This window comes from Mesorhizobium sp. M0771 (assembly GCF_040320155.1).
Lineage (GTDB): Bacteria > Pseudomonadota > Alphaproteobacteria > Rhizobiales > Rhizobiaceae > Mesorhizobium.
Window position 1 is genome coordinate 223,758 of record NZ_JAMYPC010000007.1, and the last position, 55,656, is coordinate 279,413.

Sequence of the window (55,656 nt, forward strand, 5' to 3'; positions counted from 1 at the left end):
TCGCCGACGGAGACCGTCTGCGAAAAGCCGAATATGCCGGCAAAGGAGATGTTGACATAGGCCAGGATGCGCACCTTCGAGCGCTCGATGACATGGCGGCGAAAGCCCAGAATATTGCCGGCGCCGGCGCTGCCGGCGTCGATGAAGGTGGTGGTGCCGCTCTTGGCCGCCAGCCGGTCGGCATCGACGCCAAGCGAGGTGCCGCCCCAATAGACATGGCTATGCAAATCGATGAGGCCGGGCGTGACGATGCAATCACGAGCGTCGACTATCTTGGTGGCGTGCTCGGCATCGATCGCCGCCTCGATGGCCACGATGCGTCCGCCCGCAACGGCGACATCGCGCGGCGCGTCCAGGCCCGAGGCCGGATCGATCAGGCGGCCGCCCTTGATCAGGAGATCGAACTGCATCGGCGCCTGCCTCTCTTTGTTTCGGGGCATGATCTTTGGACAAAACGGTTTCCGTTTGTCCGAGAAAACCGGTTTCCACTTTTCGGGATCATGCCCCGACTGGTCAAACCGGCCGGTAAGCGACGGCTTCGACCTCGATCTTGATGTCGATCATCAGCCGCGATTCGACCGTGGTGCGGGCCGGCGGATTTTTCGGGAAGTGCTTGGCGTAGACGGCATTGAAGGCGCCGAAGTCGCGCGCGTCCTCGAGCCAGACCGTGGTCTTGACGACATCGTCCATGGTGCAGCCGGCCAGCGCGAGTGCTGCCTTCACATTCTGCAGCACCTGCTCGGTCTGCTCGGTAATGCCGCCCTTGACCACGATGCGGTCGCCGTCGACCGGCACCTGACCTGAGATGTAGACGAAATCCCCGGCGCGCACGGCCGGCGACAGCGGCACGTGGGATGTTCCAAAACACTCTTTAGGCAAGGGAAACTCCTGTTCAGAATGGCGGGCCGCGTCCCGTTTTCGCCGACCGCTCTACGCCTGTCCCGGTGATCCTCATAGGGGGCTTTTTGGAAAGCAGCATTTTTCCAAACGCATGTTGCTTTATCAGCGGACCGCCAGCATCTTGCGCGGCGCATTTTCCCGACAGGAGATTTCAATGACCTTCGACAAGAACCCGTTTCCAGAGGGCGATGCCGATCGTCACGCGCTCTGGGAAATGCTGGTGCGGCGCGACATCGACGCCTTTATCGGTCAGGACTGGTCGATGGTCGAGGATGATTTCCTCGCCGACAGCTTCTTCGGCATGCATGCGCATTTCCTCAGCGATGCCGACGCCTGGCGTCTGCAATTCCCGAGCCTTGCCGTCTATCGCGACGAATGGCTGCGCCAGGCCAAGGAGACGGCGGCGGCCAGATTCGCCGAGCCGCTGCGCGAGGCGCTGTTTCGCGTCACCAACATGCGCGACATCGACGTCGATGGCGACCGCGCCGTGCTGCACAAGAAGTTCAACGGCTCGGTGGCCAAGGCCGATGGCAGCGTCGACAAGCTGAAATGGCAGACGCTGTATTTCTGCAGGAAGGTGGCGGGCCACTGGAAGATCGGCGGCTTCGTCGGCTACATGCCACATCCCTTGGGGATCTGAGTCTTGCCCGCTTATGCTATTGCCGGCCTTCGCGCACGAAGACGTGCGCCTCCCGGGCTGCAGTTGTAAAAGCTCGCCAACCGAATCCACTCGAGCTCAAGCGAGTTGAACGGCACAGGTTCGTCCCACAGGGCTAGCGGGAGCGGTGGTCGAACACGACCGCCATGGTCTTACCAATTGCCGCCATGACGACGAGTTCGACGAGATCGTCGTCGCTGTCGACACAGGTTGGATCCATGCGGCGGATAGCGTCGAGCGCCGCCCTGGTCGAGACGGTATCGCCGGCGCGGAATCTGGAAAGCGCAGAGGAAACAAGGTTCTGGGTTGTCACGTCGATGACAGGTACGCTCTGCACTACGTTCATGGCTTCCTCCTGCCAAGAACCCTCTCCCGAAGGAAATAATACGCCGAACGGCGTCGTGCGCCAGCGGAATCGTGGTCCGACCAGATTGCCTGGAGGGCACGTTTGCGTGTTTGATAGGATCGAGCCCACAGCATCCAGGACCGGACATGAAACTGTACTTCAGCCGCAATCCCAATCCGCGCCTCACGGTTGCAGCGGCACGTCATCTGCAGGCCAAGGTCGAGTTTGAGTTTGCGGCACCCATGGCGCCCGGGCAGGCTGAGCGGTTTCGTCAGCTCAATCCCAATCTTACCCTGCCGATATTGGCATGGCCGGGCGGCAGCCTGTGGGAAGCCGACGCCATAGCCTGCCTTCTGTCGCGCGAAGCGGGTTCGGATTTCTGGCGCGGCGGCGGCGACCAACCCGACATGATCCGCTGGCTGAGCTGGGGCAAGGAAAATTTCGTCCGGGCCTGCGACATCGTGCATTTCGAGCGCGGAACCAAGCAGCGCTACGGGATTGGGCCCGTCGACCAGGGCAAGGTCGAGGAGGGGCTGGCGGAGTTCCGCATCGCGGCAGCGATTCTCGAGGCGGAGCTCGCCAAGCGGCCATGGCTTGTGGGCAAGTCGCTCTCCTATGCCGATTTCCGCATGGCGACGTTTTTGCCGTTCAACGATGCAGCCGGCCTGCCGCTGGCGGACTATCCCTCTGTTCTGGGTTGGTATCGCCGGCTCGAAGCCATCGATGCCTGGCGCGATCCCTTCGACGGGCTGGACGCGCCGCTTCTGCCGCCGGTCAACTCCGCTTGATGTGCTTCCCTTTGGGCAGATGGGCTGATGTGTGGCGCTTTGGCAGCATAGGTGTGGAACAGCGGGCGAGTTGCCATGGCGCGCTCGACGGCTCGCGGCCGGGTTGATAAGCCCTGTCCGCAAGGAGAGTCGTGACATGACCGTAGCCATCGAGATGGGACAGACGACGGCGGGTGCGCCGGCGGCGCTCGACCTTGAGGAGCTGCTGGCGACCCGGCTTCTGGTGCAAGGCAATTCCGGCTCCGGCAAATCGCACCTTTTGCGCCGGCTCCTGGAGCAGAGCGCGCCCTGGGTGCAGCAGACCATCATCGACCCGGAAGGCGATTTCGTCTCGCTGGGCGACCATTACGGCCATCTGGTCATCGATGCCGAGGAGCATACGGAGCGTGGCCTGCAAGCAGCCGGCGAGCGGGCGCGCATCCACCGCGTCTCCACGGTGCTCAATCTCGAAGGGCTCGATGCCGAGAACCAGATGCGGCGCGCCGCTGCCTTTCTCGGCGGGTTGTTCGAGGTTGCCCGCGAGCATTGGTATCCGATGCTGGTGGTGGTCGACGAAGCGCAGCTGTTCGCGCCCGCCGTGGCCGGCGAAGTGTCCGACGAGGCGCGAAAGCTCTCGCTCGGCGCCATGACCAATTTGATGTGCCGCGGCCGCAAGCGCGGCCTTGCCGGCATCATCGCCACGCAGCGGCTGGCAAAGCTCGCCAAGAATGTCGCGGCGGAGGCGTCCAATTTCCTCATGGGCCGTACCTTCCTCGATATCGACATGGCGCGCGCCGCCGACCTTCTGGGCATGGAACGGCGTCAGGCCGAGGCGTTTCGAGACCTGGAGCGCGGGCAGTTCATGGCGTTGGGCCCAGCGCTGTCGCGCCGTCCGCTGGGCGTGCGCATCGGCCAGACCGAGACCAGCCCGCGCAACGGTACGCCGCGGCTGATGGCAATGCCGGAAACAGCGCTTGAAGACGCGCGCGCCATCATCCTGGCGGCGCCGCCGCCCGAGACGATGCGCGCGCCGCGCCGGATGGCGTCGCCGGAGCTGCTCGACCAGCTGATGGCGGCCAAATCGGCGGCGATGGAGATCCGCCCGGAACCTGCGGAACCGGCGGTAAGCGCCGAGGATATGGCCGAGCGGCGAGAGCGGGTGGACCGTGTCCTGCGCGCCATCCTGGCGCAGCCCGATGCGGGTTTCCGCGTCATCGGCGTGCTTTATCAGGAGTTCGTCGTCCGCTGCCGCATCGAAGGCCTCGCTTCGGTGGTGCCGGACCTCTCAGAATTCCGTCGCATGCTGACGCGTGCCCGCGCCGGGCTCGGCGCAGACTTGGCAGGCGATGACGCCTGGCAGGACGTTTCCGTGCGCGCCTCGCTGCTGCCCGAGGACATGCAGGGCGTGTTCATGATGATCGCCCGCGCCGCCAAGGAGGGCTGGCCGTGCCCGAGCGACGCGGCGATCGCGCGCGCCTACGGCTCGCATTCGCTGCGGCGCGCCCGGCGGCTGCTCACCTATATCGAGGAGCAGGGCCTCATCGTCTGCCAGCTCGACGGCACCGGCCGCCGCACGGTGACGCTGGTCGAGCTCGCCTGGGCGACGGCGCCGGGCGACCCCAATGCCGCGGAGGCGGAACAGGGCAGCCTGGCGCTCTGAAAGGCGAACAGGCAGCTACCTGACTTGCTTGCGCGGTTCTGAACAAGATGTGTTTCGCCGATCGGCGCGCGACGATTTATGATGGGTTCCGAGAATCGCAGAACGGTTCGGGCGGGAGGGTTGTCCGGTGCGGTTGAAATCTCTGGCTGTCTTTGTCTTTGGCCTCCTCGCCATCGCCGGCATCGCCTTGACGGTGTCTGCCCGGTCTTTTGCCGCGTCCTCCGATATACCGGCCTGGCTGCAGGCCCATGTCGGCAATGACGACGGCGAGATTTCGCAAGTGGTGCTGGAGCGGGCGCGCGCGCTTTACCTGAAAAAGGTCGCGCAAGGCGCGGTCCACAATGGGTGCTATTTCGCCATGGATGCAACGCGCCCCGGCGATCTCGGCAATGGCGTGCTAGGGCGGCGCTACTACGTCATTTGCGAGGCCAAGCAGTCGTTCAGGGCGATCTCGTCGGGCCATGGCGGCGGCCGCAATTTGAAAGGCGTGGTCGATTTCTCCAACGGCAAACGCTGCGCGAAAAACTTCGGCAATGCCCTGGACTCGTCCTTGACGACCGGTGGCGCCTATATGACCGGCGAGGCAAAGACCTCATTCAAGGGTTTTTACCGCATCGGCGCAAAAAAGGACCAGGCGCTGCTGCGCACCTTCATCCAGTTCGACGGTGAGGGGGAGACGGCGAATGCCAGGCAGCGGGTGATCGGTGGCCACGCGGCGCGGCTGTTGCGCGGCATGTGCCTGCGCAAGAACCCGAACAGCTCCTATGCCGACCATGACGGCTTCGTGCCATACGGCAAGCTGGTGGATTATGCCGGCGGCCGCAGCAATGGCTGCACCAGCTGGTCGCCGTCCGACGCCGACCAGATCATTTCGATGGTGAAGGGCAATCCGACGACGCTCTATATCTACCCGGAATCGCGCGACATCACCGCCGTTGGTAAATCGGGCGCCTATTGGAATGCGTCCTGCCTGAAGGAGATCGGCAAGCCGAAATTCTGGCCGCGAAAGAGCCTTGAGCCGATCATCGCGCAATACGCCAAGGACAACCCGCCACTGCCGCCACAACCGTTGCCGATCTGCACCGGGCCGTGAGGGATGAGTCCTCGGCTCGGCATTGTCGGCGGCGCGGACTGGCTGGGCGGCGCCGCCGATCCGAGGGGCTCTACTGATTGATCTCGGGTTCGACGAGCTTTGCCAGATTGCGCAGCGACTCCTGCCAGCCGAGATAGCAGGCTTCGGCCGGAATAACGTCCGGAATGCCGGCCTGCGTGATGTCGAGTTCCGTGCCAACCGACACTTTCTTCAGGAGCACGGTCACTTCGATCTGGCCGGGCAAATTGGGGTCGTCGAACCTGTCGGTGTAGCGCAGGCGCTCGCCGGGAACGAGTTCGAGATATTCGCCGCCGAAGGAATGGCTGCCGCCCGTCGTGAAGTTTCGGAACGACATCTTGAAGGCGCCACCGACTTTCGCGTCGAAGCTGTGTACCGTGCAAGTGAAGCCGTTCGGCGGAAGCCATTTCGCCAGCGCGTCGGCTTCTGTGAATGCGCGGTAGACCTTCTCCGGGCTGTTCGTCAGAACGCGGTGCAAACGTACGGTGCTTGGCATCTCTTCGGTATCCTTTGTGGTTTCGTTGTTCGATGCCCCAAGGACGGGTGAACCTCACCCGGTCCGACATAGCCTGTCAAATTTTCTTGAGCCCTTTGCCCGCGGCCATTCGCCCGCGACTTCGACCGCCGCCTCAGGCAGGCGGTCGTGTCGCGTCAAATTTGCATGCATCATTGACAGGTTGCGTAACTTTTCGGCGCGGATCTCACAATTTATTAAAATTGTAAGTCTCTCCTACAAAGTTGTATTAGGATCAGCTTAACGCCTTCGGCATTATCTATTAAATGATGGGCGACGATCTCCTTGGTGTACTATAGAATGATTTCCTGGAACGACGCATCAATTTAAGAGTTGATCCGAAATGGTCGCTCGAAGGTTGTCGAACGACCAAGGCAGCACGCACAAGGAGTGTCGGAATGACCACAGTCCTCAACGCCAAAGGCATTCCACTTCCCTACACCGGCGCTTCCACCCACTGGTTCTCGGCGACTGGAGGCGCGCCTTACCGCTACGGCACCTCGGGCAACGATTCCTTCTGGGGCGACACCAACGTCAAGGTCACCATGTATGGCGGCGCGGGCGACGACTATTACCATCTCTATTCGACGATCAACAAAGCGGTCGAGAACTACGGCGCGGGCGTCGACACGATCGATACCTGGATGAGCTACAAGCTGCCCGCGAATTTCGAGAACCTCGTCGTCACCGGCGACGGCCACTATGCCTTCGGCAATGGTCAGGACAACATCATAACGGGCGGCGCTGGCAGCCAGACGCTGGAAGGCGGCAAGGGCAATGACGTGCTGATCGGCGGCGCCGGCGCCGACACCTTCATCATCACCAAGGGCAATGGCAGCGACCTGATCTCCGATTTCGGCGCGACCGACACGGTGCGCCTCAACGGCTATGCCTTCACCTCGTTCGAGGCCGTCCACGCCAATATGGTCCAGGTGGGATCGAACGTGCAGCTGAACCTCGGCTCGAGCGAGGTGCTGGTGTTCCACAACACCACGATCGACAAGTTTCAGCCCGGCCAGTTCGAGCTGCCGATCGACAAGACCGGCATGACGCTGTCTTTCAACGACGATTTCAACACGCTGAGCCTGTGGAACGGCCAGAGCGGCATCTGGGATTCCAATTTCTGGTGGGGGGCGCAGAACGGCAGCTCGCAGCCCCAGAACGGCGAGCTGCAATGGTATATCGACGCCAATTATGCGCCGACCAGCTCGGTCCATCCGTTCAGCGTCGCAAGCGGCGTGCTCACCATAACCGCGGCGCATGCGCCCGACGACATCAAGCCGCTGATCAACAATTACGAATACACTTCCGGCATACTGACGACGCACGACACCTTCTCGCAGACCTATGGCTATTTCGAAATGCGGGCCGATCTCCCGGAAAATGCCGGCGCGTGGCCGGCCTTCTGGCTTCTGCCCGAAGACGGTTCATGGCCCCCGGAACTCGACGTGATCGAAATGTATGGGCAGAACCCGAATGCGCTTCTCATGACCGCGCACACAAATGAGACGGGAACCCACACCACGGTCGGGTCGACGGTGAATGTCTCCAACACCGACGGCTATCACACCTATGGCCTGTTGTGGACGCCGGACAAGCTGGTCTGGACCTATGATGGCGTCCAGGTCGCGGAAGCGGCGACGCCGTCCGATATGAACAAGCCCATGTATATGCTGGTCGACCTTGCGGTCGGCGGTCAAGCCGGCGCGCCGCCCGACCATCTGGCGACGCCCGCGCAAATGAAGATCGACTATATCCACGCCTATACGCTGAACGATTTGCAGCAGAGCCATCTGAGCACGACAGCCGAGCACGCGGTCTAGATGTCACGGGACCGCGCGCCACTCAGGGATGCGGCCATCGGCCTGCGCCCGGTTTTCCTGCGCGGCATCGCCGATATCGGCATCTTTTCGTTGCTGATCAACATCCTGCTCCTGGTGATCCCGCTCTATCTGCTGCAGGTCTATGACCGGGTGTTGCCGTCCTCCAGCGTCGAGACGCTGCTTTATCTCTCGGCCATGGCGGTCCTCGCGCTCGCCTTCCTCGGCCTGCTGGACGCGGTCCGCGCCATCTACGCGCAACGTGTTGCGGCCACCGTCGACCTGAAACTGGGCGCGCGGACATTCGCCGCCTCGCTTGGCGCCAGACATGCCGGCAGCGGGCTGTCGCCGCTGAACGACCTTGCCACGACTTGCGCCTTCATCAGGTCGCGCGGCGTGGCGGTGTTGTTCGACCTGCCGTTTGCGCCCGTCTTCCTGGCCTTGCTCTATTTCATCCATCCCGTCCTGTTCTGGCTGACGCTCGCCGGCGCCGTGCTGCTGTTTCTCTTGGTCGTGGCCAACCAGCTTGCCATCGGCAGGAACGATGCCATGTCGGCGGAACGCTCGGCGGTGGCCAGCCAGGCGGAACAGGCCTTCGCCCGCAACACCGACACGCTGCGCGCCATGGGCATGGTGCAAAATGCCGCCGCGGTCTGGGGACAACACGTTGCTGAGGCGCTGACCCTGCATGACCGTTCCGGAAGCGCCAATGCGATCTTCAGCGCGACGTCGCGGGCGCTGCGCATGATGCTGCAACTGGCGATCCTCGGCGCCGGCGCGTGGCTGGTGCTACAAGGGCAGATGACCGCCGGCATGATCTTCGCTTCGTCGCTGGTGTCGTCGCGCGCGCTGCAGCCGCTCGACCAGCTGATCGGATCCTGGCGGCAGATCGTCGACGCCAAGCGATGCTGGAAGCGGCTGGACACCGCCCTTGCGGCGCAACCAGCGCAGGGGCGCAAGCTCGCACTGCCCGATCCATTGGGCGCGATTTCGGTGCAGGATCTGTTCTTCATCGCGCCGACTGCGGCTTTCGGCACGGAGCCCATCCTCAAGCGGTTGAATTTTGCCATCGGCGCCGGCGAAGCGGTGGCGATCGTCGGCCCGAGCGGGGCCGGCAAATCGACGCTGGCGAAATTGCTTGTGGGCGCGCTGCAGCCGACCGGCGGCGCGGTCAGGGTCGACGGCGCCGACCTGAGGAGCTGGGACGAAACCCAGCTTGGCAGGCATATCGGCTATCTCGCGCAGGAGGTGGAGCTTTTCCCGGGATCGATCGCGCAAAATGTCGCCCGCTTCGAACCCGACGCCGATGACGCCGCGATCGTCGAAGCGGCCAGGCGCGCCGAGGCGCATGAGCTGATTCTCACGCTGCGCGACGGCTATCAGACCATGATAGGCCCGTCGCATACCGTGCTGTCGGGCGGCGAGCGCCAGCGGATAGGGCTGGCGCGCGCCTTCTACGGCAAGCCACGCATGCTGGTGCTGGACGAGCCCAACGCCCATCTCGACGGCAGTGGGGAGGCGGCGCTCGAAGGGATGCTTTCGGCCGCGCGAAGTGTAAGCGTCACGACAGTCGTCATCACGCATCGCCCTTCGATCGCCGCGGCCTGCGACCGCGTCATGGTCCTGCGCAACGGCATGGTCGAAGCTTTCGGCCCGGCGAGCGAGGTGCTGAGGCAACCGGCGGCCGGCAAGGCCGGGAGCGCGGTGGTGACAGGCTCGTTCGTGCCGACCGTGCGCCCGCACAGCGTCCGCTTCGGGTCATAGACGATGATGCAGCAGAGCCTCGCCTTCGAAGGTCGACCGCGCACCGACTTCCGCCGCATGGCCGTCGTCGGCTACGTGGCCATAGCGCTCTTCGTCGGCTGCTTCGGCTATTGGGCGGCGAACGCGCCGCTCTCCGGCGCGGTGATCACCTCCGGCACGATCTCGGCGACGGGCGGCAACATCCTCATCCAGCACCCCGAGGGCGGCATCATCGAGCAGTTGCTGGTGCATGAAGGCGACCGCGTGCAACAAGGCGAACCGCTGGTCCTGCTCGACCGCAGGGCGGCCGAGACCGACCTCAACCGGCTGACCAGACAGACGATCGCGCTCAGGGCAAGTGCCGCGCGACTTGAGGCCGAGCGCGACGGATCGGACAGGCTGGCGCCGATCGCCGAAGCAGCACCCGCGCCGTTCCAGCGCGATTTCGACAATCTGGTGCACGAACAGCAGAAGGAGTTCGAGGCCAGGCTCGCCCGGTTCCGCTCCGAGCAGTCGATCCTGGCGCAGCGCGTCGCCATGCATCGTGAGTCGGCGCTGGGACTGGAGGCGCAGAAACTCGCCATCCAGCAACAGGCCGAGATCGTGAAGAAGGAACTCGGCATCAAGACCGGCCTGCTCGACAAGGGTCTCACCAACCGCAGCGAATATTCGCAGCTTCTGCGCAGCGAGGCCGATCTGGTCGGCCAGGCCGGCGCGCTGGAGGCGGATATCGCAGCGACCAAGACGCAGATCGTCGAAGCCCAGGCGCAGGTCGAGCGCGCGACCACGCAGCGCGTCGAGGACGCGCTGACCAAGCTCGACGAGGTTCGCACCAGCCTGGCCGACATCGGCGAACAGATCACCGCAGCCGAGGCGGTGCTGGGGCGCACGACGATCAAGGCGCCGGCAGCCGGCATCGTGGTATCCTCGATCTACAACTCCAAAGGCAGCGTGATTGCGCCGGGGCAGAAGATTATGGAGATCCTGCCGACCGCGTCGGGCCTCATCGTCGACGCGAAGCTGCGACCGAAAGACGTGGACCTGGTTCGCGTCGGCCAGCCGGCGAAGCTCAGGCTGTCCGCCCTGAACGCGCGCCTCACCCCTGAGGTCCCGGCTACGGTGACGCAAATTTCCGCCGACCGGCTGATCGATGAAACCACGCATGAGGCGTATTTCCGCGCCAGGCTGAAGATCACCGACACGCTGCCGCAGGGCGTGAAAGCCGAGCAGCTTTACCCGGGAACGCCGGTCGAGGCGTTTATCAGCACCGGCGACCGAACCTTCCTCGAATATCTGGCGCGGCCGATTCTGGACTCGTTCGCGCGGGCGTTCACGGAGCGATAGGCGCCAACTCGTCCTCCCAGTTGACGCCGCCGTAGAACACCCTGAGAATCACCACCTGGTTGCCTTCTACGGTGAAGGCCACAGTCAGGCGGCGCTCGAAGCCATCGATGCGAAGCCCCGGCCGCACATCATCCCTTAGGGTTCCGCGTTCCGAGGCATAGTCGAGACCCAGGCAAAATCGCTCGATCCGCTCGATGTATCGAAGGGCGGTGAGGTTGCCGGATGCGTGAGCGACCGTATCGTATATCCATAACAGGTCCGTCTGGGCTTCCGGCAAAAGGACAACATGCCGGCGCTTCACACGTTCCCCTTGAGGCGAGCTGCGTGATGTGCGCGGATGCTGTCAAAAGACTTGTCGGCCGGGATGGCCTGGGAGGGGTCTGCCTTCCACCTATCATAGGTCGGCGCGACCTCCTCACGCAGCCAGCGCTCCACGGCGGCGTCGCGTTCCTGCAATGCGCGAAGACCGGCGCGGATCACTTCACTGCTGGTCGCGTATGTGCCGGACCGAACGAGCTGGTCGATGAAAGCAGCCTGCTCGGCCGGCAGGCTGAAGGTGCGTTTTTCGGTGGCGGACATCGATCCCTCCTATCAGGTTGGTATGATATTATCATACCAACGGCGAGATCGCACGCCCCAATATAGGCTTAGGGACCGCTCCCCTTGCCGTCGGCAAAGACACCGGACATTCGGTTCGGATGCCTGAGATGGGTCGGCGTGATACCGGTCTGATGGCGGAAGACACGGCTGAAATGGCCGGCATTGGGAAAACCGCAGCGGTAGGCGATGTCGCCGATTGCCAAGTCGCTCCCCTCCAGCAGCGACTTGGCCTGATGTACGCGCAGCGCAAGATAGGCGGCCATCGGGCCGATGCCGAGCTCGGCGCAGAACAGCCGCTCAAGCTGGCGCCGGGATAAATGCAACCGGCCCGCGATCTCGGCGACCGACAGCGTCTCCTGGAGATTGCTTTCCATCAGAAGCAGCGCCCGTTTCACCGCTCGGCTCGACGCGGCCGGAAAGAGATCGCCGACGGGCTGCACATCCAGGCTCGAGCGGATGCGGTCGAGCACGAGGATCTTGGCGGCTTTTTCCGCAGCCTTGCGGCCGATGAACTGCGACACGAAATGGCCGGCAAGGTCGGCCGCACCCGTGCCTCCGGCGCAGGTCGAGCGGCCCCTATCGACGGAAAACAGGCTGTCGGCATGGGCGTTCACATCAGGGAATTGGCTGCGGAAATCCTTGATGTGAAACCAGCTGACGGCAGCACTGTAGCCATCGAGCAGACCGTAGCGCGCGAGCACGAAGCTGCCGGTGCAGAGTGCCGTCAGCGGCACGCCCTTTTCGGCCGCCCGCAACAGGAAGACCTCCTTTTCGGAGCTGAGGCTGCGGTTGGTGTCGAGCAGGCCACCGACCACGACGACATTGTCGAACTCCTGCGGATTGCCGATCGCCTTGGTCGGCAGCAACTCGACACCGCAACTCGCCCGGATCGGCAGGCCACGCTCGCCGACGATCTCCCAGTCGAACTCGATCCGGCGGCTGCGGTCGCCTTCATCGCCGGCCAGCCGCAGCGTGTCGATGAACAGCGACAGCGGCGACAGCGTGAAGTCGCGAACCAAGAGAAACGCAAACCGCCTGGCCATTGTTGCTCCGAAACCGTTCCTTCGGGTGGATGGAGCCTAGTTGCTGAAGATTGGCACGGACTCGAGCACCATGCCCCTCAGGATTGGCCGCCAGATGTCGGAGATGAGATTGACGACCTTAGTGTGCAACCGGTCGGCCATCTCTTCTCCAATGTTTCGAGAATAGGTCCAAAAGAGCTTTGACCGATTGTTGGAGCCGAATGTAAGGATGATCTTCGGTTAGGCGGGAGGGAGCATGGGTCTCGACTTGGCGGTTTTTAAAAGCGTTTCGACCATGGAGCGGGAATTCCCCGGCTATCGCTTTCAGCGGGATCCGGAAAACGGCGAATGCGAGGTGATCCATCCCGAAGACGTGACTCTCACCTGGGACGATGTCACAACGCGTGACTGGCGTGTCGGAAACATAGCCCACATTGCGGCGCTCGGGGAGCTGATTGCCGGTCTTCTCGGCGAAGGGTCAGCGCTGGAACGGATGGTCCTCCTTTCAGCCAGCGGTGTTGGAGACGTCATCGAGGAGCCGAGCTTCGGCGAGCTTGAGCGCGAATTGCGACTGATCGAATCCAGCACCGACCCATGGGTTCGGGAATTTGCCGATGGACTAGTGGAATTGATCAGTATGGCACGGCGTGAGAAAAACCCTATCGTGTTTGTGTAACCTGCAGCACCAAAGCGGAGCCCAAGCCATGACCCTGACCAATCGCGATATCATCGAGCTGACGGCATGGCGCCGCAAGCTGCACCAGCGGCCTGAAATCTCCAACGAGGAAGAACAGACCGCCAAGGAAGTCGTCAGCTTCCTCGCCGATACAGGGCCGGACAAGGTGCTGACCGGCCTCGGCGGTCATGGCGTGGCGGCGGTCTATGACAGCGGCCAGGCGGGGCCGACGGTGCTGTTCCGCTCGGAGATCGATGCGCTGCCGATCGAGGAGCTTTCGGGCGTCGAGCATGCCTCGCAGGTGCCGGGAAAATCGCATATGTGCGGCCATGACGGCCACACCGCGATCCTGGCCGCACTCGGCCGCCAGCTCGGACGAGAACGGCCGGCGCGCGGCCGCGTCGTCTTGATGTTCCAGCCGGCGGAAGAGACCGGCAATGGCGCGGCCGGCGTCGTCGCCGATGCGCGCTTTGACGAGATCGCGCCGGATTTTGCTTTCTCCCTGCACAATCTGCCGGGCGTGCCGTTCGGCGAGGTTCGCCTCAAGCCCGGCGTGGTCAACTGCGCCTCGCGCGGCATACGCATCGTGCTGGACGGCAAAACCGCGCATTCGTCCATGCCCGAAACCGGCGTGTCGCCGATGCTGGCGGTGAGCGAGCTCATGCCGCTGCTGCCGGCGCTCGGCCGCGGCACCTTTGCCGACGATGATTTCAGCATGGTCACCGTCACCCATGCGACGATGGGCGAGGCCGTGTTCGGCATCGCGCCTGCTCACGCCGAGGTGTGGGCGACGCTGCGTACAAGGCGCGACGAGCGCATGGCGGAACTGGTCGCGGCGGCGGAAGCGTTGGCCACCAGGATAGCGGCCGAGCACCGCCTGTCCGTGCGCTGCGACTATCACGAAATCTTCGTCGCCAGCGTCAATGCGCCGGACGCGGTGGAACATCTCAACCGCGCGCTGGACGAAGAGGGCGTCGCGCGCAGCGAGGAAGCCCTGCCGATGCGCGCTTCGGAAGATTTTGGCATCTTCGGCCACAAGGCGAAGTCGGCGATGTTCTTCCTCGGCGCGGGCGAGCGCACCCCGTCATTGCACAATCCCGATTATGATTTTCCCGACGATCTGATCCCGATCGGTTCGAAGATCTTCATGCGCACGGCGCGCAACCTGCTGGGGTGAGCGGCCCTGCAAAATCCGCATCCTGAAGCTGCCTTTTTCCCGCTGGAATCGTCTTGTAGTCGCCTCCTACATTAGGAGGGGCTTGCGGATGAGAATTGCAATGGTCGTCGCGTTGACTGCGACAATGGCAGGGTGCGTATCGTCTCCGGTCCAGTATGGAGCCTCGCTCTCGACCCAAGACCCGAAATGGGCGACGCCGGAATGCCAGCAGGCCCGCACCGATGCCATGAATTACGAAGCGCGCGAGAGGGAGCATCCGGGATGGGCCGCCGGCGTCGTGCTGGGGCCCTACAGCATGGGCCTCGTGGCGGCCATCAAGGAGAACGAGCAGAAGCGGCGAAGGCTGCTCGCACGCGAGGTGCATTTGCAGTGCTCAAGCCTGCCCTTGCCGAGGGATCTGGACTTCGATCCAAAGATCTACGCGCCAAAGCCGACGCATTACCCCTGAGGGTGGCTTGCCGGCGGCGATCATGATGCGCCCTTGGCGTCAGAGGCCAGTCGACCGGCCCGCGCAGCTCGGGTAACAATGACCGTCTTTGGCGAAAGGGGTCCAATGCGGCAAGTGCCCATCGTGATGCAGCCGTTTGGCGGCATGGCGAACAAGATGTTCCAGTACATGTTTTGCCATGTGCTGGCGAAGCGTATCCCCGGTGGCTATGTCTGCGACGCCGACCTGCCGGAATGGTCCATTGCCAGGGTGCGGCCGCCTTTGTTGTGGAAATACCGGCTGCTTCGGGTCGACGGCTATCACCGCTACGACCTCGACGGGATCATAGCCGCGTTCCGCGACAGGCGGGCGCGGAGCATCCGCTTCAAGGGCTTCGCGCAGCGGCTGGGTTATTATGACCGGGACGAGGTCTCCGGGCTGTTCGACGGGCGTGCCGTCGCAGCGCCGACCCATGGCGACGATTTTCTCGTCATCCATGTGCGGGCCGGCGACATCCTCGACGGCTTCCACCGCAACTATTGCCCGATGCCATTCGGCTTCTTCGAGACGCTCATCAAGGATAGCGGCCGCAAGCCGGTCTTCGTCGGCCAGACCCATGACGACAACGATTATTGCCGGCGCCTGCGTCAGCGTTTTCCCGATGCTGTCTTCGCGCCGAAGGCGTCGCCATTGACCGATTTCGAGACGCTGCGCCGGGCGAGCCATCTCGTCACGGGGGTGAGCAGCTTCTCCTGGCTGGCCGGTTGGTTGTCTTCGGCGCGGACGATCCATCTGCCGGTGGCCGGCATATTCGACCGGTGCATCAGGCCGGATATCGACCTGCTGCCCCTTGACGACCCACGCTATCGGTTCCACCAGTTCGACATGGGCGACTGGACGGGCTCTTCGGAGCAGCTTGCGGCATTTTATGGCGATGCGATCCCGTTCCGGCAGGTCGAGCCTCAAGCAGCAGCGGGTGGCGCGGGGAAAGCGTTGCGATGAGAATTCCGTTTTCCGTCAACAGGCCGGTGATCTGCGCGATCATGAAGCTGGAGCAGCCCTATGTGATCGAGTGGGTCGCCTGGCACAAGCTGCATGGCTTCGACCTGATGATCGCCGACAACTGCAGCGCCGGACCGCAGACGGCGGTGCTCCAGGCGTTGCGCGATGCCGGCTGGATTCGGCTGGTCGACTGGCGACACGACACGGTGCTGCCGCAGCGGCGGGCCTATTCCTATCTTTACTGGCAGGCATTGCTCCACGGCTATCGCTATCTGGGCTTCATGGACGCCGACGAGTTCCTCGAGCCGCTCGACGCGCCGCCCTGGAGCGGAGCCGAACTGGTCCGCTCGCTTTTTAGCCGCCCGGGCGTGCGCAGCGTCGCCTTTCGCTGGGTGAATTTCGGCAGCGACGGCAAAGAGGCCTATGACGACGAACTGGTGACGGTGCGGTTTCAAAGGCGCGGCACGCATGACGCCCCGACCGCGCGCTGGAAGAAGTCGTTTGCCCGCGTGTCCTCGGTGCTGCGCAAGGCGCTGCGGGATCCCGGGCAGTTCATGCCGCACCCGCACGGTTTCCGCATCTCGCTGCGCAGGACGCTGGTCGACGGCATGACGCTCGACAAGCACCCGGCGGCCATGCCGATGGAATGGAAGATCGGCTGGATCCGCCACTATGCCGTGAAATCGAGGCAGGAACTGGCCGACAAGCATGCCCGCGGCGGCGGCTTCACGCCGTCGAGCGAGGCGCCGTCGCTGGACGAGTACCGGGTATCGAGAGATCAGAACGATATTCTCGATCCGCTCGACGATGCGACGGTGGGCGCCTTGCGGGCAAAGGTTTCGGAAATCGTCAGGTCGCTCGACCCGGCGGTCATCCCCCAGACGCGGCCGCTTTTCACGCAGCGGGGTTGAGGATCAGCGGCGCGGTAGCCATGCCGTGAAACGACATCGAGGCGCGGCGCTCGGCATTTGCGGCATCGAGCCGCCATCCGGGCGCACGGGTGAACAGGGCTTCTATCATCGCCGCGATCTCGATACGGGCGACATGCTGCCCGAGGCAGACATGCAGGCCGGTGCCGAAGGTCATCGACATGGTTGGCGGGCGCGTGAGGTCCAGCCGGTCGCCATCGGCGAAGACGGCATCGTCGCGATTGCCGCTGCCGAGCACCGGCACGACCGCTTCGCCAGCCGCAATCCTGACGTCGCCGAGGTCGATGTCCTGCGCCGCGATGCGGGCGACGGCGTATTGCACCGAGGCGCCATGGCGCAGCAGTTCGGCCGCCGCGCTGCTCCAGTCGACAGCGCCGCGCTTGAGCAGCGCGCGCTGTTCGGGAAAGCGATCCAGCGCAACAATTGCGTTGCCGAGAGCGTCGACGACAGTCTCCTGTCCGGCAAACAGCATGAAGACGATGTTGGCCACCATGTCCTCGCGCGACCAGCGGCCTTGCGCAACCTCCCGCACCATGCCGGCAACCATTCCGTCCGGCCGGTAGGCCTGTCGAGCCAGCCGCTCCTCGACAAAAGCCTGGCATTCGCGATAGGCCTCGGCGCTTGCTGCCGGCGGCTGCGCTCTTCGCAGGTCGAATGCGCTGGCCATGCGGCGGGTCACCGATTTCAACGCCCAAGGGTCCTCGATCTCGATGCCGAGGATTTCCTGCAGCAGCCAGAAGGACACCGGCACGGCGAGCCCGGCGACGGCGTCGACGCGGCCATCCGCCAGCGCACGCTCGACCAGCTCGTGGCTCAGCGCGCGAAGACCTTGCGTCAGCGCTTCGATGGCCGGCCGTGAGAAAAAGCCAGCGACCGGCCGGCGCAAGGCGCCATGCTGAGGCGGATCGGCGAGCAGCACCGAGCGGCTGAGCAGAGCCATGGGCGCATGGTCGACGAGCTTGCGGCGGACCTCTTCATATGTACCCGGCGGCGCCTGAAGAAGAGCGGGATGCTTCAGCGCGCCCGACACCAGCTCATGGCTGAACACATAATGCGCGTCGGCCAGCTCGGGATAGGGCGCGACGCCGCGCGCAATGCCGCCGGCGGCGCGCATGCGGGCGAAATGCGGAAACGGGTCGTCGCCGAGCGCGAACGGATCGAAATGCGGAGCTGTCATGACGGCTCGAATCTCATGCCTTGAGATTCTTGGCTGAAATGACCCTGAAGCCGCCTGACGTGGCGTCCTGCGGGAAGAAGTCCGGCATGACGTAGAGGAACTCGCATCCGTAGACGCGGTAGTGCATGCGCAGCAGCGGATCGCGGATGATCTCTTCCAGCGGCGGTCTTGTGCCGGTCTGGTTCCAGCGGTCGATGGTGGCGCGGAACCGCGCATCGGCCTTGACATGATCATACTCTTCGCCCGAGGAGCCGGCATAGGACGAGCAGCGGCCATCGCCGATCAGCCAGCTGGCGCCCAGGCGGCGGCCGTGGCTCTCCATCTCCTTCAAGAGCCGCACCGCCGTGTTGGAGCCGCGATGGCTCGGCCGGACGCAGAGATTGTAGGCGTAAAGTGCGTAAACCGGCTCGCTGCGCGGCAGCGATGCATAGGCATCGAAATTCCTGGGGAAATCGGCGCGCACCAGCGGATCCTGGCTGGTCTCGGTAAAGCAGATGGTGCCAGCAAGCAGATCGCCATCGATCGCGCCGAACATGGTGTGTCCGAGTGCCAGCCGGTGGCGGATGGTCGTTTCGCTCGCCTGCAGCGGTGCGGCCCAGGCGGCAGCCTCAAGCTCCATCAGCAAAGGGATGTCTTCCAGGTCTAACCGGCGGATGGGTATCGCAACATCGTCTAAATTCATGTGTCGGCTGCCTCGACTTCTAACGCGTTGATGGCGCATGGCAGTTTCTTGCCAATGCGGTTTGCAGCTTCACGGAAACGTCAACCTGTTCTATCTCCTGTTTGACGCATGCCGGATCGAGAACCATTTCACGGCTTTCACAAGCCTGTCTAGTTATCATGGTTCCCCTTTGCAATTACATACGGACAACGGAAACGCATGATATTTTACGTCGCGCACCGGGAGCACGCCTACACGCAGGCGGTGGTGCTTCTGTATCACCGGACTGACCTGGAGGCGTGGTTCCGGCTGGTGCGCTACGAGGATGCCGGGCTGCTGCGCGGCGTTCGCGCCGGGGTGGTCATCTGGTCCGACATGGACCGGCTGACATCGGACGAATTGAGCCGCGCGGCCGGCATCAGCGCCGAACTGGCTGACAACACCGGCCTGACGCAGCTCAATCACCCGACCGCCAGCCTGCAGCGCTTCGACCTGCTGCGCCTGCTTCATGCCGACGGCAGCAACGCTTTTCGTGTGTTCAGGCCGGACGAGCTGGAAGAGGCGATACGCTATCCCGTTTTCATCCGCGACGAGACGGGCGCACTCTACAGGGAGCCGCCGCTGCTGCACAACCGGCCGGCGCTGGACGCCGCGATCGTCCGGCTGGACGGTAGCGATCTGGTGCGGCCGATGGTGGTGGAGATGATCGGCACCCCCGGAATGGACGGTTATTTCAGGAAGTACGCGGCGTTTCGGGTCGGCGATACGGTCTACGGCCAGCATTGCGCCATGTCGAAATCGTGGTTCGTCAAGAATTCGCCCGAGCAATTGCTGCCGGCGCATATCGAAGAAATCAGGACCTATATCGATACGAATCCTGACGCCAATGCGGTCATGCAGGTCTTCGAAAAAGCCCGCATGCAGTATGGCCGCATCGACTACACTTTCGTGGACGGCAGGCTTGTAGTGTTCGAGATCAACAGCAACCCCACCGTGCTCAGCGACCCGCCGACGCCGTTCGCCATCTATGACCCCAAGCCCTTTGCCGATCTTCAGGCCGACGCGCTGCTCGCGCTGCCGCAGGCTACCGAGGCGGACTCGCTGGCTGCAATCGACACCGCCCACCAGTCGGCGCTGGCCAAGTTGCGGCGCCATTACCAGATGAGGCGGTTGAAGTTAACGCTGCGAAAAGTGCTCAGGAAGAGGAAATAGCCGCCGCCTCCTCCGCAACCCGAAAGTACACCACGTCACGTTTCGTCGGATCTTGTCACAGCCTGCCTGGAACCAAATCACGGGCTAGATTGTTCAAGTTGGTTACGACGCCGACGAGCCCTGCCGGTTGGGTGAGCGGCGCACTTGAGGAGCTCCCACCATGACCATCTCGTCCAGCTTTCGTTCGCTCGCGGTTGCGGCCATCACAACTGTGTCCGTCAGCGCTGCCAGCGCCGCGCATGCCGATAGCGGCACGATCCGCTTTGCCGTCTACAAGGCGGCCTTCTTCGTCGGCGGTTCCGGCGGCGAGGGGACGCTGACCTTCCACGGCCGCTCCTATCCCATCACGATCGGCGGCGTTTCGGGCGGCTTCGCCTTCGGGGTTTCCAAGACCTATTTCCGGGGCACCGTGCGGCATATCAGAAGGGTTCGCGATGCGACCGGGGTTTACGGCGCGGCGGGTGGTGGCGGCGCGCTCGGCACGGGCGCGCAGGTGATCGTCATGACCAACGACAAGGGCGCCCAGCTCGAGCTTACCGGCCGGCAGGTGGGCCTGCAGGTGAATGCGGATCTGAGCGGGATGGCGATTTCGTTGAAGTAGGGGGCGCTCCCTCGCGTTCTCGGTGGGGTAAGCTCGTCTGGGGCGATGATAATCGCCTATGGCTGCGCCAGCCCCCTCATCCGGCCGCTTCGCGGCCACCTTCTCCCCGCTGGGGAGAAGAGGCTGGCGTTGACGCTGGCGCCGACCTCTCCCCTCGGGGAGAGGTCGGATTGCCCCGAATTGCCCTTCGCAATTCGGTTGGCAATCCGGGTGAGGGGGAACTTGCTCCCGTGCGCTTGGCCTGAACCTTGGATGGGGAAGCTTCGCCCAATGCAGCGTCGGGCGCCAGCCCCTACCGCTCCTCCACAATCCGCAAATACGCCGCCGTCACGAACAGCACGATCAGCCCGAACAAGATCCGCCGTGCCCCCTCCGGCATCTGCAGGATGGTCAGCAGTGTTGTCAGCACGGTCAGGATCAGGGCGCCGATGATGGTGCCGGTGTAGCCGCCGCGGCCGCCGAAGATGGAGGTGCCGCCGATGACGGCGGCGGCGACCGAGGGCAGCACCAGCGGTTCGGCGAGCGACAGCGAGGGGGCCTTGATCAGGCCGATATAGAGCAGGCCGGTGATGCCGGCGAGCACGCTGGAGGTGACGTAGAGCGCGGTGATGACCTGCCAGTATTGCACGCCCGACAGGCGGGTCGCGCGCTCATTGTCGCCGACGGCGTAGAGCAGGCGGCCGAAGCCGGTCCGGGCGAGCGTGAAGACGATGAGGGCGGCGAGCGGCACGAACAAAAGCAGCGCGTTGGGGAAGCCCCATGTCACGCCGGTGCCGAGCCAGGCCAGGAAGTCGGGGATTTTTGCGCCCGACGCGATCACGGTGCGCTGGTAGACCTGCAGGCAGCCGGTGCCGATCAGGCTGGTGCCCAGCGTCATGATCAGCGGGTGGACGCGGAACACACCGACGCCGATGCCGTTGACGAGGCCGATCAGCACCGCCGGCATTATCGCCAAAAGGAACGCCACCGCCGGGTCCTGGTTGACCACTTGCGTCGCCATGATGAAGGCGCTCATCGTCGCCACCGTGCCGACCGACAGGTCGATGCCGCCGGTCAGCATGGTCATGGTCTGGCATCCCGCGAGGATCGCCAGCGGGATGGCGAATTTGATGGTGTTGGCGATCCAGCGCTCGTTGACGATGCCGGGGCGCAGGACCTGCAGGATTATAACCAGGATGGCGAGCAGGACGATCAGCGGGATGAGCGGGCGATCGGCCATGAAGCGCTTTATGCGGCGGCCGAAGGGGACCGGGGTGATGGCGGTGGTGCTCATGGGGCGGCTCTTGGTGTTGTGTGCTGCGAGGATGGCGCTCTACGGCGCCCCCCTCTGGCCTGCCGGCCATCTCCCCCACTTGTGGGGAGATTGGCAGCTTCAGCGCCTCGCTCCTTTTTGCAACGTTGAAGGCTGGCGAAAGCGGCGATGACAGCTGATCTCCCCCCTCGTGGGGGAGATGTCCGGCAGGACAGAGGGGGGCGCGAAGGAACGCCGACGTCTCTCTGCGACAGCCCTCCCATCATTGCCGCCCCCGCATCGTGATAAACGCGCCGAACATCACCACCGCCACCATGATCAGCCCCTCGATGATGGCGGTGACATTCGGGTCGATGGCAAGCAGCGTCAAATCCGTGCGCACCAGGCGCAACACGAAGACGGCGACGATCGGGCCGAGCAGGCCGCCCTTGCCGCCGCCGAGCGCGACGCCGCCCAGCACCACGGCGGCGACGCTGGCGAGCAGATAGGGGCCGGGGATGGGGGCGCCGATGCCGGTGCTCATGGTCAGCGCCAGGCCGCCAAAGGCGGCGAACAGGCCGGACAGCGCATAGGCGATGATGCGAGTGCGCTTGACCGGCACGCCGGAGCGGAACGCCGCCAGTTCGCTAGAGCCGATGGCGTAGATGGAGAGGCCGAGGCGCGAGCGCCGCAGCGGTATCCAGATGACGCAGAGGCACACGATCAGCACCAGCAGCGCCTTGGGCAGCCAGGCGTCTATGGCGTCGGGCAGGCCGGGGATCGGTACGGTGCCAGAGATCAGCGCCTTCAGCCATTCGGCGATGCCGCCGCCCGGCGCGTCGAGTACCAGCAGGGCTGCACCCTGCAGCACGAACAGCATGGCCAGCGTCACGACAATGTCGGGCACGCGGGTGACGACGATGAGCAGGCCGTTGAGTGCGCCGAGCACGAAACCCATGGCCAGCACGAAGGGCACCACGAACAGCGCGTATTCCTCGCTCGCGCCATTCATCATCGACGCCGCGGTGACGCTGGTCAGCGCCATCATGGCGGCGACCGACAGGTCAATGCCGCCGGCGATGACGACGACGGTCTGCGCGGCGACTGCGAAGGCATAGGGCAGAACGGCTCGGGCGAGCGAGCCGAAATCATTGCTGCCATAGGCCGGCTGGATGATCCTGGTGGCGATGAACAGGACGATGAGCAGGGCGAACAGGCCGACGACCCAGCCTTGGCGGCGCAGGAAATGGCTCATGGCGCGGCCTCCGGCGAAGCCGAAGTGTTCGCGGTCGGATCAGCCAATATACCGATATCGGCCTTGGCGCCGCGCGGCAGGCCGTAGGCGGCGCGCATCAGCGCCGGCTCGTCGGCCTCCTCGACCGGAAAAATGTCGACGAGGCGGCCGCCGAAGATGACGATGACACGGTCGCAGACGCGCTGCACCTCTTCCAGTTCGGAGGTGTAGAACAGCACCGACTTGCCGTTGCCGGCGAGTTCGCGCAGCAGCTTGTAGATCTCCTGCTTGGTGCCGACATCGATGCCGCGCGTCGGGTCGAAGCACAGGATGGTGCGGGCATCCGCCGCGATCCAGCGGGCGATGGTCACCTTCTGCTGATTGCCCCCGGACAGGCGCTGCACTTCGCCCTGGGCGCGGGTGTCGATCTGCAGCCGCTCGATGGCGCTGAGCACGGTCGCGCGCTCGCGGCGCATGTTGATCGGCCCCCAGTTGCGCAGCGCGGCACTGAAGGGCAGGGCGATGTTTTCACGGACCGAGCGCTGCATGGCGAGCGCCTCGGAGCGGTCGCCCGGCACATAGGCAATGCCGGCGCGGATGGCGTCGATCGGGTGGGAAAATTTCACGGGCTGGCCATCGACTTCGATGGTGCCGCCGGAGGGCCGGATCGAGCCGGCAAGCGCTGCGAACAACTCGTCCTGGCCCTGGCCTTCGAGCGCGACGACGCCGGCGACTTCGCCGTCGGCGAGATCGAAGGAGACATCGCTGAGCTTGGCGCCGACGCGCAGGTTTCGCACCGAAATGCGCGGCCGGGTGGTCGCGGGCGCGGCCTTCTCGGCAGCGCTGCGGGCAGCGACATGGGTTTTGACGATGCGGGTGCCGAGCATCAGCTCGACGATCTTTTCTTCCACGCCCGGCACGATGTCGACGACGCCGACGGTCTCGCCGTCGCGCAGCACGGTGGCGCGGTCGCACAGCGCCGAGATCTCGACGAAGCGGTGCGAGATGAAGATCACGGCGCGGCCCGAATCGCCCTGGCGGCGCACCACTTCCAGCACCTTTTCGGCAAGGTTGGCGGGCAGGGCCGCCGTCATCTCGTCAAGCAGCAGCACGTCGGGCTCGACGGCGAGCGCCCGCGCCAGGTCGAGCACGCGCAGCACGGCGAGCGGGATGTCGCGCGCGGTGTCGCGCAGATCGAGGTCAAGAATGCCGAGCTCGCGCACCCAGGCGCGGAATAGCTCGACCGGCGTGCCGGTGAGCCTGAGGTTGGAGAGAACGTCGAGATCGGGGATCAGCGACGGTTCCTGGTAGACGGGCAGCAGCCCGGCGCGGCGCGCGGCGGCCGGCGAGCGAATGTCGCGCGCCTCGCCGCGGATCAGGATGCGGCCGGCGTTCGCCGGAATGGCGCCTGTCAGGATCTTCACCAGCGTCGACTTGCCGGCGCCGTTGGCGCCCATCAGCGCGTGGACCTCGCCCGGCAGCACGGAGAGCGACGCGTTGCGAAGCGCTGCAACCGCGCCGTAGTTCTTGGCGACGCCGGTGGCGTCGAGGAGGGGGCTGGTGGTCAAATCGATGTCCGCTCAGAAATTCTCTTGCTGGCACTCTACGGCGCCCCCCTCTGTCCTGCCGGACATCTCCCCCACAAGGGGGGAGATTGGCAGTTCCGGCGCCGCCCCTCGTCTTGCGACGTAGAAAATTAGCGAAAGCCGAGATGACAGCCAATCTCCCCACCTGTGGGGGAGATGTCCGGCAGGACAGAGGGGGCGCCGTAGAGCGCTAGTCTGTGTGACGAGGACGGCCGTTCGCCGTCCTCGCCAGTTCATTCAAACCAAGCTTACTCCCCCGGCCCCTTGCAGGCCACGATCTGCTCCTTCGTGTAGGTCGTCCACTCCGGGATCGAGATCGAGACCGGCCATTCCGGGCTGAGCGACGGGTCGGCGGCTGCCTTCAGCTTGGCCTTGCCTTCGTCGGTGGCGTTGTCCCACAGCTGCGGGTCGACCAGCACGGTCTGCTGCGCCGGCTTCTTGCCGTCGAGGATCTGCAGCGCGAGCGTCACGCCCGCGCCGCCGATCGAGCCGGGGTTGGTGACGGCTGCACCGACGAGACCTTTCACCGAGCTCAGCTGGCCGACGAAGCCGGCATTGTCGGCGCCGACCACCGGCACCAGCGGCGCCTGCGATTCGACCAGCGCGTCGACGATGACGTTGTCGATGCCGGAGGTCCACACACCGTTGAACGGCGTGCCGGTGGCCAGGAACGACAGCATCTGCTGCTTGGCCTGATCCTGCTGCCAGCCGGTGAAGACTTCCTGAGCCACCTTCACGCCGGGGTTTTCAGCCAGCGCCTTCTTGAAGCCTTTGTCGCGATCGCTATCGGCCGAGGCGCCGGCGGCGCCGCGCATGTAGAACACTTCGCCCTTGCCGCCCATCTGCTGGAACAGCCATTTGGCGCCGAGATAGGCATACTGTTCCTGGTTGTTGGAGATGATGTAGGCCGACGGTTCGGTCACCGCCTGGTCGACGGCAACGACGACGATGCCGGCCTTGGTGGCTTCTTCCAGGCCCGCCTTGATGCCGGCGGGATCAGCGGGGTTGACGACGATGGCGTCGACCTTGGCGCTGATCAGATTGCGGATGTCTTCGAGCTGGCCGGCGGCATCGGTGTTGCGGTGGGCGATGTTGAGCTTCGTCACTTCGCCCGAAGCCAGCGCCTGCGCCTTCATGGCGCAGACCATTTCCTCGCGCCAGCCATTGCCCTGCACGGTGTTGGAAATGCCGATCGTATATTTGGCTTCGGCCGACGACACGCCCATCGATGCCAGCAAGGCAGCGCCCGCAAGCAACGGGACCATGGTCAGTATTTTCTTCATGTCAGTACTCCTCCACATTGTTGTTTTTCGTCTCAGGGTCAGACCCTTCGGCAGGATCGGACCAAGTCATTCACCTCGTCATTTGACGAAGGGGCGCAGCACGTCGCGGGCGAGCAGGAAGCCCCGCTTCACCGCATCGTCGTTGCCTTCGAACCGCCTGTCCTCATGTTCGATGATGACCGAGCCGTCATAGCCGGCGCGGTAGAGGCCGGAGAAGAAGCCGCTCCAGTCGACATCGCCCAATCCCGGCATGCGCGGCACCTGCCAGCCTATCCCGGCGGAAAGAATCCCGCGCTCATACAAACCATCATGATCGATCATCAAATCCTTGGCGTGGACATGCAGCATGTAGGGGCCGAACTCCTTGATGAAGCGGCCCTGGTCGATCATCTGCCAGACCAGATGCGAGGGGTCGAAATTCATGCCGACCTCGCCGCCCCAGGCCTCGAGGATGCGCCGCCAGATGTAGGGCGAATAGGCGATGTTGTGCCCGCCCGGCCACTCGTCATAACTGAAGATCATCGGGCAGTTCTCGAAGGCGAGTTTTACCCCGTGGCCGCGCGCATAGGCGACGGTCTCGGGCCAGACTTTCAGCGCGTCCTGCCAGTTGACGTCGACGGTCTTCGAGGCATCGCCACCGCAGAAGGTGTTGACCACCGGCACGCCCATATTGGCGGCCAGCACGATGACCTTCTTCAGATGGCCGATGACGGCCTCGCGATGGGCAGGGTCCGGATGCAACGGGTTGGGGTAGTAGCCGAGGCCGGAGACCGTCAGCTTCTTTTCCGTCAGCGAGGCGACGATCTCCTTGGCCTGCGCGGGCGAGGTGGAGGCGGCGTCGATATGGCTGGTGCCGGCATAGCGCCGCGTCGCGCCGGAGGTCTTCGGCCAGCAGGCGATTTCCAGCGCCTCGAAGCCGGCCGAGTGCGCCCAGCCGGCGACCTCGCCAAGCGGCGTCTCCGCAAACGGTGCTGTAAGCACTCCTAGTTTCATTCTGCCTCCCTAGACCCGACGACTATAATGCCGATTGTTTGGATCGCTTCAACCTCGCGACCTCATCTTGTTCAAGACTGTGCCGGACAGCCGCCATCGGATCGTCCGACAGCAGGTCGCCCAGCGCCGATGTGACGGCCGCGCGGAACGTATCGTCGGCGGCAAGGCCGGGGTCGAATATCCCGTCGATGGCAAGGATGGCGGACACCAGCGCGCTGGCATCGGGACCCGTCGCGTCGGCGATTGCGGCGACCTTGCCGGCATAGGGATCCGACACCGGCCAGCGTCTGCCGAAACATTCCGAGGCCTGGATCAGATAGGCCATCCAGCCGGCGACCGGCACCGACAGCAGGCCGATGCTCTGGCCCATCGCAAGCCGGTCGCGGATCGGGTTGAGCAGGCGCTGGACGATCTTCTGCGAACCGTCGGTTGCGACCTGGTGGTTGCGGTGGCGGATCGCGGTGTTCTTCAGCCGGGCAAGGCTCTGCTCGACATAGGCGAGCGGCAGGATGCCCGGCACCGGCATCAGCGTCGGCACAGTCTCTTCGACCAGCATGCGCCGGATGAAGTCCGACAGCAGCGGGTCGGCCATGGCATCCGATGTGTGCTCGAGCCCGGCCAGCACGCCGAGCGTGGCGAGCGTCGTCTGGGCGCCGTTCAGCACCCGCATCTTGAGATGCTCGAACGGCGTGACATCGTCGACGAAAGTGGCTCCGACCAGGTCCCAGCGCGGCATGCGGCCGGCAAACTTTTCCTCGATCACCCACTGCCGGAACGGCTCGCCGACAGCGACAGCGCCATCGCGGTAGCCGAACCAATTTTCGACGCTGTCGAGATCGTCCTGCGTCACCGCCGGCGCAATGCGGTCGACCATGGCCGAGGGGAATGCGACGTTGGCCGCGATCCAATCGGCCAGCCCATTGCCGCGCCGTTCGGCAAAGCTGCGCACGACGTTGCCGAGGATGATGCCATTGGCCGGAATGTTGTCGCAGGACAGCAGCGTCAGCGGCCGCCCATGCGTGGCCCGGCGCTGCTCCAGCGCCCGCACCAACAGGCCGGGCACGCTGCGCGGCGTCTCGGGGTTGGCGAGGTCATGGACGATATCAGGGTGGCCGAGGTCGAGTTCGCCGCTGGACGGGATGTGGCAATAGCCTTTTTCGGTCACCGTCATCGTCACCAGCTCGATATCGGGTGAGATCAGCACGCCGAGCGCCGGTGCCGCACTCTCCTGGCTGTCGACCACCCGGACGATGCTGCCGATGACGCGCGCCTCGATGTGGCTGTTCTCGCGGATCAGCCTTGTGTAGAGCCCGCCCTGCCGTCCCAGCGTGTCGGCAAGGCTGGGCGGACGGATGTTGATGCCGACGATGCCCCAGCGGTCGAAGCGCAGCGAGATGAGATCGTCGGTGTATTCGGCCTGATGGCAGCGATGGAAAGCGCCGACGCCGAGATGCGCCATGCCGGGCGCCAGGAGCATACGGTCATAGGACGGTGTCTGGACCGAGGCCGGCAAGCGGTCGAGCAGCGCCGGCCCAAGCGTTTCGGTGGAGGCGCTCACCGGTTCGCCCCGATCACCGCCTGCTCCTGGTCGATGACCGCGCCGGTCATCGGGCCGGCGGCGTCGGACAGCAGGAAGACGGCGAGGCTGGCGATGTCGTCCGGCGTCAGCAACCGGCCGAAAGGCTGCGCGGCATTGGCCTTCTCAAGCCAGCCAGGGCCGTTGCCCAAAGTCTCCGCCTGCATGATGCGTTCGGCCGGCGTGTCCGTCCAACCGACATTGATGCCGTTGACGCGGATGCGGTCGAAACGGTGGGCGTTGGCGGCGTTCCTGGTCAGCGTCGCCAGCGCGCCCTTGGTGGCGGAATAGACGGCAAGCTCCGGCGAGCCGCAATGGGCATTGATCGACAGGATGTTGAGAATGGCGCCACCTTGGCCGCGCTGCTTCATGTCGGCAATCGCCGCCTGCATCAGGAAGAACGGCGCGCGCGCATTGACGGCAAACAGCGCCGCCCAATCGTCGAGGCTGGCGTCGAGGAAAGAGGCGCGATCGGTCAGGCCGGCGGCGTTGACCAGCGCATCGATGCGGCCGAAGCGCTCGATGCAGGCCTGCGCCAGAAGGGTGGGGGCGTCAGGATCGGCAAGGTCGGCGGCGACGAAGATGGTCGGCGTGCCCAATTGCGAAAGCTCGGCCGCCACGGCCTCGCCACGCGCCCTCTCGCGCCCGGTGACCAGCAGCCCGGCGGCACCGGAACGCGCCAGCGTCTCGGCAATGGCGCGGCCAATGCCTTGCGTCGACCCGGTGACCAGAGCCACCTTGCCGTCAAGCCGGATCTCCATTCCTCCTCCCGGGAATAAAGTTTCTATTTTTTTAAATATGGAACGGCAATTCTGGATAGTCAATTGTGCCAGCGGCGGCTCATTCGCCGCGCCGCGCCGCCACCCCATGGACCAGCGCCATGCCGACAGCGAGTGACGCCGCCAGCGAGCGGAAGCCGGCAAAGTCGGATTCCACCACTTCCAGCCAAGCGTCCGAGAGCCGAACCAGCGGGCTGAAAGTGCTGTCGGTGACGGTGACGATGCGGGCCTTGCGCTCATGCGCCACCGCGACGAGATCGGGCGTGATCGAATTGTAGGGGCTGAAGGAGACCGCAAGCACGGCGTCCCGTGCGCCGATGCAGCCGATCTGGTCGAGTGCGGAGGAGCCGACATTGTCGACCAGCACGTTGCGCACGCCTTGCTGCGACAGTGTCAGCGACAGATAGGCGGTGACCGGAAAGGCGCGCTTGGAGCCGATGACATAGATCAGCTCGGCGGCCGCCAGCAGCGTTACCATCTTGTCGAAACTCGCGACGTCGAAGCCGGCTTCGATGCGGCCAAGCGAGGCCTGCGATGCGCCGACCATGCCGTGCAGGAAATGCAGATTGGGCTCCGTCTCGGTGCGCGGTTCGCCGCGCCCTTCCGGCCATGAGCCCTTGATGTGCTCCTTGAACAGGCCCTGGAAATCGGAAAAGCCGGAATAGCCGAAGATCTGGGCAAAGCGCACCAGCGTCGAGGGCTGCACGCCGGCCTGTGCCGCAACCTGCGCGATGGTGCCGAGCGCGACGTCGCTCGGATGCTGCCACAGGAAGATTGCCACCTGGCGCAGCCGCTTGGGGAAATGCACCGTGCCCGACGACAGCACCGCGCGTAGCTCCTCATAGGTCTGCGGCTGGATGTAGCCAAGCGCGGCCAGCGAGCGTCCGCGCTTGCGCGTCGCCGCCTCGTCGGTGCTGGACCGTCCGGATGCCTTGCTTGCCCCACTCATGATTTCAGGCTAGCGCGATACGATCGTTTTACAATATGAAAATTGGAAATCGTATTCGAAAGCGGTGTGCCGGGAGGAGCTTGAAAATGGTCTACGCAACATCGGACGGATCAGCCGGCAAGCGGCTGCGGGTCGGCATGGTCGGCGGCGGCCGCAATGCCTTTATCGGCGCCGTGCATCGGCTGGCCATGCGCCTCGACGACCAGATCGTGCTGGTCGCCGGCGCGCTGTCGTCGGACCCGGAAAACGCCGCCGCGTCGGCCGCCGAGATCGGCATCGCGCCGGAGCGCAGCTATGCCGATTACCATGTCATGGCAAAGGCGGAAGCTGCTCGGCCGGACGGCATCGAGGCGGTGGTCATCGTCACGCCCAACCATCTGCACGCGCCGATCGCCACGGCCTTTCTGGAGGCCGGCATCAACGTCATCTGCGACAAGCCGCTGTCGACGACGCTGGATGAGGCCGAGGCGCTGGTGGCGCTGGCGCGGGAGAAAAAGCGTCGCTTCGTCGTCACGCTCAACAACACCGGCTACGCCATGGTCCGCCAGGCGCGCGAGATGGTGGCGGCGGGCGCGCTTGGCCGCATCGTGTCCGTGCATGGCGCCTACATCCAGGACTGGCTGACCAAGCCGATCGACGCCGAGGGCCAGAAGCAGGCGGAGTGGCGCACCGATCCGGCGCGCGCCGGGCAGTCCGCGGTGCTGGCCGATATCGGCGTGCATGCCTTCAACCTGGCAAGCTATATCTCCGGCTGTGAGGCCGAGACGGTGTCGGCGGATCTGTTCACTGCCGTGCCGGGACGCCGGCTCGACGACAATGCGCATGTGCTGGTGCGCTGGACCGGCGGGGCGCGCGGCACGATCCTCGCCAGCCAGACCTCGCCCGGCCACTACAATGATCTCTCGGTGCGCATCTATGGCGACAAAGCCGGGCTCGAATGGTCGGGCGGCCGGCCGGAAGAACTGCGCTTCTCCATCTACGGCGAGGAGACCCGCACGCTGGTGCGCGGCGGCCATGGCTCGACCACTGAGAGCCAGCGCGTGTCGCGCATGCCGGCGGCGCATCCGGAGGGATATATCGAGGCCTTCGCCAATTTCTACCGCGACGCCGCCGATATCATTCGCGCCCATCGCTCTGGTGGGGTGGTCGATCCGGCGCGTGCGGCGCAGGTGCCCGACGTTGTGGATGGCGCGCGCGGGGTGAAGTTTGTTGCTGCGGCGGTGGAGTCGAATGCGGCGGGTGGGACATGGACTTCGGCGCGGTTTGGGTGAGGGGCTGATGCGGATGTAGAGGCCAGCCGCCTAGGGCGGTCCCCCACTCCGTCTCGGCTTCGCCGATCCACCTCTCCCCCACATTCGTGGGGGAGAGGAAATCCCAAGCTTTTTGATGGGAAATGAAACCCAAGTCTTTCGATGCAGTGACTCCGGCGGTTGGCGTTTCCTCTCCCCCATGAACATGGGGGTAGAGGTGGCTCGGCGAAGCCGAGACGGAGTGGGGGACTGACGCTGCCCTAAGGGATTGACCTGCCGAAGGCGCTACCGCCGCCGCAGCAGACCTGGCAGCGGCGGGGCGCCAAGTACTCTTCGGTCGCTTTACTGGGCAAAACGCTGCTATGCATGTGTTAATCATGATATGGGTTGTTCATTGTCAGAGCATCGGCCCAGCCGTATTCGGTAACAATGCGCAACTTGTCTCTCTTCCTTGCTGCCAGCCTCGGCTGCCTCGTTCTCTCGGCGGTTTCCTTCGGCGCTCCGCAAGGCCTGCTCGTCACCCTGTTCCCGGACAGCAATGCAGCGAAGGTGGCGCAGTGCAGAAGCCTACTCAAAATCCGTTTCGACACGGGCGAATGGCCGGACAAGGGCGCGGCTGACTACATGCGCTATGACGAGTGCTACTATCTGATCTGTGGCGGAACCAGGCCGAGCGCTTGAAGGCTTGGTGCAGCTATCCCTTGATCGCCGAGCCGACGATGGAATCGACGAAGAAGCGCTGCAGGACGGCGAACAGGATGAGCGGCGGCAGCACGGCCAGCGTCGCGCCGGCCATCACCAGGCCGGTGTTGACCGCGCCCCTGTTGTAGCTCAGCAACCGGCTCAGGCTGATGACGATCGGATAGGCGTCGGCATTGCCCTGCAGCACGGTCAGCGGCCACAGATAGCTGTTCCAGTGATAGACGAAGGCGAAGAGGGCCAGAGCCGCGATTGCGGGGGCGACGCTCGGCGCGACGATCTTGTAGAGGATCAAGAACTCCGAGGCGCCGTCCATGCGCGCGGCGTCGATGAGCTCGTCGGGCACGCCGGAGATGAACTGGCGCATCAGGAAGATGCCGAAAGCATTGGCGAGATTGGGCACGATGATGCCGGCGAGGCTGGCGTTGAGGCCGATCGAGCCGACCAGGCGATAGAGCGGGATCAGCGTCACGATCGGCGGCAGGAACATGGTGGCGATCAGCACAGAAAACAGCAGCGACTTGGCGGGGAAGTGGTATTTGGCGAAGGCGTAGCCGGCCATCATGCTGGTCAGCAGAATGCCGGCGGTGGTGATCGAGGCGATGACCAGAGAATTCCACATCGAGCGGCCAACATTGACCACGCCCGACACCTTCTCATAGGCGTCGAAGCTCGGCGTAAGGGGGATCCACACCGGCGGCACCTGCATGCTCTCGGCCGGCGTCTTGAGGCTCGACAGCACCATCCATACCAGCGGGAAGGCCGAGGCGACGGCGACCAGCAGCATCAGCGTCGCCAGCAGCGCCTTGCGGCCGGACGGGCGCCGGCGCGACAGCCGGCTCGACGATCCCGCGCTCATTCGTCGTTCTTCCGGTTGGCGAAGGCAAACAGCGCGCAGACGACGACAATCAGCGAAAGCATCAGCATGACCGCCATGGCCGAACCCAGTCCACCCTGCGCACGCTCGATGCCGACGCGGCGGATGTGGTAGGTGAGCACATTGGTCGAGCCGACCGGCCCGCCCTGCGTGATCAGGGCAACCGGCTCGAACACCTGCACGGCGTTGATGATGGCGATGACGGCGCTGAACAGAAGCGTGCGCCGCATCAGCGGCAGGGTGATGAAGCGGAACTGCTCGAAGCGGCTGGCGCCATCGAGCTTCGCCGCCTCGTAGAGGCTGCCTTGGATCTGCGTCAGCCCGGCGATCGCCAGCACGGTGAAATAGCCGACCTGCTGCCAGACATTGAGGAAGACGATGGAGATCAGCGCCGAGCGCGGTGACGACAGAAAGGGCTGTGGTCCCACGCCGATTAGACCGAGCATCTGATTGAGCGGGCCTTCGCTCGGCGAATAGAGTTTCGACCAGACCAGCGCCACGGCGATCATCGGCACCATGTAGGTGGCAAACAGCACCGTGCGCAGCGCCGTGCCGCCGGCGACATCGCGCTGGTAGACCATCAGCCCAAAGGCCACCGACAGCGGCAGGATGAGGATGACGGAGAGCGCGGTGTAGATCGCGGTGTTAGCCAGCGCGCCCTTGAAGTCGCGGCCGACCGAGGAGACCCCAAAAATCTCGCGGAAATTGTCGAGGCCGATAAAGCCGGCGCTGGAAAACGGTGTCTGCGTCGACCAGTCCTGGAACGACAGCCAGACGGTGAGCAGCATCGGCAACAGGACGAAGATGCCGATCAGCGTCACGGCGGGCGCCAGCATGATGCCCGCCGAGGCACGGTACCTCTGAATCATTATTTGGCGGCGCGCTCCAGGATCGAAATGGCGTCGGCCTGCGCCGTCGCCTGCGCATCCTTGGCCGAGACCTGGCCATACTGCAACGCCTCGAGCGTCTGCTGCAGCGATTCCGAGAATTCCTGGCCGCCGGGCACGACAGGGAACGGCTTGGCATCGGTGAGCACGCTGACATAGCCGGAGAGGAATTCCGAGCCGAGCTTGTCTTTGTGCGCCTCGATGTCGGAGAGGCGTGAGGGCAGGATGCCCATCGACATCAGGATATCCGACATCGCGGAAGCACCGTTCTTGCCGGACTTTGGATTGTTCAGCCAGGCGAGGAAGTCCCACGCCGCCTTCTGCTCGGCGGCACCTGCATTGGCGTTGACCACGGTCATCCAGGAGTAGGATATCGAATGCGGCTTGTCGCCGCTCGGGCCGACGGGAATCGGCGCCGTTGCAATGTCGGCGAACTTGTCGCCCATGCCGGCCTTCAGCGCGCTCTCCCACCAATTGGCCATGATGATCATGCCGGTCTTGCCGGAGACGAAATTGTCGAGGAAGGGGCCGGTGGTGTTGGCGTCGGCTGTCGCCATCGAAGGCACGCTGGCGCCCGACTTGATCAGGTCTTCATAGAGCTGGAAAGTCTCGGCGGCCTGCGGGCTGTCCAGCACCGGCTTGCCGTCCTTGACCAGGTCGCCGCCATTGGAGACCAGCAGCGAGGCGAAGGGGTGGACGACGCCGGCGGCCCAGGAATTGATCATGCCGAACCCTTGCCGTCCCGCATCCTTGTTGGTCAGCTTCTTGGCCGCGTCCTTGAACTCGTCCCAGGTCTTGGGTGGCGCCGCGATGCCGGCCTGCTTGAACAGCGCCTGGTTGTAGTTCAGCGCGTAGACGTCGATTTCGTTGGGGATGCCGTAGAGCGTGCCGCCGGCCGAAGCGGCGCTGGTGATGCCCGCCGGCCATGCGCCCTTGACCTCGCCGGCCACCGCATCGGGGGCGGGCGCGACCAGCTTGTCGCGGGCGAGTTCCGGCAGCCACAGATCGTAGATGCCGCCGATGGTCGGGCCGTCCGCGCCACCACCTTGCGAGCGCAGCGTGGTCAGGAGATCGCCGAAGGGAACGGCGCGCACGGTGACACTGACATCCGGATTGGTCTTGGCGAAATCCTTGGCTGCGGCTTCCAGCAGCGCGACCGTCTCCGGCGACCAGTGGGTGAGGTAGGAGATGTTGACCGATTGCGCCCAGCCGGTGGCGGGCAGGATGGCGAGGCCCGCGGCCAGTGCCAGTTTCGAAGTCCAAGCAAACGACATTCCTCATCCTCCCTATCGGTTCACATGAGGTTATGACAAGTCAGCGCGGCGACGCAAGGGCTTGCTGGCGAAAAAGTCTCACATGGTACGGTCACAGATTTCTTTGCGGCGCTGGAATGTGGATATTTATCGTTAGATAACAAATGGATGCAGGTACTGCAATGTCGTGAGCGGGCCAACACCGCCATTCCTGAGGCGTAGCAGACCCCTTGCGAATACCGCTATGTCGTTATAATGACTTTTGCTGAACCAATGACTTCTCACGGCACGGGAACGCCGCGGGACACAATGGGAGACTGGCAATGAGCATGCTTTCACTTCACCGGCGCGCAGCGCTTAGGCTGATCGGCGGCCTTGCCGCCGCCTGCGCCGGCGTCTTTGCCTCATTGCCGGCGCGAGCCGCCGACAGCACGGTGACGCTGTGGAGCTGGCGCACCGAGGACGAGGCGGCGATGCGCCGCATCTTCGATGCCTTCGAGGCGAAGAATCCCGGCATCAAGGTCGCCATTCAGTTCACGCCGGATGCCGACTACCAGAACCGGCTGAGCACGGCGCTGCGCGGCGGGCGCGGGCCCGACATCGCGCAGCTCAAGGCCTATGGCGAATTGCAGCCCTTCGTCGAGGCCGGCTATCTCGACGCGCTGGACGACAGCGTGCCGGAGCTGAAGAATATGGAGGACGCGGCGCTTGGCGGCGCGCGCGGCCGCAGCGACGGCAAGCTCTATGGCGTGCCCTATTCGGTGCCGATGATGGGCGTCTTCTACAACCAGGATATTTTCGCCGCCCAGGGCATCGAGATCCCCAAGACCTACAAGGATTTCACCGCTGTCTGCGAGAAGCTGAAGGCGGCCGGCATCACGCCGATCGCCACCGGCGGCGCCAACGGCTCGGCCTGGGAACTGGAGATCGCCGTCGGCGTCGTCGGCCCGACCGTCTATGGTCCTGAATTCTACGACGAGATGATGAGCGGCAAGGCGACCTTCGAGGATCCGCGCTATGTGGCGGCGCTGAAGCGCTTCGCCGAGCTGAAGCCGTATTTCCCCGACGGCTTCGCCGGCATCGACTACACCACCGCCACGCAGCAGTTCATCGGCGGCAAGGCGGCGATGTTCCTCGGCGGTTCGTTCGAGAACGGCAGCTTCAAGGCGCAGAACCCGAAGCTGAAATTCTCGATCTTCCCGTTCCCCGCCGACGATGCCGGGGCAAAACTCTACACCTCGGCCTTCTCCGACGGCTCCTATGGCCTGGTCTCCGAGAGCCAGAACAAGGAAGCCGCGACCAAGGTGCTGGGCTTCATGGCTTCGGCAGAGTTCGCGCAGATGTTCGCCGACGAGCTCGGCTGGCCGCCGGCCCGCACGGATGTGACGGTGAAGGATCCAGTGCTGGCCGCGATGATGGAGATGGCGAAGAATTCGACGCCGTATCTGACGCTGGTCGGCTTCCGCTGGCAGTCGCCGACGGCGTCTTCGGTGCTGCAGTCGGAGATCATCGACATGGTCGAAGGCAACATCGCGCCGGAGAAGCTGGCGGCCGACATGCAGGCCGCGGTCGCCACCTGGTTCAAGCCGAAGCAGTAGGCGCGGCCGGTCGCAAAAGCGGCCGGCCTCTCACGGACCAGAAAAGCGCATGAGCACCCTTCGCCGCACCAGCAGCCTTCGCCGCACGCAGCAGCGCATGGCCGTGCTGTTCACCCTGCCGGCGCTGGCGGTCTATGCGCTGTTCGTCCTCTATCCCCTGGGGATGTCGCTCTGGGGCAGCTTCTTCGTCTGGAAGGGGCTGCGCATGGTCGAGTTCGCCGGCCTGTCGAATTTCTCAAGGCTGTTCGTTTTCCCCAGCGGCGCGCGGCTCTACGGCGCGCTGTGGCACAACACCGCCTGGTTCTTCGGCATCATGCTGTTCCAGAACGGAATCGGGCTTTTGTTCGCCTGGCTGCTGTTCCTGCGCGACAGGGGTGCTGCGTTCTTCCAGTCGGTGTTCTTCTTTCCGGCGGTGCTGAGCCCGGTCATCGTCGGCGCGCTGTGGCGGTTGCTTTTGGCACCGGGCGGCGTCGTCGAATGGGCGCTGAACGGGCTTGGCCTGCACCAGGGCAGCCTGACCGTGCTCGGCAACAGCCACACCGCGCTCGCCATGCTGATCGCCGTCGATGCCTGGAACTGGATGGGCCTGCCGGTGCTGATCTACACGGCAGGTCTGCGGCAGATTTCCGGCCAGATTTTCGAGGCGGCAAAACTTGACGGCGCCGGCAATGCGCGCATGCTGTTCTCGATCGCGCTGCCGCTGCTGATGCCGGCGCTGGGCACGCTGACGACTTTGTCGTTCATCAACACCTTCAACCAGTTCGACCTCGTCTATGTCATGCAGGGCGTGCAGGGCAATCCGAGCTATTCGACCGACACGCTGGTGACGTACTTCTACCGGCTGGCCTTCGGCGCGGAAGGTGCTGTCGGCATCACCGATATCGGTCTGGCTTTGGCGCTCGGCACCGTGCTGTTTTTGATCCTCAGCATCGGCACGCTCATGATGCTGCGCTTCTTCGACCGCCGCACGGTGCAGCTATGAGCGCGCTGGCGATTTCACAAAGACCGGCCATCTCTCGGCAGCTGGCGCGGCTGCCCGGCTGGACGGTGCTGGTCGTTTGGACGGCGGCCGTGCTGTTGCCGCTCTACATCCTCATCGTCTCCTGTTTCAAGACCACGGCCGAGATCTACGACAACAGGCTCGGCCTGCCGCAAAGCTTTGCCTTCGACAATTTCATCAACGCCTGGACGCGCGCCGATCTCGGCCAGAATTTCATCAACAGCCTGATCGTCACGGGCGGCGCCGTCATCCTCACCATCGTCGTCTCGGCGATGGCCGCCTATCCGCTCAGCCGCTACAAGCTTGGCTGGAATGCCATCATGCTCGGCCTGTTCCTGTCCGGCATCATGCTGCCCATCCGGTTGGCCTCGGTCGAACTGTTCACGCTGATGCGCAATCTCGGCCTGCTGGATTCGCTGACCGGGCTGATCCTGGTCTATTCGGCGATCCGCATTCCCTTCGCCGTCTTCATCTTCGCCAATTTCATGCGCGTCTTGCCCTCCGAGTTGGACGAGGCGGCGCGCATGGACGGCGCCGGCGAGGTCCGCATCCTGTTCCAGATCATCCTGCCGATGGTCAAGCCGGCGGTGTCGATCGTGGCAATCTTCACCGCGATCGCGGTGTGGAACGATTTCTTCTTCCCGCTGATCTTCATCTTCGACGACCGCTACAAGACGGTGCCGCTGGCGATCAGCGTCTTCGTCGGCCAGTTCCGCACCGACTGGGGCCTGGTGTTCGCCTCGCTGGCGATATCCATGGCGCCCATCCTGATCATGTATTGTCTGCTGGCGCGGCAGATTCGCGAAGGCGTCGGCACCGGAGGGGGCATGAAATGATCGAAGACAGGATTTATGCGGCGAAATCCATCCTGGTGGTCGGCGCACACGCCTTCGATGCCGAGGTGATGGCCGGGCCGCTGGCGGCCGCTGCCGTCAAGCGCGGCGCCACGGTGACCTTCCTGCATCTGACCATGGGTGAGCAGGGCCATCCGTACCTGGTTCCCGCGCATTATTGCGTGCAGAAGGAAGAGGAAGCGGGCAGCGCGGCGGAGCGGCTCGGCGTCGCCATGCGTAGCTTTGGCCTGCGCGACGGCTTCCTGCCCACAGACGATCAGACGGCGCTCGAAGTGGGCGACATCATTCGCGAGCTGAAACCCGAGATCGTCATCACCCATTGGCATGGCAGCTGGCACAAGGACCATCGCGCCGCCGCGCATTTGACGAAGACCGGTATCTTCTTCGCCGGACTGCCGACCGTTGCCAGCGACCATCCGGCGCACACGCCGCAACTGCTGCTGTTCGGCGAGAACTGGGAGGACGATGACGGCTTCCGGCCCGAGCATCTCGTCGATGTCAGCGACGGGTTCGAGGCCTGGCGCGACGCGGTCATGGAGTATGAGCTGGCGCGCGGCCTGAGCAGCTTCCCCTATGTCGACTATTACAGTTCGCTCTACCGGCTGCGCGGCTGCCTGCGTGGCACGCGCCATGCGCAGGCCTTCGCGGCGGCGTCGCATTCGTGGAATGCCGGCAGCGGCCTGTTCTCGCTCCCCTTCGGCAAAGGGTCCGGTCGATGAGGCGGGTACTCGCCATCGATCTCGGCGGCACCAATCTGCGCGCCGCCGTATCTACGGGCGATGTCGGTGCGTTGGAGGCGCTGGGCAGCGAGCCGGCGCCGGCAACCCTTGATGCCTTCATTGCGCGCATCGACGCGCTGTGCGCTGAGGCCGGGTCGGTCTCAGCGCTTGGCATCGCGGTGCCGGGTCTGGTCGAGGGCTCAATCTGCCGCTGGATCCCCAACTTGCCGTTCCTCGACGGCGTCGATATCCAGCCGCTGTTTCCCAAACTGCGCGTAGCGCTCGGCAATGACGCGCAGATTGCGCTGCTGGCGGAGGCTGTCGAAGGCAGTGCGAAAAACATGTCGGAAGCGATCCTGCTCGCCATCGGCACCGGCATCGGTTCGGCGGTGCTGGCCAATGGCCGCATCGTTGCCGGCGCGCATGGCGGCGCCTGCTCGTTCGGCTGGGCCTGCGCCGACGTGAGGGATCATGGTGAAGAGCGCAGCGGCTGGCTGGAGCGCGTCGCGTCGGGCCGGGCGCTTGATGCCCTTGCCGGACAGATCGGCCTTGCCGACGGCCGCCAGCTGATCGCCGCTGCCCAGGCCGGCGAACTGGCCGCACTCACCTTGCTTGAACTGCCGGCGCGACAGCTCGGCACCGCGCTTGCAGGCGCTGTCGCGCTGCTCGATCCGCAAGCGGTTCTGATTTCGGGTGGTTTGGCGGAGGCGCTGGATGTGATCCGGCCGCCGCTGCTTGCAGCGCTGCGACGCCAACTGCCGCCGCATCTGCGCGGCATCGACGTCAAGCCCGGAAAATTCGGTCCCCGCGCCGGCCTCGTCGGCGCGGCGCTGGCCGGCGCCGTTGGGCAAGGGTGGAGGCATGTGCGATGAGCGAAGCAAGCTTTCAGCAGCCGGACCGCAGACGGCCGGAGCCGCTCTGGTATCAGGTCGAAGAGGCGATCCGCGCCATCGTCAAGAGCGGCGAATGGGCAACGGGCGACCAGATCCCGGCGGAGGACAGGCTGTGCGCCCTGTTCGGCGTCAGCCGCATCACGCTGCGCCACGCCTTGCGCAACCTCGAGGAGGCAGGACTGCTCAGGCGCGAACATGGCCGCGGCACGTTCGTGCGCTCGACCACGCTGGTCGCCGGCACGCGCGAGCTGACCAGCTTCACCCAGGAGATGGGCAATATGGGCGTGGTCGCGGGCTCGCGCCTGCTCGACTGCAGCCTGACCACCGCCAACGCGGCGGCTGCCGGCGCGCTGGAGATCGAGGAAGGCGATCCGGTGGTGCGCATTCGCAGGCTGCGGCTCGGCAACAACGAGCCGATCGGCATTCAGACGGCGCAGCTGTCGGCCGTGCGCGTGCCGGGCTTCCTCGATGCCGGCCTGCTGCAGGGCTCGCTCTACGAGGCGCTGGAGCGCCATTACGGCATCGTGCCGGTGGCGGCGCGGGAAAACTACCGGGTCGGCGCGGTCGGCGCGGCGGACGCCGAACTGCTCGACCTCGCTGTCGGCAGCCCGGCCTTCGTCGTCGAACGCATCACCACCGACGAGCGCGGCCCGTTCGAATTCACCGTCTCGATCATGCGCGGCGACCGCTACGAAATCCGCTCGACGCTGCGCGCCGGACGCGTGCCGCTGAACCCGAGAAGCTGATCCATTCCAGACCGACACAGCAAACAGGAGTACCCACGTGTCCGATCTCTACATCCACCGTCTCGCCGCCCTCATCGACCAGGCTGCGAAAGCCAATGAAGAGGCCTTTGGCCAGGCCGCCAGCCGCTTTGCCGACTCGCTCGAGGGCGGCGGGCTGGTGCATCTCTATGGCTCCGGCCATTCGGTGCTGCCGGTGCAGGAAGTGTTTCCGCGCTATGGCAGCTATGTCGGCTTCAACCCCCTGACCGACCCGCGCGTGATGTGGCACAATGTGCTCGGCGCCGGCGGCGTGCGCGAGCTTTTGTGGCTGGAGCGTACGGAAAGATACGCCGAAAAATTCCTCGACCACCAGCCGCTCAACAAGGGCGATTCGATCATCATCTTCGGCCATAGCGGCCGCAACTCGTCGGGCATCGACACCGCGCTCTACGCCAGGAAGCGCGGCATCTTCGTCGTCGCTGTCACCAGCAAGAACAATCTGGACAAGCCGGCGACGCACTCGTCCGGCAAGCGGCTGGCGGATGCCGCCGACCTCGTCATCGACACCTGTTCGCCGATCGAGGACGCCATCGTGCCGGTCGAGGGCTGGAGCCGGCCGGTGTCGGGCTCATCGACGGTGCTTGCCATGATCCTGGCGCATGAGCTGATCGCGCGCACGGCCGAGCAGCTCGCCAAGCGCGGCATCGAACTGCCGGTCTTCGCCTCGCCGACCATTGCCGGCGTGACGCTGCACGACACCGACGTCATCTACGGCGTCTACCGCGAGCGCATGCTGGAGGCGCAGCAGAAGCACCTGCCGACCTTCCAGGCAACGATGCGCGGAGAGTGAAAAAAGGGAGGCCCGGCACATGCCGGGCCTCCGACGTCTCGTTCCGCAATTCCTATCCTCTCAACGCCGCTTCGGGCGCCCGGCAGGCGATTTGTTGCCGCGCGGGCCGCTCTGAACCGGCGTGTTGCCCTGGTTTTCCTCCGACAGCTTGCGCCAGCGGGCAAGGCGCTCAGGGTCGAGCGTACCCGCCTTCAACGCAGCCTGCACCGCGCAGCCCGGTTCGTGGACATGGGTGCAGTCGCGGAACTTGCACAGCGGTGCGAGCTCGGTGATTTCGGCAAACAGCGTGTCGATGCCGGATGCGACGTCGCTGACATGCAGCGTGCGCATGCCCGGCGTGTCGATTACCCAGCCGCCACCGGCGATGGGGTGCAGCGACCGCGCCGTGGTGGTGTGGCGACCCTTGGCATCGTGCTCGCGAATGCCCGCAGTCTGTTGCGGCGATTGCTGCGCCGCTCCGGCCAGCGTGTTGACCAGCGTCGATTTGCCGACGCCGGAGGAGCCGACCAGCGCCACCGTCTGCCCTGCGCCACACCAGGGAGCAAGCGCCGCTGCGGCATCGGCGACGCGCGGGTTCAGCGTCACTACGGGCAAACCACGCTGAAGGGCGGCAGCCTGGCTTTGGTATCTCTCGGCATCGTCAGCGGTGTCGGCCTTGGTCAGCAGGATCACCGGCGTCGTTCCGGCCTCGTTGGCCAGCGCCAGATAGCGCTCGAGCCGGGCGATGTTGAAATCGGCATTGCAGGACGTCACGATGAACAGCGTGTCGACATTGGCCGCGGCCAGCTGCGGGATCCTGCCGCCCTGGGTACGGCGCTCCAGCACCGTCTTGCGGGTCAGCCGGCGGAGCAGCAGATGTGTATGCTGCTCGACCAGCACCCAGTCGCCGACGGCGTAGTCGCCGGTGTTGGCATTGGCCGGCAGCGTCAGATCCACTGGCCCTGCCCGGGACAGGCCGGCCAGGCGGTCGCGGTGCACCGAGGCGATGCGCGTCGGCACGAGGTCTGCCTCATCGGCTTCAAGCTGGTCGCCGAAGAAATCCGTCCAGCCCAGGCTTGCGAGGGAGGCCGTCACGGCTTTGACCAGGGGGACGGCGTCACAGACATCGGAGAGTATCCTTTGGCAAATGGGCGCGGACCCTCGGGGCGGTTGTTCAAGCCGTGTATGGGCGGCATGGCGGCATTTGGCAAGCCGAACCGCGCCGATGGCCGAGCCGTTTCGCGCACCACGTTGGAACGCATCGCGGCGGTGGTTCGCTGAACGTCACCAGACACGGAACCCTATCGTGGCACCTATCCGCGTCACGTGCGTCGAGGGTCGTTCAACATTGAGGAAAAATCCTATGCGCTTACGCCCCGTTATTCTCAATGTCTGCAACACGGAAGGGCGAACCGGAGCGCCTGGCGGCCATCAACCGGGAGCTGAGGCGGCTCGACCCGGATCTGGTCGCCTTTCAGGAGGTCGTCCAGACAGCCGATGTGAAATTCCTCGATACGCTGCCCGATGGTTTGGATTTGCATGCAACGCATCAAGCCTCTTCGTCGACCTCGAAGTTGGCAGGGACGGCTGAGGATGGCAGGTCGAGAAGCCCGCCAAAAGGGGGAGGGGATGGCCGGTACCGCAGGGGGCGGGGGGTTGGGATGGGGTTGCCTGAAGCACCGGCCAAAGCGGGACAAGTCCCACGCCCACAAGCTAGCAGAGCTTGGATCGGTTCATATGGTGTGATCGCGGAACTGGCGCAAAAGCGCTTTCACATCCCCGCGCAGGCGTCGGCAACGAGCCCGCAACCGGGGGTTTCCGGTCGGTTGGTGGATTGCGCAAGCGTCGGTTGAAGGCGCTGCGGGAGGCTGTCGTTTTTAGTGCGGTTCGAGTGCTATGCGCTCAGCGACAGGTGCTCAAGGCAGGGCAATCGCGTGGCGCCACCACATGCGATTGTCCTGCTTACGCCACCGGCAGCGTTCGCCCCGCAATCAGATCCGCAGCCTTCTCCGCAATCATGACCACGGCGGCGTTGGTGTTGGAGGACACGATGCTTGGCATGACCGAGCTGTCGCAGACACGCAGGCCTTGCAGACCGCGCACGCGCAGCTCGGGATCGACGACGCTGTCGGCATCGCCGCCCATCCGGCAGGTGCCGACTGGGTGATAGGCGCTGCGGCCATGTTCTCGGGCGAAGGCTTCGAGTGCTGAGCGCCCCTGCATCGCCTTGCCGGGCAGATGCTCGCGGCTGATGTATCTGGCGAAGGCTGGCTGCGACAGGATTTCGCGGCTGATCTCGATGCCGTCGATGGCGCGTTCGAGATCATAGCGCTCGGCGAACGGGTTGGGGTCGATGATGGGCGCATCGCGCAGGTCCGCGGACTTGAGCGTGACGCTGCCGCGCGAACGCGGGCGCACATGGTAGGAGTTCAGCGTGCAGCCATTGCCGCCGGGAACCGAGCCGATGCCTTCCTCGACGCCGGCGCCGGGCAGGAAATGGAACTGGATGTCCGGCGTCTTCTCCGCGCGGTCGCCCCACCAGAAGCCGCCGGCCTCTACAATGTTGGAGGCCACCGGCCCCTTGCCGAACAGCGCATATTCAAGACCGGCGACCGCTTGCCAGCGCTTCTTCTTGTAACGGTCGATGCCGTGCGGTCCGTTGAGCTCGGCGACGACATCGACGTCCATGTGATCGTGCAGATTCTGGCCGACGTTTTTGGAATCGTGGACCACCTTGATGCCGTGCTGGCCGAGATGCACGGCCGGGCCGATGCCGGACAGCATCAGCAATTTCGGCGAGCCGATGGCGCCGGCGGCGACGATGACTTCGCGCTCGGCGCGGAGCAGTTCGGTGCGGCCATTGACGATGATCTCTACACCGATGGCGCGGCCGTTCTCGACCACGATGCGGCTGACCGAGGCGTCGGTGCGTAGCGTCAGATTCTTGCGGCCGAGCGCCGGCTTCAGATAGGCGACCGCCGTGCTCGAGCGTTTCCCCCGACGCGTCGTCGTCTGGTAGAAGCCGGCGCCCGCCTGCTCACCGGCGTTGAAGTCGGCGCGGAAAGGAAGGCCCGCCTGCTGCGCGGCCTTGACGAAGATGCGGGTCAGCGGATGCGGCGCGCCGCTGGAGACGCCGAGCGGGCCGTCAGTGCCGTGCTGCGCATCGGCAAAAGTGTCGTTGCCCTCGGAGCGGACGAAGTAGGGCAGCACGTCGGCATAGCTCCAGCCTGCACAGCCATCGTCGGTCGCCCAGCCATCGTAGTCCTGCGGGCAACCACGGGTGAACACCTGGGCGTTGATCGAGGAGCCGCCGCCGAGCACACGCGCCTGCGGATAGACCATGGTGCGGCCGTCGATCTCCTTGCCGGGCGCGGTGTCATAACCCCAGATCAGCGGCCCCGACGTCATCTTGAAGAAGCCGACCGGCAAATGGATGTAGCGGTCGGTGTCGGGCGGACCGGCCTCGAGCAGCACGACGGACACGTCCGGGTCCTCGCTCAGCCGGGCGGCCAGAATGCAGCCAGCCGAACCGCCGCCGACAATGATGTAATCCGTCATTTCCCCTCCCGGGTTCTCTTTGTTGGAGCATGATCTCCGGACAAAACGGTTTCCCGATTTGTCCGAGAAAACCGGTTCCCACTTCTAGGGATCATGCTCCGGCGGGCGATGAAAATCACCGCCCCTTCCTCTTGCGCGCGACGATCTCAAGTCGCTTGTGCCACGTCAAGAGAAAGGGTATGGTTATCGTGTTGAAGGGTTGTCGTACAAGTGGAGGAGCTTGACGATCCTCACCAGGAGGTCCCGGCCGCGCTCCCTGCGCAAGATGCCGGGCGGAACAGAATTCAATCGGGAGGTTTCGAGGTATGAACGACACGAAGAATTTTGCGGTCAACCGGCGCACGCTGATGATGGGCGCCACCGCCGGCGTGGCGGCACTCGCCATGCCGAGCGTGCTGCGCGCGCAGGACAAGCCGACGCTGGTGACGTCGATCCGCTCGCTGTCCAACCCCTATCACGCGGTGTGGAAGACCGGCGCGGAAGCGTATGCCAAATGGGCCGGGCTGGAACACGTCACGCTGGTTTCGGAAGGCAACAGCGAGAAGGGCATTGCCGACATCAAGGCGATGCTGGCCAAGACCGGCGGCAACATGGTGCTGAATTCCGATCCCAACGACACGCCCGATGCGCGCCCGATCGTCGAGGCCTGCGCCAAGGCCGGCGCCTATGTGGTGACGCAGTGGAACAAGCCTGGGGATCTGCACCCGAAGGATTTCAACCCGAACTATGTCTCGCATATCGAGTTCGACGGCATCGACAGCGGCAAGACCATCGCCGAGATCCTGTTCAAGACCATTGGCGGCAAGGGCGGCATCGTAGCGCTCGGCGGCCTGATCTCGACCACGGCGGCGATCGAGCGCAAGAAGGGCCTCGACGCAGCCCTTGCTGCCAACCCAGACATCAAGCTGCTCGACTTCCAGGTCGCCAACTGGAAGTCGACCGAAGCCTTCGACCTGATGGGCAATCTGCTCACCCGCTTCGGCGACGACATCAAGGGCATCTGGGCGGCCAATGACGATATGGGCTCGGGCGCTCTGGAAGCGCTGCGTGCCGAAAATCTCGCCGGCAAGGTGCCGATCGTCGGCGTCGACGGCATCAAGACGGCGGTCGATGCGGTGCGCACCGGCGAGTTCGCCTGCACCGTCACTTCGGATCCGTTCTGGCAGGGCGGCATGGGTCTGGCCATCGGCTACAACGCCAAGATCGGCAAGTTCGACCCAACCAAGGAGCCCGCGGAGCACCGTGAGTTCTACGGCAAGGCGGTGCTGATCTCGCACGACAATGTCGAGGAATATTACAAGACCAATGTCGATGCGAAGCCCGAGATCGACTGGAACGATCTGTGGGGCCGGGTCACCGGAGCAATCCGCACCTGATCCATCGGAGTGGGCTGCAACTCCCTGGCGGCCCGCTTCCTCCCGCAGCCGTCGCGATCCCCTTGTCGCGACGGCTGTCACCAGCAGACGGGAAGCGGTTTCTTGACAATCCATACAGAACCCCTGAAGTCCGTTTCGGACATCGAGCGGACGACGCCCATGACACCGTTCCCCGGCCGCATCGCGACATTCCTGGGCGGCAGGCGCTGGCGCAGCCTGGCGCCGCTGGCGGTGCTGATTGTACTCTGCGTACTCATCGCCATTGCCAACCCCAATTTCATCGAGCTGCGCAATCTGGTGCGGCTTGCGAATTCCGCCGCCGTGCCGCTGACGCTGGCGATGGGGCTGACCTTCATCATCCTGATGGGCAGCATCGACCTCGCAGTCGAAGGCACGCTTTCGGTGGCGGCGATGGTGCTTGTGCTGCTCGCCGCCAATGACGGCAACGGCAACGACTATGGCTGGTGGGCGGTGCTCGCTGCCATCGCCGCCGGCACCGCCATGGGCTTCGTCAGCGGTCTCGTCCAGACCATGCTGCGCATCCCGTCCTTCATGGGCACGCTCGGCATGTGGTTCATCGGCCTCGGCCTGTCGGTCTATATGCTGGGCGGCACGGCCATCAAGCTGAACGACGCCTCGATCCGCGACCTGGCCTTGCACCGTTTCCTCGGCCTGCCGGTGGCGGTCTGGGTCGCGTTCGGCGCCTTCCTGCTCGCCACTGTCATCCAGTACCACACCAAGCTCGGCCGCCACATATTGGCGATCGGCGGTGATGAGGATGTCGCCAAGCTCTCCGGCGTCAATGTCGTGCGCGTGCGCATCACCGCCTTTGCGCTGGCCGGGTTCTTCTTCGGCATTGCCGGCGTGCTGGCCGCAGCACAGCTCGGCCAGTCGCATGCCGTCATCGGCGACGGCAGGCTGTTTGCAGCGGTCACCGCAGTGGTCGTCGGCGGCACTGCTTTGACCGGCGGCGAAGGCGGCGTCGTCAACACGCTGATCGGTGTGCTGATCGTCACCGTGCTTGCCAATGGCATGATCCTGCTCGGCATCTCGCCCTACATCCAGCAGACGGTGCAGGGTCTGATGATCATCGCCGCGGTGGCGCTGTCGCTCGACCGTGTCCGCCTGAAAATCGTCAAGTGAACGCCATGCTGCAGGCGTCCAACATCATCAAGAATTTCCCCGGCGTCCAGGCGCTGCGCGACGTCTCCATCGAGGTGCGGCCCAATGAAGTTGTCGGGCTGATCGGCGAGAACGGCGCCGGCAAGTCGACGCTGATGCGGGTGCTAGCCGGCGGCTACCGGCCGGATGGCGGCTCGCTCACACTGGACGGCGAACAGCTGCGCATGCGCAACGCCCGTGATGCGGCCAGGCATGGCATCGGCATGGTGTTCCAGGAGCAGTCGCTGGTGCTCAACCTGACGGTCGCCGAAAACATCTATCTCGGCGAAGAGGACCGCTTCACCCGCTTCGGCCTCGTCAACTGGCGCGCCATGAACGCGGCGGCGCGGCGGCAACTGGCCAAGATCGGCATCGACATCGACGTCACCGCGCGCACCTCCGAACTCACCTTCGCCGCACGCCAGATGGTCGAGCTCGCCAAGGCGCTGACCCTGGAGGAAGTGGTCGAGCGGCAGTTGCTCATCCTGCTCGACGAGCCGACCTCGGTGCTCAACGCCGCCGATATCGAGGTGCTGTTCGCGCGGGTGCGCTCGCTTAAATCCCGCGCCAGTTTTGTGTTCGTCTCGCACCGCCTCGACGAGGTGCTCAACATCTCCGACCGTGTCTACACGATGAAGGACGGCGCGGTCGTCGCCGAGCACCGCGCAGCTGAAGTCACCGCGCCGGAGCTGCACGAGATCATGGTCGGGCGCGGCCTGCAGGCCGAATATTACCGCGAGGCCCGCCAGCTCGCGCCGCGCGATATCGTGATGGTCGAGGCCAAGGGGCTTGGCGCCAACGGTTACTATCACGGCGTCGATCTCTCGATCCGGGCCGGCGAGATTGTCGGCATTGCCGGCGTCGTCGGCTCCGGCCGCGAGGAGGTGACGCGCACCGTTGGCGGCTTCGTCCAGCATGATGCCGGCGAGATGAAAATCGCCGGCGATGCCGTGCGCTTCTCCTCGCCGGAGCCGGCTGTGCGCAAGGGCATCGGCTATGTCCCGCGCGAGCGCCGGCTCGAAGGGCTGGTGATGTTTCTGTCGATCGCGGAGAACATTTCGCTGGCCGATCTCTCCAGCGTCATGCGCCATGGCGCCATCGACTATGGCAAGGAGCGCCGGCTTGCCGCCGACTGGATCAAGCGGCTGCGCATCAAGGCGCCCGGCCCCGATGCCGCCTGCCGCAAGCTCAGCGGCGGCAACCAGCAGAAGGTGGTGCTGGCGCGCTGGATGACGGCGGGCTCGCGCATCCTGGTGCTCGACCATCCCACACGCGGGCTCGACGTCGGCGCCAAGGAAGAGGTCTACGAGCTGGTGCGCGATCTCTCCGCGCAAGGCGTGGCGATTCTTTTGATTTCCGACACGCTGGAGGAAACGATCGGCCTGTCGCACCAGGTGCTGGTGATGCGCGATGGTGCAATCACCGCGCGCTTCGATGCCAGTCCGGGCAACAAGCCGAACCAGGTCGATCTTCTCAGGGCAATGGTGTGAGCCGATGAATGAAGCGTTCTCCATCAGGCGGGTTTTCGAAGGCAAGTGGACGCAGGGCGCCATTCCGCTGGTGCTGCTTGTCGGCCTGCTTTTGATCATCGAGATCGCCGCGCCCGGCTTCCTCACCGGCGAAACCGTGGCGCTTTTGTTTGCCAACACCGCCGTGCTGTTCATCCTGGCGACCGGCGTCACCTTCGCCATTCTGCTCGGCGGCATCGATTTGTCGATCCAGGCGGTGGCGTCACTAGCCAGCGTCATCCTGGCGCAATTGCTGCCGTCGCTCGGCCTTGCCGCCTTTCCGGTGGCGATCCTGTCGGGGCTTGCCTTCGGCATCCTGAGCGGTGTCGTCCACGTCAAGCTGCGCGTGCCGTCCTTCGTCGCGACACTCGCCACCGGCGGCGTGGTCACCGGCCTGGCGCTCTGGGTCTCCAATGGCCGCGCCATCACCATCGAGGAGGCTGGTCGCGAAAACACCGCCTGGATCAACGCCACTGTCGCCGGCATTCCCGTGGTGGTGCTGATTTCGACGGTGATCGGCATCGCCGCCTTTCTGGCGCTGCGCTACACACGCTTCGGCCGCCAGGCGATCGCGGTCGGCGCCGGCGAGCCGGCGGCGTGGGCGGCGGGCATCAATGTCGACCGCACCAAGATCATCGCCTTTGCCGCGTCGGGTATGCTCGCGGCCATCGCCGGCGTCGTGCTGGCAGCCAGGCTGTCGAGCGGCTCGCCGGTGCTGGCCAACCAGCTGCTGCTGCCGGCCATCGCCGCCGTCATTGTCGGCGGCACGGCGATCACCGGCGGGCTCGGCGGCGTTGCCCGCACGGCGGTCGGCGCGCTGATCATCTCGATCGTGCGCATCGGCATGACCTTTGTCGGCGTCAATATCTTCCTGGAAAACATGGTGTTCGGCGCGGTGCTGATCGCTGCCGTCGCCATTACCATCGACCGCAGCAAGATCGCGGTCATCAAGTGATCCCGCCTCCCAGGCAAGCGCGGACAGGACGGGACCGCATCGGCGCGAGGCCGATGCGGTCCGGCCCGATCGGATCACATCGTGTCGAGGCCGATCAGCTCGATCTTGTAGCCGTCGGGGTCTTCGACGAAAGCGATGTGGGTGGTGCCGTGCTGCATCGGGCCGGGCTTGCGCGGGATCTTGGCGCCGCGCTTTTCCAGTTCGGCGCAGACGGCGTAGATGTCGTTGACGCCGAGCGCCAGATGGCCGAAGCCGGTGCCAATCTCGTAGGGTTCGTCGCGGCCCCAGTTCAGCGTCAGCTCGACGACGGCTTCCTTGTCCTCGGGGCCATAGCCGACAAAGGCGTTGGTGAACTTGCCGCCGGGGTAGTCGTCGCGACGCAGCAGGGTCATGCCGAGCACCTCGGTGTAGAAGGCGATCGACTTGTCGAGGTCGAGCACCCTGATCATGGTGTGCATATAGCGAAAGCCCGGGGCGTCGCTCATTGGGGGAGTCCTCCGAATTCTGTGATTTGCGGGTCTGATCATCCACATCGAACGCTTGACGGCAAAATGGCCTCGCTTGATGTTCTAAATCAGGGTTGTATGATAACACGACAACGCAGGTATTTGTCCAGTCGTTTTGCCGAGGGGCCCAGAGCCAATCCATGAATGCCGCGCCCTCCGCATCGCAGATCGCAGCCCTCGCCGGCCTGCTGCCGAACGGTGGGCTGCTGACCGATGAAGCGGATCTGGCGCGCTTCAGCCGCGATTGGTCGGGCGATCATTTCGGCCGGCCGCTGGCCGTGGCGCGGCCCTCTTCGGTGGAGGAAATGTCGGCGCTGATGCGGTTCTGCCATGCCGAGCGCATTCCGGTCGTGCCGCAAGGTGGCCTGACCGGACTCGTGGGTGCGGCGGTGGCGGCGGATGGCGGCGAGATCGTCATCTCGCTGGAGCGCATGAACAGGATCCGTTCGATCAGCCCGATCGACTTCGCCATGGTGGTCGAGGCCGGCTGCATCCTCGAGGACGCCAAGCGCGCCGCCGAGGAAAGCGACTGCCTGTTGCCGATCACCTTTGGCGCGCAAGGCAGCTGCCGCATCGGCGGCAATGTCGCCACCAATGCCGGCGGCTTCAACGTGCTGCGCTACGGCATGACGCGCGACCTGGTGCTCGGCCTCGAAGTGGTGCTGGCCGATGGCCGGGTCTGGAACGGGCTGAAGGTGCTGCGCAAGGACAATCGCGGCTATGATCTGAAGCAGATCTTCATCGGCTCGGAGGGCACGCTCGGCATCGTCACCGCGGCGGCGCTGAAGCTGTTCCCCAAGCCGACGCAGATCGAAACCGCGCTGGTTGGCCTGCGCTCCGTCGAGGACGCGATGGCACTCTATGCAAGGGCGCGGCGCGATTGCAGCGATTTGCTCACCGCCTTCGAACTGATCCTGCGCGGCGGCATCGAGATCACCATGCGCGAAGGCCAGGATTTTCCCGATCCGCTCAGCCAGCCCTATCCCGTCTATGTGCTGATCGAGGTGTCGTCGGGCGGGCTGATCGACCTCTCCAATATTCTGCTGGGGTTTCTCGGCAGCGTCGAGGACATCGTCGAGGACGGCGTCATCGCTTCGACCAGGGCTCAAGGTGAGCGGTTGTGGCTCTACCGCGAGATCATGGTCGAGCGGCAGGGCAGGGGCGGGCGCTACCTGCGCACCGATGTCTCGGTGCCGATCTCCAGGCTTGCCGACTTCGTCACCGATGCGCTGGCCGCCTTGGAGAAAGCCCGGCCCGACGCGCTGGCCGTCACCTACGGCCATGTCGGCGACGGCAACATCCACCTCAACGTCGTGCCGCCGGAAGGCATGGGCACCGAGGCGATGGAACATCTGTTCGAGCAGGCGGAAGCCGAGATCTTCACCGTCGTCGATCGCTATGGCGGCTCTATCAGCGCCGAGCACGGCATCGGCCGGGTCAAGCAGAAGGCGTTCCTCGAACGCATCGATCCGGTGACGCTCGACCTCGCCGCCGGCATCAAGGACGCATTCGACCCGCGCCACATCCTGAGCAACGGTCGCATTCTGGCGCCGGCCGCCGCCGTCGACTATAGGTGAGCGATGACGCTGAAGCTCGACAAGGTCAATCGCGGCCCACACCTCTCTACTCTGGTGGCCAGTTCCATCTCGCGCGAGATCGCGCAAGGCCGGCTGAAGCCGGGTGACCAGCTGCCGACCGAGGCGGCGCTGGCAACCACTTTCGGGGTCAGCCGCAACGTGGTGCGCGAGGCGATCGCGCGGCTGCGCTCGGAAGGCCGAATCTGGTCGCAGCAGGGGCGCGGCGCCTTCGTGGTCGAGAGCAACAACCCGACGGTGCTGACCATCGACCATGAGACGCTGCAGCGCGCCGACTCGTTTCGCAATCTGTTCGAACTGCGTGGCATCCTCGAAGTGCAGGCGGCGGCCCTTGCCGCCAAGCGGCGCAGCGACGCCGATCTCAAAGCCATGGGCGATGCGCTGTCCGGCATGCGCGCCGCCCCCTATGGCAGCGTCGCCTGGCTGCGCAGCGACCTCGAATTCCACCGCACCGTCGCCGAGGCGACGCGCAATTCCTACATGGGCCAATTCCTGGTCTTCGTGTCCGAGCGGGTGCGCGAAAGCATTCTGGCCGCCGGCAACCAGCAGAAATCCGACGACATGGCCCGCATCACGCTGGGCGAACACGAGCGCATCCTGAGAGCGATCCGTGCCGGCGACGCCGAAGGAGCGCAAGCGGCCATGCGCGACCATCTGGCGGGTGCCGCGCTGCGGGTGGGGTTGCATGAGGGCGAGGTGGCTGTGGAGGCAGCGCCGGCGCCGGACGTGGCATCGCCGGTGCGGCATTCGCGGTTGCGAAAGGCTGTGCGCGGGCAGGCTTAGGGATAGCCTTGCCTTATCCGCGCGCTGGGCCAATCGCCTATGGCAGCGCTGACCCCCACTCCGTCTCGGCTTCGCCGAGCCACCTTGCCGGGGCGAGCCACGCGTCTCGCCCGTCCTTCGGACCCCCCATTTCATGGGGGATGAGGAAATGCCAATCTCCGAGATCGCAGCCCTTCAAAAGCTTGGGTTTCCTCGCTCCCACGAATGTGGGGGTAGAGGTGGCTCGGCGAAGCCGAGACGGAGTGGGGAGCGCCTTATCAGATTTCGCACGGTCGTCGGCTCAACCAGCTCAGGGCCGGAGATAGGCCGCCACCCCACCGCGCTATTTCAGCGGCAGAAACAGCTCAAGCACCACCTCGCGCACCGGTCCGTTCGACGAAAAGTGCCGTTGGCAATAGATCGGAAAGTCGCGCGCCTCCTCGCCGCTGGCCGGAAGCCATTCGCGGTACAGGTAAAGCGCTGCCGGCTCGAGATTGTTGGTGTTGCCGGGATAGCGCAGCACCGCGCAGCGTCCGCCGGGGATCACGCCGGCCTTCATCTGCGCGTCCTCGATCGGCCCGCCTTCTACCGGCAGGTCGGTTCCGGCACAAATATCCATGCTGTAATCGGCCGGGTTCGCCGGCTCCCTTTCGGAACGGAAGATGTTGAAGGTCGGGCTTGTCTCGGGCGAGAGGCCGGCCGCCTTGCGCCAGGCGATGAAGCGCTGGATGGTGTCCTGGAGCGTCGCCCGGTCGCCGCGATGCTCCATGATCGCCACCGGCGTCGGGGGCACATCGCGGATCATCACGTCGGCGGGTTCGAAGATTATCTGCATGAGCGTGGTCCTTGCTTTTTCGAGCGGCCCGAAGGCCATGAGCCACGCCCCCCAGTCGGGAGACTTCCGGAACGACGAAGGCGATTGTCCGAACCGTTGCCGAAAGGCGCGGGCGAAGGCATCCGGTGCGTCGTAACCGGCATCCATCGCTATGTCGGTGACGCTTTGGGCGTCGCTCTCGGCAAGCCGGTACGAAGCGCGCTTCAGGCGGGCGAGCTGGACATAGCGATGCACGGACAAGCCGAAGGTTGACGTGAACTGCCGGTGGAAATGGTATTTCGAGAACGCCGCGACGCCGCTCAACGCTTCCAGGCCCAGATCGCCGTCCAGATGCTGGTCTATGTGGTCCAGCACCCGCTGCATCCGGGCTTGGTAGTTTTCAAGTGGCGTCATCAAACGTCTCGTCCTGCGTGGCGACACCAGATAGGCGGTTCCGGACATGTCGCGCTCGACCGATCTTGCGGTTTGACATGGGGAGGGGTGGCCAGTGGTGGCTTAAAGGCCAACTCTGGCGCCGAAGCAGCGGCGCAAAGTTGCGGAAGTTCCTGGCCTATGGAGGAGGAAACCGGATTAGAAGGCAGGCGCATCCTACCTGGCGTAGGCCTTGTCGCTCATGCCGCCTTACCCAGTGCTTCGCGAGCAATACGAGCTATCGCTGCGTCTTCGTCATCCTTGTAGACGGGTACGGTCGCAAGGCGGTTGCTTGCTCTGCGGCGAAGGTCGTTCGAGATCGCATGATCGTCTTCCAATAGAGCTACTACCGACAAGTCCTGCTTCACCTCATGCAGAGCAGCAAAGTGAAGGAAGATCGCGTCGTTCACTCGCGAAGGACTATTCCCGAAAAATATTGCGACGGGCGGGCGGCCGCTGACCTCCAAAACCATGTCAGGAGTCACCTCTGAAAGACGAGAACTGACCGCCTCATTTTCTCTGACTATGGCACGGTCTCCCACGATTGCCTTTATTCTTTCCGCCGCATCTTCCTTGAATGAGGAAGCGATCTTCTCTTGTGTGAGCAGGAGAAAATCGTTCATGCGGATCATGACGCCGACAAACTCCAGCGCCCTAGCCGGCAGTTCCCTCTCTGGAAATGCCACGGTCTTGATCGTTCCGTCTGTCTGATCGAAATGAGCGTCCACTGAGGACAGTAGGCTTTCCAGCCCGCGACGGCGGGTATCGGTCTCAAAATCGACGCCGGCCGCTTCTAACTGCTGAATCGTAGCGCCGTCGTCTTCAAGCCTGAAAGCGCCGCCCTCTGTTTTCGTTACATAAAATGACACGCGGTCGCCGTCATCGCGCCTGAATGCCGTAGATACAGCAAGGCCAGCAGGCACCTCAGTGACCGTTATATCATTGCAGAACGCTTGGCAGAGTTCGGTCTTCATACCATTCCTTCCGCCCTATCGATCTTGAAGATTGATATTGCGCAATTAAAGGCGGTCTGAGCAGAAAGAGGCTGCTTTAGATGCCTAAATTCTGTTCGGCGATGGAACGAACCCGCCTTTGGCAAGCGAACGCCGCCGAATCGATTGTGAGCGGAATTGATGCCGGCCAAATCGCTACAACGGGCATGGCAATGCCACCCTGGTTCGCTGGCGTGATACTCATAGTCACAAATGACAAGGGTTTCGCCGCCCTTCGTCACGCCTAGGGTAGCACGAAAAATCCGCTTCGATTCGTTGAACAGCAGAAGAACGCGACAATCTTGACCAGCCGCTTGAAAGAAAAGGATTCGCCACTGATAAAGCGGCCCATATTTATACGCCTTGGCCTTCGCGCGGCGTGACGGCCACTTGGAGCGTGGTATCTCACCTCGTTTCCAATCCCCCGTATCAACG

General features: G+C 64.5%; 55 protein-coding genes (2 of these 55 running past the window's edge). 29 read left to right on the forward strand and 26 right to left on the reverse strand.

Annotation, left to right across the window (positions count from 1 at the left end; genetic code table 11):
* Window positions 1-410: the beginning of an amidohydrolase/deacetylase family metallohydrolase gene (locus NKI05_RS13850; RefSeq protein ID WP_023814693.1), read on the reverse strand. The gene continues 823 nt to the left of window position 1, outside the view; only the first 410 of its 1,233 coding nucleotides appear in the window; the start codon lies at window positions 408-410; its stop codon lies off the left edge, out of view.
* Window positions 411-513: 103 nt separating this feature from the next.
* A complete protein-coding gene (locus NKI05_RS13855; protein ID WP_023683098.1) occupies window positions 514-879 on the reverse strand; it encodes a RidA family protein in 366 nt (121 codons plus the stop codon).
* A gap of 175 nt (window positions 880-1,054) precedes the next feature.
* Here NKI05_RS13855 and NKI05_RS13860 point away from each other — a divergent pair, with 175 nt between their 5' ends.
* Entirely contained in the window at window positions 1,055-1,540 is a 486-nt protein-coding gene (locus tag NKI05_RS13860; RefSeq protein WP_023669704.1) for a hypothetical protein, read from the forward strand.
* A 133-nt stretch (window positions 1,541-1,673) separates the two neighbouring features.
* On the opposite strand, the gene NKI05_RS13865 is transcribed toward NKI05_RS13860, so the two are convergent.
* Window positions 1,674-1,904 (reverse strand): hypothetical protein, encoded by a 231-nt coding sequence (locus NKI05_RS13865; RefSeq protein ID WP_023726475.1) that lies wholly within the window; start codon window positions 1,902-1,904, stop codon window positions 1,674-1,676.
* Window positions 1,905-2,050: 146 nt separating this feature from the next.
* Here NKI05_RS13865 and NKI05_RS13870 point away from each other — a divergent pair, with 146 nt between their 5' ends.
* The 3 genes from NKI05_RS13870 (at window position 2,051) to NKI05_RS13880 (ending at window position 5,424) form a co-directional block, all read left to right on the forward strand.
* Window positions 2,051-2,692 carry a glutathione S-transferase family protein gene (locus tag NKI05_RS13870; RefSeq protein WP_023814692.1) on the forward strand — a complete coding sequence of 214 codons (642 nt, stop codon included), beginning with the start codon at window positions 2,051-2,053 and terminating at the stop codon, window positions 2,690-2,692.
* Between the two features lie 136 nt (window positions 2,693-2,828).
* The gene (locus tag NKI05_RS13875; RefSeq protein ID WP_023814691.1) at window positions 2,829-4,331 is read left to right on the forward strand and encodes a helicase HerA domain-containing protein; all 1,503 of its coding nucleotides are present in this window, start codon (window positions 2,829-2,831) and stop codon (window positions 4,329-4,331) included.
* Between the two features lie 127 nt (window positions 4,332-4,458).
* Window positions 4,459-5,424, forward strand: a complete 966-nt coding sequence (locus NKI05_RS13880; protein ID WP_023814690.1) for a hypothetical protein — start codon at window positions 4,459-4,461, stop codon at window positions 5,422-5,424.
* A gap of 70 nt (window positions 5,425-5,494) precedes the next feature.
* Here the strand turns inward: NKI05_RS13880 and NKI05_RS13885 are convergent, their stop codons facing one another.
* A complete protein-coding gene (locus NKI05_RS13885) occupies window positions 5,495-5,938 on the reverse strand; it encodes an SRPBCC family protein (protein ID WP_023814689.1) in 444 nt (147 codons plus the stop codon).
* 416 nt (window positions 5,939-6,354) lie between these two features.
* Here NKI05_RS13885 and eglC point away from each other — a divergent pair, with 416 nt between their 5' ends.
* From eglC to NKI05_RS13900, 3 genes are read left to right on the forward strand one after another with little or no spacing between them, the layout of a single operon-like run.
* On the forward strand, window positions 6,355-7,779 hold the full coding sequence (gene eglC, locus NKI05_RS13890; RefSeq protein ID WP_023814688.1) for an endo-1,3-1,4-beta-glycanase EglC: 1,425 nt from the start codon (window positions 6,355-6,357) through the stop codon (window positions 7,777-7,779).
* Window positions 7,780-9,540, forward strand: a complete 1,761-nt coding sequence (locus NKI05_RS13895; protein WP_023744106.1) for a type I secretion system permease/ATPase — start codon at window positions 7,780-7,782, stop codon at window positions 9,538-9,540.
* 3 nt (window positions 9,541-9,543) lie between these two features.
* Window positions 9,544-10,863 carry an HlyD family type I secretion periplasmic adaptor subunit gene (locus NKI05_RS13900; protein ID WP_023814687.1) on the forward strand — a complete coding sequence of 440 codons (1,320 nt, stop codon included), beginning with the start codon at window positions 9,544-9,546 and terminating at the stop codon, window positions 10,861-10,863.
* On the opposite strand, the gene NKI05_RS13905 is transcribed toward NKI05_RS13900, so the two are convergent.
* From NKI05_RS13905 to NKI05_RS13915, 3 genes are all read right to left on the reverse strand, one after another.
* Window positions 10,850-11,164, reverse strand: coding sequence for a type II toxin-antitoxin system RelE/ParE family toxin (locus tag NKI05_RS13905; RefSeq protein WP_023814686.1), 315 nt, complete (start codon window positions 11,162-11,164; stop codon window positions 10,850-10,852). The genes NKI05_RS13900 and NKI05_RS13905 overlap by 14 nt on opposite strands.
* Window positions 11,161-11,442: a type II toxin-antitoxin system ParD family antitoxin gene (locus NKI05_RS13910; protein WP_023669694.1), complete on the reverse strand. Its 282-nt coding sequence runs from the start codon at window positions 11,440-11,442 to the stop codon at window positions 11,161-11,163. Before NKI05_RS13910 ends, NKI05_RS13905 begins: the two co-directional genes overlap by 4 nt.
* A gap of 68 nt (window positions 11,443-11,510) precedes the next feature.
* Window positions 11,511-12,506 carry a GlxA family transcriptional regulator gene (locus NKI05_RS13915; protein WP_023814685.1) on the reverse strand — a complete coding sequence of 332 codons (996 nt, stop codon included), beginning with the start codon at window positions 12,504-12,506 and terminating at the stop codon, window positions 11,511-11,513.
* 235 nt (window positions 12,507-12,741) lie between these two features.
* Between NKI05_RS13915 and NKI05_RS13920 the strand changes: the two genes are divergently transcribed.
* From NKI05_RS13920 to NKI05_RS13940, 5 genes are all read left to right on the forward strand, one after another.
* Complete coding sequence (locus NKI05_RS13920; protein ID WP_023683109.1) at window positions 12,742-13,161, forward strand: hypothetical protein; 420 nt, start codon at window positions 12,742-12,744, stop codon at window positions 13,159-13,161.
* 28 nt (window positions 13,162-13,189) lie between these two features.
* Window positions 13,190-14,338 carry an amidohydrolase gene (locus NKI05_RS13925; RefSeq protein ID WP_023814683.1) on the forward strand — a complete coding sequence of 383 codons (1,149 nt, stop codon included), beginning with the start codon at window positions 13,190-13,192 and terminating at the stop codon, window positions 14,336-14,338.
* A gap of 88 nt (window positions 14,339-14,426) precedes the next feature.
* Window positions 14,427-14,786, forward strand: coding sequence for a hypothetical protein (locus tag NKI05_RS13930; protein ID WP_352792463.1), 360 nt, complete (start codon window positions 14,427-14,429; stop codon window positions 14,784-14,786).
* A 105-nt stretch (window positions 14,787-14,891) separates the two neighbouring features.
* On the forward strand, window positions 14,892-15,767 hold the full coding sequence (locus tag NKI05_RS13935; protein ID WP_023686531.1) for an alpha-1,2-fucosyltransferase: 876 nt from the start codon (window positions 14,892-14,894) through the stop codon (window positions 15,765-15,767).
* Window positions 15,764-16,678 (forward strand): glycosyltransferase family protein, encoded by a 915-nt coding sequence (locus NKI05_RS13940; RefSeq protein ID WP_023733568.1) that lies wholly within the window; start codon window positions 15,764-15,766, stop codon window positions 16,676-16,678. Before NKI05_RS13935 ends, NKI05_RS13940 begins: the two co-directional genes overlap by 4 nt.
* Here NKI05_RS13940 and NKI05_RS13945 read toward each other — a convergent pair.
* Both NKI05_RS13945 and NKI05_RS13950 read right to left on the reverse strand, forming a co-directional pair.
* Window positions 16,662-17,873: a cytochrome P450 gene (locus NKI05_RS13945; protein ID WP_023814681.1), complete on the reverse strand. Its 1,212-nt coding sequence runs from the start codon at window positions 17,871-17,873 to the stop codon at window positions 16,662-16,664. The two genes, NKI05_RS13940 and NKI05_RS13945, sit on opposite strands and share 17 nt — an antisense overlap.
* 13 nt (window positions 17,874-17,886) lie before the next feature.
* On the reverse strand, window positions 17,887-18,555 hold the full coding sequence (locus NKI05_RS13950) for a GNAT family N-acetyltransferase (RefSeq protein WP_031202403.1): 669 nt from the start codon (window positions 18,553-18,555) through the stop codon (window positions 17,887-17,889).
* A 198-nt stretch (window positions 18,556-18,753) separates the two neighbouring features.
* On the opposite strand from NKI05_RS13950, the gene NKI05_RS13955 reads away from it, so the two are divergent.
* Both NKI05_RS13955 and NKI05_RS13960 read left to right on the forward strand, forming a co-directional pair.
* Entirely contained in the window at window positions 18,754-19,746 is a 993-nt protein-coding gene (locus NKI05_RS13955; RefSeq protein WP_023814680.1) for a hypothetical protein, read from the forward strand.
* 160 nt (window positions 19,747-19,906) lie between these two features.
* Window positions 19,907-20,347 (forward strand): lipid-binding SYLF domain-containing protein, encoded by a 441-nt coding sequence (locus tag NKI05_RS13960; RefSeq protein WP_023814679.1) that lies wholly within the window; start codon window positions 19,907-19,909, stop codon window positions 20,345-20,347.
* Window positions 20,348-20,639: 292 nt separating this feature from the next.
* On the opposite strand, the gene NKI05_RS13965 is transcribed toward NKI05_RS13960, so the two are convergent.
* From NKI05_RS13965 to NKI05_RS14000, 8 genes are all read right to left on the reverse strand, one after another.
* A complete protein-coding gene (locus NKI05_RS13965; RefSeq protein ID WP_023814678.1) occupies window positions 20,640-21,620 on the reverse strand; it encodes an ABC transporter permease in 981 nt (326 codons plus the stop codon).
* Between the two features lie 241 nt (window positions 21,621-21,861).
* A complete protein-coding gene (locus NKI05_RS13970; RefSeq protein ID WP_023669686.1) occupies window positions 21,862-22,833 on the reverse strand; it encodes an ABC transporter permease in 972 nt (323 codons plus the stop codon).
* Complete coding sequence (locus NKI05_RS13975) at window positions 22,830-24,380, reverse strand: sugar ABC transporter ATP-binding protein (protein ID WP_023714099.1); 1,551 nt, start codon at window positions 24,378-24,380, stop codon at window positions 22,830-22,832. Before NKI05_RS13975 ends, NKI05_RS13970 begins: the two co-directional genes overlap by 4 nt.
* Before the next feature lie 266 nt (window positions 24,381-24,646).
* On the reverse strand, window positions 24,647-25,681 hold the full coding sequence (locus NKI05_RS13980) for an ABC transporter substrate-binding protein (RefSeq protein ID WP_023704174.1): 1,035 nt from the start codon (window positions 25,679-25,681) through the stop codon (window positions 24,647-24,649).
* 78 nt (window positions 25,682-25,759) lie between these two features.
* Window positions 25,760-26,674 carry a sugar phosphate isomerase/epimerase family protein gene (locus tag NKI05_RS13985; protein ID WP_352538984.1) on the reverse strand — a complete coding sequence of 305 codons (915 nt, stop codon included), beginning with the start codon at window positions 26,672-26,674 and terminating at the stop codon, window positions 25,760-25,762.
* A 22-nt stretch (window positions 26,675-26,696) separates the two neighbouring features.
* The gene (locus NKI05_RS13990) at window positions 26,697-28,232 is read right to left on the reverse strand and encodes a mannitol dehydrogenase family protein (protein ID WP_023814676.1); all 1,536 of its coding nucleotides are present in this window, start codon (window positions 28,230-28,232) and stop codon (window positions 26,697-26,699) included.
* Window positions 28,229-29,011, reverse strand: coding sequence for an SDR family oxidoreductase (locus tag NKI05_RS13995; RefSeq protein WP_023814675.1), 783 nt, complete (start codon window positions 29,009-29,011; stop codon window positions 28,229-28,231). The genes NKI05_RS13990 and NKI05_RS13995 overlap by 4 nt, the downstream gene beginning before the upstream one ends.
* A 79-nt stretch (window positions 29,012-29,090) precedes the next feature.
* Window positions 29,091-29,978, reverse strand: a complete 888-nt coding sequence (locus NKI05_RS14000) for a MurR/RpiR family transcriptional regulator (RefSeq protein WP_023710855.1) — start codon at window positions 29,976-29,978, stop codon at window positions 29,091-29,093.
* Window positions 29,979-30,064: 86 nt separating this feature from the next.
* Between NKI05_RS14000 and NKI05_RS14005 the strand changes: the two genes are divergently transcribed.
* Both NKI05_RS14005 and NKI05_RS14010 read left to right on the forward strand, forming a co-directional pair.
* Entirely contained in the window at window positions 30,065-31,249 is a 1,185-nt protein-coding gene (locus tag NKI05_RS14005; protein ID WP_023814674.1) for a Gfo/Idh/MocA family protein, read from the forward strand.
* A 408-nt stretch (window positions 31,250-31,657) separates the two neighbouring features.
* The gene (locus NKI05_RS14010) at window positions 31,658-31,909 is read left to right on the forward strand and encodes a hypothetical protein (RefSeq protein WP_023683121.1); all 252 of its coding nucleotides are present in this window, start codon (window positions 31,658-31,660) and stop codon (window positions 31,907-31,909) included.
* 13 nt (window positions 31,910-31,922) lie between these two features.
* Here NKI05_RS14010 and NKI05_RS14015 read toward each other — a convergent pair whose 3' ends face one another.
* Genes NKI05_RS14015 through NKI05_RS14025 form a run of 3 tightly spaced genes read right to left on the reverse strand, consistent with a single transcriptional unit; the run spans window position 31,923 to window position 34,965 of the window.
* On the reverse strand, window positions 31,923-32,786 hold the full coding sequence (locus NKI05_RS14015) for a carbohydrate ABC transporter permease (protein WP_023683122.1): 864 nt from the start codon (window positions 32,784-32,786) through the stop codon (window positions 31,923-31,925).
* Entirely contained in the window at window positions 32,783-33,673 is an 891-nt protein-coding gene (locus NKI05_RS14020) for a carbohydrate ABC transporter permease (RefSeq protein ID WP_023683123.1), read from the reverse strand. The genes NKI05_RS14015 and NKI05_RS14020 overlap by 4 nt, the downstream gene beginning before the upstream one ends.
* Window positions 33,673-34,965 carry an ABC transporter substrate-binding protein gene (locus tag NKI05_RS14025; protein ID WP_023704168.1) on the reverse strand — a complete coding sequence of 431 codons (1,293 nt, stop codon included), beginning with the start codon at window positions 34,963-34,965 and terminating at the stop codon, window positions 33,673-33,675. The genes NKI05_RS14020 and NKI05_RS14025 overlap by 1 nt, the downstream gene beginning before the upstream one ends.
* Before the next feature lie 302 nt (window positions 34,966-35,267).
* Between NKI05_RS14025 and NKI05_RS14030 the strand changes: the two genes are divergently transcribed.
* The 7 genes from NKI05_RS14030 to NKI05_RS14060 are packed head-to-tail and all read left to right on the forward strand — an operon-like array spanning window position 35,268 to window position 41,583.
* Window positions 35,268-36,542 carry an extracellular solute-binding protein gene (locus tag NKI05_RS14030; protein ID WP_023814673.1) on the forward strand — a complete coding sequence of 425 codons (1,275 nt, stop codon included), beginning with the start codon at window positions 35,268-35,270 and terminating at the stop codon, window positions 36,540-36,542.
* A 49-nt stretch (window positions 36,543-36,591) separates the two neighbouring features.
* On the forward strand, window positions 36,592-37,524 hold the full coding sequence (locus NKI05_RS14035; protein ID WP_031205128.1) for a carbohydrate ABC transporter permease: 933 nt from the start codon (window positions 36,592-36,594) through the stop codon (window positions 37,522-37,524).
* Window positions 37,521-38,378, forward strand: coding sequence for a carbohydrate ABC transporter permease (locus tag NKI05_RS14040; RefSeq protein ID WP_023698619.1), 858 nt, complete (start codon window positions 37,521-37,523; stop codon window positions 38,376-38,378). Before NKI05_RS14035 ends, NKI05_RS14040 begins: the two co-directional genes overlap by 4 nt.
* Window positions 38,375-39,115, forward strand: coding sequence for a PIG-L deacetylase family protein (locus NKI05_RS14045; RefSeq protein ID WP_023698618.1), 741 nt, complete (start codon window positions 38,375-38,377; stop codon window positions 39,113-39,115). Before NKI05_RS14040 ends, NKI05_RS14045 begins: the two co-directional genes overlap by 4 nt.
* Complete coding sequence (locus tag NKI05_RS14050; RefSeq protein ID WP_023814671.1) at window positions 39,112-39,987, forward strand: ROK family protein; 876 nt, start codon at window positions 39,112-39,114, stop codon at window positions 39,985-39,987. The genes NKI05_RS14045 and NKI05_RS14050 overlap by 4 nt, the downstream gene beginning before the upstream one ends.
* Complete coding sequence (locus NKI05_RS14055) at window positions 39,984-40,754, forward strand: GntR family transcriptional regulator (RefSeq protein WP_023683130.1); 771 nt, start codon at window positions 39,984-39,986, stop codon at window positions 40,752-40,754. Before NKI05_RS14050 ends, NKI05_RS14055 begins: the two co-directional genes overlap by 4 nt.
* Before the next feature lie 37 nt (window positions 40,755-40,791).
* Complete coding sequence (locus NKI05_RS14060; protein WP_023686509.1) at window positions 40,792-41,583, forward strand: sugar isomerase domain-containing protein; 792 nt, start codon at window positions 40,792-40,794, stop codon at window positions 41,581-41,583.
* Between the two features lie 60 nt (window positions 41,584-41,643).
* Here NKI05_RS14060 and rsgA read toward each other — a convergent pair whose 3' ends face one another.
* Window positions 41,644-42,669, reverse strand: coding sequence for a ribosome small subunit-dependent GTPase A (gene rsgA, locus NKI05_RS14065; protein ID WP_023683132.1), 1,026 nt, complete (start codon window positions 42,667-42,669; stop codon window positions 41,644-41,646).
* 855 nt (window positions 42,670-43,524) lie between these two features.
* Window positions 43,525-45,120: a GMC family oxidoreductase gene (locus NKI05_RS14070; RefSeq protein ID WP_023814669.1), complete on the reverse strand. Its 1,596-nt coding sequence runs from the start codon at window positions 45,118-45,120 to the stop codon at window positions 43,525-43,527.
* A 305-nt stretch (window positions 45,121-45,425) separates the two neighbouring features.
* Here NKI05_RS14070 and NKI05_RS14075 point away from each other — a divergent pair, with 305 nt between their 5' ends.
* The 4 genes from NKI05_RS14075 to NKI05_RS14090 all read left to right on the forward strand — a co-directional run bounded on the left by NKI05_RS14075 (window position 45,426) and on the right by NKI05_RS14090 (window position 50,120).
* A complete protein-coding gene (locus NKI05_RS14075; protein WP_023671074.1) occupies window positions 45,426-46,496 on the forward strand; it encodes a sugar ABC transporter substrate-binding protein in 1,071 nt (356 codons plus the stop codon).
* A 102-nt stretch (window positions 46,497-46,598) separates the two neighbouring features.
* Window positions 46,599-47,639 (forward strand): ABC transporter permease, encoded by a 1,041-nt coding sequence (locus NKI05_RS14080; RefSeq protein WP_245262508.1) that lies wholly within the window; start codon window positions 46,599-46,601, stop codon window positions 47,637-47,639.
* 5 nt (window positions 47,640-47,644) lie between these two features.
* Window positions 47,645-49,147: a sugar ABC transporter ATP-binding protein gene (locus NKI05_RS14085; protein WP_023671076.1), complete on the forward strand. Its 1,503-nt coding sequence runs from the start codon at window positions 47,645-47,647 to the stop codon at window positions 49,145-49,147.
* Window positions 49,148-49,151: 4 nt separating this feature from the next.
* Complete coding sequence (locus NKI05_RS14090) at window positions 49,152-50,120, forward strand: ABC transporter permease (protein WP_031205126.1); 969 nt, start codon at window positions 49,152-49,154, stop codon at window positions 50,118-50,120.
* A gap of 74 nt (window positions 50,121-50,194) precedes the next feature.
* Here NKI05_RS14090 and gloA read toward each other — a convergent pair whose 3' ends face one another.
* On the reverse strand, window positions 50,195-50,605 hold the full coding sequence (gene gloA, locus NKI05_RS14095) for a lactoylglutathione lyase (protein WP_023691899.1): 411 nt from the start codon (window positions 50,603-50,605) through the stop codon (window positions 50,195-50,197).
* Between the two features lie 161 nt (window positions 50,606-50,766).
* On the opposite strand from gloA, the gene NKI05_RS14100 reads away from it, so the two are divergent.
* Window positions 50,767-52,203, forward strand: a complete 1,437-nt coding sequence (locus NKI05_RS14100) for an FAD-binding oxidoreductase (protein WP_352792474.1) — start codon at window positions 50,767-50,769, stop codon at window positions 52,201-52,203.
* Between the two features lie 3 nt (window positions 52,204-52,206).
* Window positions 52,207-53,004 (forward strand): FadR/GntR family transcriptional regulator, encoded by a 798-nt coding sequence (locus NKI05_RS14105; RefSeq protein WP_023814665.1) that lies wholly within the window; start codon window positions 52,207-52,209, stop codon window positions 53,002-53,004.
* A 322-nt stretch (window positions 53,005-53,326) separates the two neighbouring features.
* Here NKI05_RS14105 and NKI05_RS14110 read toward each other — a convergent pair whose 3' ends face one another.
* The 3 genes from NKI05_RS14110 to NKI05_RS14120 form a co-directional block, all read right to left on the reverse strand.
* The gene (locus tag NKI05_RS14110) at window positions 53,327-54,211 is read right to left on the reverse strand and encodes an AraC family transcriptional regulator (RefSeq protein ID WP_031195546.1); all 885 of its coding nucleotides are present in this window, start codon (window positions 54,209-54,211) and stop codon (window positions 53,327-53,329) included.
* Window positions 54,212-54,429: 218 nt separating this feature from the next.
* Window positions 54,430-55,203: a DUF1828 domain-containing protein gene (locus tag NKI05_RS14115; protein WP_023804645.1), complete on the reverse strand. Its 774-nt coding sequence runs from the start codon at window positions 55,201-55,203 to the stop codon at window positions 54,430-54,432.
* On the reverse strand, window positions 55,200-55,656 hold the 3' portion of the coding sequence (locus NKI05_RS14120) for a hypothetical protein (RefSeq protein WP_023831723.1). 38 nt of this gene lie beyond the right edge of the window; 457 of the gene's 495 nt are visible here — the last part of the coding sequence; its start codon lies off the right edge, out of view; the stop codon is at window positions 55,200-55,202. Before NKI05_RS14120 ends, NKI05_RS14115 begins: the two co-directional genes overlap by 4 nt.

What these genes read in the sequence shown, in the direction of transcription:
- NKI05_RS13860 (WP_023669704.1), top strand. Translation starts at nt 1,055, where the DNA reads ATGACCTTCGACAAGAACCCGTTTCCAGAGGGCGATGCCGATCGTCAC.
- NKI05_RS13865 (WP_023726475.1), bottom strand. Translation starts at nt 1,904, where the DNA reads ATGAACGTAGTGCAGAGCGTACCTGTCATCGACGTGACAACCCAGAAC.
- NKI05_RS13870 (WP_023814692.1), top strand. Translation starts at nt 2,051, where the DNA reads ATGAAACTGTACTTCAGCCGCAATCCCAATCCGCGCCTCACGGTTGCA.
- NKI05_RS13875 (WP_023814691.1), top strand. Translation starts at nt 2,829, where the DNA reads ATGACCGTAGCCATCGAGATGGGACAGACGACGGCGGGTGCGCCGGCG.
- NKI05_RS13885 (WP_023814689.1), bottom strand. Translation starts at nt 5,938, where the DNA reads ATGCCAAGCACCGTACGTTTGCACCGCGTTCTGACGAACAGCCCGGAG.
- eglC (WP_023814688.1), top strand. Translation starts at nt 6,355, where the DNA reads ATGACCACAGTCCTCAACGCCAAAGGCATTCCACTTCCCTACACCGGC.
- NKI05_RS13895 (WP_023744106.1), top strand. Translation starts at nt 7,780, where the DNA reads ATGTCACGGGACCGCGCGCCACTCAGGGATGCGGCCATCGGCCTGCGC.
- NKI05_RS13900 (WP_023814687.1), top strand. Translation starts at nt 9,544, where the DNA reads ATGATGCAGCAGAGCCTCGCCTTCGAAGGTCGACCGCGCACCGACTTC.
- NKI05_RS13910 (WP_023669694.1), bottom strand. Translation starts at nt 11,442, where the DNA reads ATGTCCGCCACCGAAAAACGCACCTTCAGCCTGCCGGCCGAGCAGGCT.
- NKI05_RS13915 (WP_023814685.1), bottom strand. Translation starts at nt 12,506, where the DNA reads ATGGCCAGGCGGTTTGCGTTTCTCTTGGTTCGCGACTTCACGCTGTCG.
- NKI05_RS13920 (WP_023683109.1), top strand. Translation starts at nt 12,742, where the DNA reads ATGGGTCTCGACTTGGCGGTTTTTAAAAGCGTTTCGACCATGGAGCGG.
- NKI05_RS13925 (WP_023814683.1), top strand. Translation starts at nt 13,190, where the DNA reads ATGACCCTGACCAATCGCGATATCATCGAGCTGACGGCATGGCGCCGC.
- NKI05_RS13930 (WP_352792463.1), top strand. Translation starts at nt 14,427, where the DNA reads ATGAGAATTGCAATGGTCGTCGCGTTGACTGCGACAATGGCAGGGTGC.
- NKI05_RS13935 (WP_023686531.1), top strand. Translation starts at nt 14,892, where the DNA reads ATGCGGCAAGTGCCCATCGTGATGCAGCCGTTTGGCGGCATGGCGAAC.
- NKI05_RS13940 (WP_023733568.1), top strand. Translation starts at nt 15,764, where the DNA reads ATGAGAATTCCGTTTTCCGTCAACAGGCCGGTGATCTGCGCGATCATG.
- NKI05_RS13945 (WP_023814681.1), bottom strand. Translation starts at nt 17,873, where the DNA reads ATGACAGCTCCGCATTTCGATCCGTTCGCGCTCGGCGACGACCCGTTT.
- NKI05_RS13950 (WP_031202403.1), bottom strand. Translation starts at nt 18,555, where the DNA reads ATGAATTTAGACGATGTTGCGATACCCATCCGCCGGTTAGACCTGGAA.
- NKI05_RS13955 (WP_023814680.1), top strand. Translation starts at nt 18,754, where the DNA reads ATGATATTTTACGTCGCGCACCGGGAGCACGCCTACACGCAGGCGGTG.
- NKI05_RS13960 (WP_023814679.1), top strand. Translation starts at nt 19,907, where the DNA reads ATGACCATCTCGTCCAGCTTTCGTTCGCTCGCGGTTGCGGCCATCACA.
- NKI05_RS13965 (WP_023814678.1), bottom strand. Translation starts at nt 21,620, where the DNA reads ATGAGCACCACCGCCATCACCCCGGTCCCCTTCGGCCGCCGCATAAAG.
- NKI05_RS13970 (WP_023669686.1), bottom strand. Translation starts at nt 22,833, where the DNA reads ATGAGCCATTTCCTGCGCCGCCAAGGCTGGGTCGTCGGCCTGTTCGCC.
- NKI05_RS13980 (WP_023704174.1), bottom strand. Translation starts at nt 25,681, where the DNA reads ATGAAGAAAATACTGACCATGGTCCCGTTGCTTGCGGGCGCTGCCTTG.
- NKI05_RS13985 (WP_352538984.1), bottom strand. Translation starts at nt 26,674, where the DNA reads ATGAAACTAGGAGTGCTTACAGCACCGTTTGCGGAGACGCCGCTTGGC.
- NKI05_RS13995 (WP_023814675.1), bottom strand. Translation starts at nt 29,011, where the DNA reads ATGGAGATCCGGCTTGACGGCAAGGTGGCTCTGGTCACCGGGTCGACG.
- NKI05_RS14000 (WP_023710855.1), bottom strand. Translation starts at nt 29,978, where the DNA reads ATGAGTGGGGCAAGCAAGGCATCCGGACGGTCCAGCACCGACGAGGCG.
- NKI05_RS14005 (WP_023814674.1), top strand. Translation starts at nt 30,065, where the DNA reads ATGGTCTACGCAACATCGGACGGATCAGCCGGCAAGCGGCTGCGGGTC.
- NKI05_RS14010 (WP_023683121.1), top strand. Translation starts at nt 31,658, where the DNA reads ATGCGCAACTTGTCTCTCTTCCTTGCTGCCAGCCTCGGCTGCCTCGTT.
- NKI05_RS14015 (WP_023683122.1), bottom strand. Translation starts at nt 32,786, where the DNA reads ATGAGCGCGGGATCGTCGAGCCGGCTGTCGCGCCGGCGCCCGTCCGGC.
- NKI05_RS14020 (WP_023683123.1), bottom strand. Translation starts at nt 33,673, where the DNA reads ATGATTCAGAGGTACCGTGCCTCGGCGGGCATCATGCTGGCGCCCGCC.
- NKI05_RS14025 (WP_023704168.1), bottom strand. Translation starts at nt 34,965, where the DNA reads ATGTCGTTTGCTTGGACTTCGAAACTGGCACTGGCCGCGGGCCTCGCC.
- NKI05_RS14030 (WP_023814673.1), top strand. Translation starts at nt 35,268, where the DNA reads ATGAGCATGCTTTCACTTCACCGGCGCGCAGCGCTTAGGCTGATCGGC.
- NKI05_RS14035 (WP_031205128.1), top strand. Translation starts at nt 36,592, where the DNA reads ATGAGCACCCTTCGCCGCACCAGCAGCCTTCGCCGCACGCAGCAGCGC.
- NKI05_RS14040 (WP_023698619.1), top strand. Translation starts at nt 37,521, where the DNA reads ATGAGCGCGCTGGCGATTTCACAAAGACCGGCCATCTCTCGGCAGCTG.
- NKI05_RS14045 (WP_023698618.1), top strand. Translation starts at nt 38,375, where the DNA reads ATGATCGAAGACAGGATTTATGCGGCGAAATCCATCCTGGTGGTCGGC.
- NKI05_RS14050 (WP_023814671.1), top strand. Translation starts at nt 39,112, where the DNA reads ATGAGGCGGGTACTCGCCATCGATCTCGGCGGCACCAATCTGCGCGCC.
- NKI05_RS14055 (WP_023683130.1), top strand. Translation starts at nt 39,984, where the DNA reads ATGAGCGAAGCAAGCTTTCAGCAGCCGGACCGCAGACGGCCGGAGCCG.
- NKI05_RS14070 (WP_023814669.1), bottom strand. Translation starts at nt 45,120, where the DNA reads ATGACGGATTACATCATTGTCGGCGGCGGTTCGGCTGGCTGCATTCTG.
- NKI05_RS14075 (WP_023671074.1), top strand. Translation starts at nt 45,426, where the DNA reads ATGAACGACACGAAGAATTTTGCGGTCAACCGGCGCACGCTGATGATG.
- NKI05_RS14085 (WP_023671076.1), top strand. Translation starts at nt 47,645, where the DNA reads ATGCTGCAGGCGTCCAACATCATCAAGAATTTCCCCGGCGTCCAGGCG.
- NKI05_RS14090 (WP_031205126.1), top strand. Translation starts at nt 49,152, where the DNA reads ATGAATGAAGCGTTCTCCATCAGGCGGGTTTTCGAAGGCAAGTGGACG.
- gloA (WP_023691899.1), bottom strand. Translation starts at nt 50,605, where the DNA reads ATGAGCGACGCCCCGGGCTTTCGCTATATGCACACCATGATCAGGGTG.
- NKI05_RS14100 (WP_352792474.1), top strand. Translation starts at nt 50,767, where the DNA reads ATGAATGCCGCGCCCTCCGCATCGCAGATCGCAGCCCTCGCCGGCCTG.
- NKI05_RS14105 (WP_023814665.1), top strand. Translation starts at nt 52,207, where the DNA reads ATGACGCTGAAGCTCGACAAGGTCAATCGCGGCCCACACCTCTCTACT.
- NKI05_RS14110 (WP_031195546.1), bottom strand. Translation starts at nt 54,211, where the DNA reads ATGACGCCACTTGAAAACTACCAAGCCCGGATGCAGCGGGTGCTGGAC.
- NKI05_RS14115 (WP_023804645.1), bottom strand. Translation starts at nt 55,203, where the DNA reads ATGAAGACCGAACTCTGCCAAGCGTTCTGCAATGATATAACGGTCACT.